This window comes from Clostridium oryzae (assembly GCF_002029235.1).
Lineage (GTDB): Bacteria > Bacillota > Clostridia > Clostridiales > Clostridiaceae > Clostridium_AE > Clostridium_AE oryzae.
This window is the reverse complement of record NZ_MZGV01000009.1, coordinates 1-57,671: the sequence shown is the minus strand read 5'-3', so window position 1 is coordinate 57,671 and position 57,671 is coordinate 1. Positions and strand designations below refer to the sequence as shown.

General features: G+C 31.9%; 49 protein-coding genes. 14 read left to right on the top strand and 35 right to left on the bottom strand.

Annotated features, from left to right (window positions below; translation table 11 throughout):
* Window positions 1-448: 448 nt before the first annotated feature.
* From CLORY_RS06025 to ypeB, 4 genes are all read right to left on the bottom strand, one after another.
* A complete protein-coding gene (locus tag CLORY_RS06025; RefSeq protein ID WP_079422613.1) occupies window positions 449-2,056 on the bottom strand; it encodes a CTP synthase in 1,608 nt (535 codons plus the stop codon).
* 255 nt (window positions 2,057-2,311) lie between these two features.
* Window positions 2,312-2,617 (bottom strand): hypothetical protein, encoded by a 306-nt coding sequence (locus tag CLORY_RS06020; RefSeq protein WP_079422612.1) that lies wholly within the window; start codon window positions 2,615-2,617, stop codon window positions 2,312-2,314.
* A 73-nt stretch (window positions 2,618-2,690) separates the two neighbouring features.
* Window positions 2,691-3,104 carry a YwiB family protein gene (locus CLORY_RS06015; protein ID WP_079422611.1) on the bottom strand — a complete coding sequence of 138 codons (414 nt, stop codon included), beginning with the start codon at window positions 3,102-3,104 and terminating at the stop codon, window positions 2,691-2,693.
* Window positions 3,105-3,228: 124 nt separating this feature from the next.
* Window positions 3,229-4,593 carry a germination protein YpeB gene (ypeB, locus tag CLORY_RS06010; protein ID WP_079422610.1) on the bottom strand — a complete coding sequence of 455 codons (1,365 nt, stop codon included), beginning with the start codon at window positions 4,591-4,593 and terminating at the stop codon, window positions 3,229-3,231.
* Between the two features lie 207 nt (window positions 4,594-4,800).
* On the opposite strand from ypeB, the gene CLORY_RS06005 reads away from it, so the two are divergent.
* Complete coding sequence (locus tag CLORY_RS06005; protein ID WP_079422609.1) at window positions 4,801-5,925, top strand: MGDG synthase family glycosyltransferase; 1,125 nt, start codon at window positions 4,801-4,803, stop codon at window positions 5,923-5,925.
* Between the two features lie 54 nt (window positions 5,926-5,979).
* Here the strand turns inward: CLORY_RS06005 and spoIIR are convergent, their stop codons facing one another.
* The 10 genes from spoIIR to CLORY_RS05955 all read right to left on the bottom strand — a co-directional run bounded on the left by spoIIR (window position 5,980) and on the right by CLORY_RS05955 (window position 17,803).
* Window positions 5,980-6,621 carry a stage II sporulation protein R gene (gene spoIIR / locus CLORY_RS06000; RefSeq protein ID WP_079422608.1) on the bottom strand — a complete coding sequence of 214 codons (642 nt, stop codon included), beginning with the start codon at window positions 6,619-6,621 and terminating at the stop codon, window positions 5,980-5,982.
* A gap of 71 nt (window positions 6,622-6,692) precedes the next feature.
* Complete coding sequence (locus CLORY_RS05995; RefSeq protein ID WP_079422607.1) at window positions 6,693-7,868, bottom strand: Ger(x)C family spore germination protein; 1,176 nt, start codon at window positions 7,866-7,868, stop codon at window positions 6,693-6,695.
* The gene (locus CLORY_RS05990) at window positions 7,869-8,966 is read right to left on the bottom strand and encodes a GerAB/ArcD/ProY family transporter (RefSeq protein ID WP_079422606.1); all 1,098 of its coding nucleotides are present in this window, start codon (window positions 8,964-8,966) and stop codon (window positions 7,869-7,871) included.
* Window positions 8,967-9,011: 45 nt separating this feature from the next.
* Window positions 9,012-10,472: a spore germination protein gene (locus tag CLORY_RS05985; RefSeq protein WP_079422605.1), complete on the bottom strand. Its 1,461-nt coding sequence runs from the start codon at window positions 10,470-10,472 to the stop codon at window positions 9,012-9,014.
* A 12-nt stretch (window positions 10,473-10,484) separates the two neighbouring features.
* Complete coding sequence (locus tag CLORY_RS05980) at window positions 10,485-10,670, bottom strand: CLC_0170 family protein (protein WP_139375974.1); 186 nt, start codon at window positions 10,668-10,670, stop codon at window positions 10,485-10,487.
* 151 nt (window positions 10,671-10,821) lie between these two features.
* Window positions 10,822-11,664: a 4-(cytidine 5'-diphospho)-2-C-methyl-D-erythritol kinase gene (gene ispE, locus CLORY_RS05975; protein ID WP_079422603.1), complete on the bottom strand. Its 843-nt coding sequence runs from the start codon at window positions 11,662-11,664 to the stop codon at window positions 10,822-10,824.
* A gap of 96 nt (window positions 11,665-11,760) precedes the next feature.
* Window positions 11,761-14,394: a cyanophycin synthetase gene (gene cphA, locus CLORY_RS05970; RefSeq protein WP_079422602.1), complete on the bottom strand. Its 2,634-nt coding sequence runs from the start codon at window positions 14,392-14,394 to the stop codon at window positions 11,761-11,763.
* Window positions 14,395-14,488: 94 nt separating this feature from the next.
* Window positions 14,489-15,316, bottom strand: coding sequence for a cyanophycinase (locus tag CLORY_RS05965; RefSeq protein ID WP_423236516.1), 828 nt, complete (start codon window positions 15,314-15,316; stop codon window positions 14,489-14,491).
* 403 nt (window positions 15,317-15,719) lie between these two features.
* Complete coding sequence (locus tag CLORY_RS05960; RefSeq protein WP_079422601.1) at window positions 15,720-17,282, bottom strand: DUF3794 and LysM peptidoglycan-binding domain-containing protein; 1,563 nt, start codon at window positions 17,280-17,282, stop codon at window positions 15,720-15,722.
* A 281-nt stretch (window positions 17,283-17,563) separates the two neighbouring features.
* Complete coding sequence (locus CLORY_RS05955; protein WP_079422600.1) at window positions 17,564-17,803, bottom strand: Veg family protein; 240 nt, start codon at window positions 17,801-17,803, stop codon at window positions 17,564-17,566.
* 417 nt (window positions 17,804-18,220) lie between these two features.
* Here CLORY_RS05955 and yabG (CLORY_RS05950) point away from each other — a divergent pair, with 417 nt between their 5' ends.
* Together yabG (CLORY_RS05950) and CLORY_RS05945 are read left to right on the top strand one after the other, a co-directional pair.
* Complete coding sequence (gene yabG, locus CLORY_RS05950; RefSeq protein WP_079422599.1) at window positions 18,221-18,946, top strand: sporulation peptidase YabG; 726 nt, start codon at window positions 18,221-18,223, stop codon at window positions 18,944-18,946.
* A 26-nt stretch (window positions 18,947-18,972) separates the two neighbouring features.
* Complete coding sequence (locus tag CLORY_RS05945) at window positions 18,973-19,323, top strand: helix-turn-helix domain-containing protein (RefSeq protein ID WP_079422598.1); 351 nt, start codon at window positions 18,973-18,975, stop codon at window positions 19,321-19,323.
* Between the two features lie 74 nt (window positions 19,324-19,397).
* Here the strand turns inward: CLORY_RS05945 and CLORY_RS05940 are convergent, their stop codons facing one another.
* The 3 genes from CLORY_RS05940 to CLORY_RS05925 all read right to left on the bottom strand — a co-directional run bounded on the left by CLORY_RS05940 (window position 19,398) and on the right by CLORY_RS05925 (window position 21,359).
* The gene (locus tag CLORY_RS05940) at window positions 19,398-19,946 is read right to left on the bottom strand and encodes a polymorphic toxin type 44 domain-containing protein (RefSeq protein WP_139375972.1); all 549 of its coding nucleotides are present in this window, start codon (window positions 19,944-19,946) and stop codon (window positions 19,398-19,400) included.
* 9 nt (window positions 19,947-19,955) lie between these two features.
* Window positions 19,956-20,231 (bottom strand): hypothetical protein, encoded by a 276-nt coding sequence (locus CLORY_RS05935; protein ID WP_079422596.1) that lies wholly within the window; start codon window positions 20,229-20,231, stop codon window positions 19,956-19,958.
* Between the two features lie 633 nt (window positions 20,232-20,864).
* The gene (locus CLORY_RS05925) at window positions 20,865-21,359 is read right to left on the bottom strand and encodes a hypothetical protein (RefSeq protein WP_079422594.1); all 495 of its coding nucleotides are present in this window, start codon (window positions 21,357-21,359) and stop codon (window positions 20,865-20,867) included.
* Window positions 21,360-21,496: 137 nt separating this feature from the next.
* On the opposite strand from CLORY_RS05925, the gene CLORY_RS05920 reads away from it, so the two are divergent.
* Window positions 21,497-21,979, top strand: a complete 483-nt coding sequence (locus tag CLORY_RS05920) for a hypothetical protein (protein WP_079422593.1) — start codon at window positions 21,497-21,499, stop codon at window positions 21,977-21,979.
* Window positions 21,980-22,022: 43 nt separating this feature from the next.
* Here the strand turns inward: CLORY_RS05920 and CLORY_RS05915 are convergent, their stop codons facing one another.
* A complete protein-coding gene (locus CLORY_RS05915) occupies window positions 22,023-22,628 on the bottom strand; it encodes a hypothetical protein (RefSeq protein ID WP_079422592.1) in 606 nt (201 codons plus the stop codon).
* Window positions 22,629-23,119: 491 nt separating this feature from the next.
* On the opposite strand from CLORY_RS05915, the gene istA reads away from it, so the two are divergent.
* From istA to yabG (CLORY_RS05895), 4 genes are all read left to right on the top strand, one after another.
* On the top strand, window positions 23,120-24,325 hold the full coding sequence (istA, locus tag CLORY_RS05910; protein ID WP_169911545.1) for an IS21 family transposase: 1,206 nt from the start codon (window positions 23,120-23,122) through the stop codon (window positions 24,323-24,325).
* A 6-nt stretch (window positions 24,326-24,331) separates the two neighbouring features.
* Window positions 24,332-24,679, top strand: coding sequence for a hypothetical protein (locus CLORY_RS05905; protein ID WP_079422591.1), 348 nt, complete (start codon window positions 24,332-24,334; stop codon window positions 24,677-24,679).
* The gene (istB, locus tag CLORY_RS05900) at window positions 24,667-25,410 is read left to right on the top strand and encodes an IS21-like element helper ATPase IstB (protein ID WP_079422590.1); all 744 of its coding nucleotides are present in this window, start codon (window positions 24,667-24,669) and stop codon (window positions 25,408-25,410) included. The genes CLORY_RS05905 and istB overlap by 13 nt, the downstream gene beginning before the upstream one ends.
* Window positions 25,411-25,561: 151 nt before the next feature.
* Window positions 25,562-26,440, top strand: a complete 879-nt coding sequence (gene yabG / locus CLORY_RS05895; RefSeq protein WP_079422589.1) for a sporulation peptidase YabG — start codon at window positions 25,562-25,564, stop codon at window positions 26,438-26,440.
* 92 nt (window positions 26,441-26,532) lie between these two features.
* On the opposite strand, the gene CLORY_RS05890 is transcribed toward yabG (CLORY_RS05895), so the two are convergent.
* Complete coding sequence (locus tag CLORY_RS05890) at window positions 26,533-27,537, bottom strand: CotS family spore coat protein (protein WP_079422588.1); 1,005 nt, start codon at window positions 27,535-27,537, stop codon at window positions 26,533-26,535.
* 120 nt (window positions 27,538-27,657) lie between these two features.
* Here CLORY_RS05890 and CLORY_RS05885 point away from each other — a divergent pair, with 120 nt between their 5' ends.
* Window positions 27,658-28,776 (top strand): glycosyltransferase family 4 protein, encoded by a 1,119-nt coding sequence (locus CLORY_RS05885; protein WP_079422587.1) that lies wholly within the window; start codon window positions 27,658-27,660, stop codon window positions 28,774-28,776.
* Window positions 28,777-28,905: 129 nt separating this feature from the next.
* Here the strand turns inward: CLORY_RS05885 and CLORY_RS05880 are convergent, their stop codons facing one another.
* The 5 genes from CLORY_RS05880 to CLORY_RS05860 form a co-directional block, all read right to left on the bottom strand.
* On the bottom strand, window positions 28,906-30,405 hold the full coding sequence (locus tag CLORY_RS05880; RefSeq protein ID WP_079422586.1) for a DUF3502 domain-containing protein: 1,500 nt from the start codon (window positions 30,403-30,405) through the stop codon (window positions 28,906-28,908).
* 78 nt (window positions 30,406-30,483) lie between these two features.
* Window positions 30,484-31,431, bottom strand: a complete 948-nt coding sequence (locus tag CLORY_RS05875) for a carbohydrate ABC transporter permease (RefSeq protein ID WP_079422585.1) — start codon at window positions 31,429-31,431, stop codon at window positions 30,484-30,486.
* Between the two features lie 23 nt (window positions 31,432-31,454).
* A complete protein-coding gene (locus CLORY_RS05870) occupies window positions 31,455-32,378 on the bottom strand; it encodes an ABC transporter permease (RefSeq protein ID WP_242954352.1) in 924 nt (307 codons plus the stop codon).
* A 224-nt stretch (window positions 32,379-32,602) separates the two neighbouring features.
* On the bottom strand, window positions 32,603-34,408 hold the full coding sequence (locus CLORY_RS05865; RefSeq protein ID WP_079422584.1) for a sensor histidine kinase: 1,806 nt from the start codon (window positions 34,406-34,408) through the stop codon (window positions 32,603-32,605).
* A complete protein-coding gene (locus tag CLORY_RS05860; RefSeq protein ID WP_079422583.1) occupies window positions 34,405-35,985 on the bottom strand; it encodes a response regulator transcription factor in 1,581 nt (526 codons plus the stop codon). Before CLORY_RS05860 ends, CLORY_RS05865 begins: the two co-directional genes overlap by 4 nt.
* A gap of 258 nt (window positions 35,986-36,243) precedes the next feature.
* Between CLORY_RS05860 and CLORY_RS05855 the strand changes: the two genes are divergently transcribed.
* The 3 genes from CLORY_RS05855 (at window position 36,244) to CLORY_RS05845 (ending at window position 40,639) form a co-directional block, all read left to right on the top strand.
* On the top strand, window positions 36,244-38,247 hold the full coding sequence (locus CLORY_RS05855) for a beta-galactosidase (RefSeq protein WP_079422582.1): 2,004 nt from the start codon (window positions 36,244-36,246) through the stop codon (window positions 38,245-38,247).
* A 309-nt stretch (window positions 38,248-38,556) separates the two neighbouring features.
* On the top strand, window positions 38,557-39,873 hold the full coding sequence (locus CLORY_RS05850; RefSeq protein WP_079422581.1) for a putative DNA modification/repair radical SAM protein: 1,317 nt from the start codon (window positions 38,557-38,559) through the stop codon (window positions 39,871-39,873).
* Window positions 39,874-39,886: 13 nt separating this feature from the next.
* On the top strand, window positions 39,887-40,639 hold the full coding sequence (locus CLORY_RS05845; RefSeq protein WP_079422580.1) for a TIGR03915 family putative DNA repair protein: 753 nt from the start codon (window positions 39,887-39,889) through the stop codon (window positions 40,637-40,639).
* Between the two features lie 176 nt (window positions 40,640-40,815).
* On the opposite strand, the gene CLORY_RS05840 is transcribed toward CLORY_RS05845, so the two are convergent.
* The 3 genes from CLORY_RS05840 to CLORY_RS05830 form a co-directional block, all read right to left on the bottom strand.
* Window positions 40,816-41,850: a CotS family spore coat protein gene (locus CLORY_RS05840; protein ID WP_242954351.1), complete on the bottom strand. Its 1,035-nt coding sequence runs from the start codon at window positions 41,848-41,850 to the stop codon at window positions 40,816-40,818.
* A 20-nt stretch (window positions 41,851-41,870) separates the two neighbouring features.
* On the bottom strand, window positions 41,871-42,614 hold the full coding sequence (locus tag CLORY_RS05835; RefSeq protein WP_079422579.1) for a protein kinase family protein: 744 nt from the start codon (window positions 42,612-42,614) through the stop codon (window positions 41,871-41,873).
* Between the two features lie 81 nt (window positions 42,615-42,695).
* Window positions 42,696-43,712: a CotS family spore coat protein gene (locus CLORY_RS05830; protein WP_079422578.1), complete on the bottom strand. Its 1,017-nt coding sequence runs from the start codon at window positions 43,710-43,712 to the stop codon at window positions 42,696-42,698.
* A 585-nt stretch (window positions 43,713-44,297) separates the two neighbouring features.
* On the opposite strand from CLORY_RS05830, the gene CLORY_RS05825 reads away from it, so the two are divergent.
* A complete protein-coding gene (locus tag CLORY_RS05825) occupies window positions 44,298-45,443 on the top strand; it encodes a glycosyltransferase family 4 protein (RefSeq protein ID WP_079422577.1) in 1,146 nt (381 codons plus the stop codon).
* 128 nt (window positions 45,444-45,571) lie between these two features.
* Here CLORY_RS05825 and CLORY_RS05820 read toward each other — a convergent pair whose 3' ends face one another.
* The 5 genes from CLORY_RS05820 to CLORY_RS05800 all read right to left on the bottom strand — a co-directional run bounded on the left by CLORY_RS05820 (window position 45,572) and on the right by CLORY_RS05800 (window position 52,879).
* On the bottom strand, window positions 45,572-46,870 hold the full coding sequence (locus CLORY_RS05820; RefSeq protein ID WP_169911544.1) for an ABC transporter substrate-binding protein: 1,299 nt from the start codon (window positions 46,868-46,870) through the stop codon (window positions 45,572-45,574).
* An 86-nt stretch (window positions 46,871-46,956) separates the two neighbouring features.
* Window positions 46,957-48,297 carry a SpoVR family protein gene (locus CLORY_RS05815; RefSeq protein ID WP_079422575.1) on the bottom strand — a complete coding sequence of 447 codons (1,341 nt, stop codon included), beginning with the start codon at window positions 48,295-48,297 and terminating at the stop codon, window positions 46,957-46,959.
* Window positions 48,281-49,477, bottom strand: a complete 1,197-nt coding sequence (locus tag CLORY_RS05810) for a YeaH/YhbH family protein (RefSeq protein WP_079422574.1) — start codon at window positions 49,475-49,477, stop codon at window positions 48,281-48,283. The genes CLORY_RS05815 and CLORY_RS05810 overlap by 17 nt, the downstream gene beginning before the upstream one ends.
* Window positions 49,478-49,481: 4 nt before the next feature.
* On the bottom strand, window positions 49,482-51,404 hold the full coding sequence (locus CLORY_RS05805) for a PrkA family serine protein kinase (RefSeq protein WP_079422573.1): 1,923 nt from the start codon (window positions 51,402-51,404) through the stop codon (window positions 49,482-49,484).
* 140 nt (window positions 51,405-51,544) lie between these two features.
* Window positions 51,545-52,879 carry a glycoside hydrolase family 30 protein gene (locus tag CLORY_RS05800; protein WP_079422572.1) on the bottom strand — a complete coding sequence of 445 codons (1,335 nt, stop codon included), beginning with the start codon at window positions 52,877-52,879 and terminating at the stop codon, window positions 51,545-51,547.
* 227 nt (window positions 52,880-53,106) lie between these two features.
* Here CLORY_RS05800 and CLORY_RS05795 point away from each other — a divergent pair, with 227 nt between their 5' ends.
* Window positions 53,107-53,952, top strand: coding sequence for an AraC family transcriptional regulator (locus CLORY_RS05795; protein WP_079422571.1), 846 nt, complete (start codon window positions 53,107-53,109; stop codon window positions 53,950-53,952).
* Between the two features lie 101 nt (window positions 53,953-54,053).
* Here the strand turns inward: CLORY_RS05795 and CLORY_RS05790 are convergent, their stop codons facing one another.
* From CLORY_RS05790 to galT, 3 genes are all read right to left on the bottom strand, one after another.
* The gene (locus CLORY_RS05790) at window positions 54,054-54,479 is read right to left on the bottom strand and encodes a hypothetical protein (RefSeq protein WP_169911543.1); all 426 of its coding nucleotides are present in this window, start codon (window positions 54,477-54,479) and stop codon (window positions 54,054-54,056) included.
* A 129-nt stretch (window positions 54,480-54,608) separates the two neighbouring features.
* On the bottom strand, window positions 54,609-55,766 hold the full coding sequence (locus CLORY_RS05785; protein ID WP_079422569.1) for a galactokinase: 1,158 nt from the start codon (window positions 55,764-55,766) through the stop codon (window positions 54,609-54,611).
* A 12-nt stretch (window positions 55,767-55,778) separates the two neighbouring features.
* Window positions 55,779-57,332: a UDP-glucose--hexose-1-phosphate uridylyltransferase gene (galT, locus tag CLORY_RS05780; RefSeq protein ID WP_079422568.1), complete on the bottom strand. Its 1,554-nt coding sequence runs from the start codon at window positions 57,330-57,332 to the stop codon at window positions 55,779-55,781.
* Between the last annotated feature and the right edge of the window lie 339 nt (window positions 57,333-57,671).

Sequence of the window (57,671 nt, the reverse complement as noted above, 5' to 3'; positions counted from 1 at the left end):
CTGATTAGGAAAAATAGACTGTTATTAAAATATTTGTTATTATTTTGCAATAAATAGCCTAAATATCAGACTTACCTATCAGATCTTCACCCACCTTTCTTACAACAATAATATGAATTCAAAATTATTTAATTAAATTTTATGAAATTTAAAACTTGAAATGGAATTAGTAAGATATATATACTAGAAAAGTATACGGAAATGTAATAATCATCAATTTATAAAAATTCAAACTAAAACCTATATTAATATTATATCTCAAAATTCAATATGTACACACTTTTTTTTAAATTTCGCGTTAATAATGAAAATTTAGGAATTCTAGAGGAAATTCCGTGATGCAGAATTTCTCTAGAACTATTAAGGTACACAATTATAATTCAGCAAAACTGAATTTTGCCTTCATTCTTAATCGTTAATTAACATCTACATATGCTTAATATAGATATTAACGAGCATTGTGTTTTACTGCAGCTCCTACAAAACTTATAAATAACGGATGTGGTCTATTAGGTCTTGATTTAAGTTCAGGATGAAATTGCACTCCTACAAACCAAGGATGATCTTTTATTTCAATAATTTCTACAAGTCTTCCATCTGGGCTTGTACCTGCAAGTACTAATCCAGCCCTAACCATTTGTTCTCTATAATCGTTATTAAATTCGTATCTATGTCTATGTCTTTCATCAATCAATTGATTATTATATGCTTGCAAAGAGAAAGTATTATCTGCTATTTTGCATGGGTATATACCTAATCTCATGGTACCACCCTTTTTGTCTACATCTTTCTGATCCGGCATCAAGTCAATAATAGGATGTGTAGTTTCTGGATTTATTTCTGATGAATTAGCATCTTCATATCCTAAAACATCTCTTGCAAATTCAATAGCTGCACACTGCATTCCTAGACATATGCCCAAGAAAGGCACATTATTTTTTCTTGCCCAGCCGGCTGCTTCTATTTTCCCTTCTATTCCTCTATCTCCAAAGCCTCCAGGTACAAGAACTCCGTCACAATCTGAAAGCAGTTCATCTACATTTTCTTTTGTAACATCACAAGCATTCACCCATTTTACTTCAACATTTGTATCGTTATACAAACCACCGTGGTTTAAAGCTTCAACTACAGATATATATGCATCATGAAGTTCCACGTATTTGCCGACCAAAGCAATTTTTATATTTTTTCTGAGAGATTTAAGTCTTTGTACCATAGATATCCATTCTGAATTATCTATTTCCTTAGCAGAAATATTTAGTTTCTTGCAAACCAAAGTATCTAATCCTTCATTATGAAGAAGTAAAGGTACTTCATAAAGATTCTCTGCATCAACATTTGGTATGACTGATTCTCCATCAACATTACAGAAAAGGCCTATCTTATCTTTTAATTCTAAAGATAATTCCTTTTCAGTACGGCATACTATTATGTCTGGCTGAATTCCAATTCCTCTTAATTCTTTTACTGAATGCTGAGTTGGTTTTGTCTTCAATTCTCCTGCCTTTCCCAAAAAAGGAACTAATGTAACATGAATAAAACATACATTTTCTATTCCCACATCATACTTTATCTGTCTTATAGCTTCCAAAAAAGGCTGTGACTCTATATCTCCTACAGTACCTCCTATTTCGGTTATAACTACATCAAGATCTCTTTCCTTGGCTACTTTGTATACTCTGTTCTTAATTTCATTTGTAATATGTGGAATAACTTGAACTGTCCTTCCTAAATAGTCTCCTCTTCTTTCCTTAGAGATTACAGACCAATAGATCTTTCCTGTGGTAACATTACTGTTTTTGCTAAGATTTTCATCGATAAACCTCTCATAGTGTCCTAAATCCAAATCAGTTTCTGCACCATCATCTGTTACAAAAACCTCGCCATGTTGATAAGGGCTCATAGTTCCTGGATCTATATTTAAATATGGATCAAACTTCTGTATAGAAACTTTTAAACCTCTATTCTTTAATAATCTACCTAGTGAAGCAGCTGTAATACCTTTTCCTAATGATGATACAACGCCTCCTGTTACAAATACATACTTAGTACTCATTTTTCTTATCCTCCCGCAAAAACAATTATTATCATAATTTTTGTTGACAAACAGCTTTAAAAATAATATAATATAAATCACCCTATAATGGGGGTATAGTGCTTAACACATGTTTTTAACATCGTTTAGCACGCATAACAAAATCAGCATCTATTAAACACTAACTAAGTAACTCGTGCAATACATGATATATTTATCGTTTGTCTATAAACATAACATATATGATAGCACATATCCTTTCATTAATCTATACCTTTATGTAATTTTTTTTGCTATTTGCTCTATTTCTAAATATTCATCTCTAAATTGCTTGTTTGTAAAGAATTTGGCCTCAGCTTTCTTAACGTTATTTCTAAAAGATCTATCACTTATATTGTCTATAACATCCTTCACTTTTTCCAAGCTATAACATTTATATTTTTTTAGCAGTAGAAAAAATATATAACGACTGTGAATATCTTTCATTATCTTTTTTAATTCTTCCCTCTCTATGCCTTTGTAGCCACAAATAATATTTATTATTTTTTCATATCTTTCCTGACTATAATAACCAATACTCATAACACGCTGAACCCCTTCAAAGTAAAATAGTTTTATTTGAATTATTATCCAAACAAAACTATTTTATTCAATATTATGCCTTTATATTGATTTTTAATTCTGTCTTTTCTGTCTGAACACCGCCTATGAGCATATTATAGTTTATAAATATATTTCCGCCATTGTCATCTATATCTATATCAAGATTTTTTGTTTCAATAACTAATTCTAATGACCCATATTGTGTTGTGTACATAGTGGTACATTTATTGTTTTTCTCAAACTCCATCTTTGTAGTAGTTGTACCCTCTCTAATAAGCATAAGCTTTTCTGGCGATATCTCTATTTTGGTAGTCGTTCCTTCCATACCTGAAATTTTAGTCTCATCGTATTCTGCAGAATAACCATTTTGATGTTTGGTAAAATTCCCAGGTGTCAATACCTCTATAGCATCTTCCTTTCTTCCTTCTTGAATACTAGAAATAGAAATTACTGCTTTTTTATCCATATATATAATGCCTCCCATCCATTTCATATGAGGTTTTCTAAAGGTGTACATTATCTTTTTTTACTTTCTAATGTCCTTCTATTATTTTATAGTTTAATTTTTTTGCAGCATTTTGGCAAGGCTTTTATATGGTAAGTCTCCCATTAGGGGTATTGATAACTTTTAATATCCTCTCTGTTTTACCTGTGTTAGCATTTACATATACTATATATTCGTCTTTCTTATGGTTACCATAAAATTCGTAACAAAGTATTTCTTTATTCATTTCAGTAGGTATTATTGCAATACCAGAATTTTTAACACTAAATCTTTTATTTAAGCTATTTCTTGCTGCCTGTAAAGATAGCTTTGGTTTAACTATTTTTCTATTCTGATTATAGGCGACCAAATATTTTTCCGCTTCAAAGCCTACAATGTTTCCATCGTCTAATGCTACTTTTACCTCCACTTGCTCAGGATATATAAATACATTATTTACATTATGTACGAAATTTATAACTACATTATCCTCATACTTAAGGCTATATGAGGATTTCATATCTTTATATCCTAATTTTTTTAGAAATAATTTTGCATTTTGCTCAGCCTGCTTTTCACTTATCTTAGGATTTAATAATTGTCTGTCATCTAACAGATAAATTACTTTACCACCATGTTTACTTATTTCACATGAAATTTTGTTTTTATTTTTTCTTCCCCTTATATATACATTATAACTATAAGCAGCTATTCGTGTCTGGCCTTTTGATTCAACTAATTCAATCTTAGATATTCTCGAAGTTCCTATTACATTAGCAACTGTTTTTCTAGTTTCCTGCTGTGTCACAACATCTAATTGATTTACCCTTGGTTTTATTTCTAGGATATTATCTGAAAACGGACCGTCATATATTAGTGAAGGATACTGCAGAACCTCTTTCTCTATACTGCTAAATTGAGTTGATAATAAGTTTTTCTTTTCTCCAATAATTCCGTTAACTTTCTCTCTAATTTCTCCCCATTTCACTTTTCCCTGATTAATATCTGAAAGTACATTATTTAGACTTATCTTAAGTTTATCAGATTCTTCCTCTAATTGATCCAGAGTTTTATAATCGTTATCGGTTAACTCCTTTGTATTATCATAATTTCTAATTAAACTATAACAATAATCACCTACCTGATTTATAAATTTTCCTATGTTAGTAGACACATTAGGATCAACAGGCAGAGAGTTAAGCTTATCATTGGCAGCGGATGAATATCTATATATATCCTCAAAAATCAGTATATTCTGTTCCTTCGTACTAGAAACAGCCGTTTTACCCAAACTATCTTGTATGTTCTCAATGTCATCTAATAGTTCATACATGCTTTTACTGTATTGAGCTTGAAGATAGTTTCTATAATCCGTTCTTTCTAACGTCATCAAAACAGCATATGTACTTGAAAAAACTATAATAGCAGTTACTGCAAGCGTATATATTAATCTCTTTTTATATGTATTCACCTTAGCTCCTCCTTAAACATTTCTTATATGTCTATTGTTTGTAAAACCATCAATGTTATTCAATATAAAAAATTTTTCTTATACTGCTTCATTTACAATTTAAATATTTTATGCTTTATATATACTACTATTTTATGTATAATGAATTTGGGTTCCAATAAGACATTTTTCAAAAATCTTAAGTAATATATTAAAAGGGTGAATTATATGAGAGTACTTATACTTTCCATATCAGCTGGCGGAGGGCATGTAAATGCAGCAAAAGCAGTTGAAAAGTATATAAAAATAAACAGCCCCGAATCAGAGGTTGTTATTATCGACACAATAAAATACATAAACCCAATTCTAGATAAAGTTGTAATAGGGAGCTATTTAAAGAGTTTAAAGTTGTCTCCCGCTCTATTTGGCAAACTCTATAATCTTGCAGAAACAGAAGATAGCATTGCCAACTTCAGCAGCAAAATAAACGAAATAATAATTCATAAACTTATACCACTTATAGACAGTTTTAATCCTGATATTATTGTAAGTACACATCCTATTTCCAATGAAATGGCTTCAATTTTAAAAGCTAAGGGAAAGATAGATATTCCTATAGTTACAATAATGACCGATTACGCACCACACAGTTTTTGGATTCATCCATATATAGATGCATATATAGTTTCCAACGATGATATGGTCAATGAGATGATAGAAAGAGGTGTACCAAGAGAACTTATCTTTTCTTTCGGCATACCAGTAAAACCAGAATTCACAAAGAAATATTCCAGAAAGGACACACTGACTAGTCTAAACCTTAACCCCGCTAAAAAAACAGTACTATTAATGAGCGGCAGCCTAGGTTTAGGAAAAGTTTTAGATTTATATCAACAATTAGAAAACATAAAAAATAGTATTCAGGTACTAATAATTACAGGTAATAACAAAAAACTGTATAATCATTTAATGGAGCAAAGCTTCGAATCCCAATTAGTAACTAGAATAATTGGTTATACTACAGATGTATGTAAATACATGCAATCATCAGATCTGTTGATTACAAAACCTGGAGGACTGACTGTAACAGAAGCCATAGTATCACATATACCAATGGCTATATTTTCTGCTATACCTGGTCAAGAAGAAAAAAATGCTGATTTTCTTTTACGACATCAGCTGGCTATAGATTTAAACGAAGTCAAGAATTGTAGTTCTCAAATTTCCGAATTTCTTTGTGATGATACTTTACTTGCAAGCATTAAAAAAAATTGTGAAAAATATGCAAAACCAAATAGCGGCAACGATATATATAACCTCCTGCAAAAGCTTACAAAAAGCTATTATAGCTAATATCTAACACTAGTATTGAAATTCAGCTATGCTGAATTTCTTTAATAATAATATCTATTTAAGTTTTTCAATAAGTCCTTTTAGAACTTCTACACACTTAAACCTAAGGTGAATATCATTTCCTTCTACGTATTCCATCTCTTTTTTATTCAAGACCTTTCCAAGTTCTCGTTCACTTTTCTTTTCTTCAACCTCTCCTTTAGTAACATCAACAAAGCATAATGGCGGAAACATAACGCACCACCAATTTTGTCCACTGGCTTTCCCTATAAGTACTCTATAAGCTTCATACCGTCCTTGACTGAGTGTTATAGCTCCATAAGACTTCACGGGGAAATTCTCTTTAGCCAGTTCTGTTCTCACACTATAACTATATCCATTTTTTCTTATTACTTTCTCGGCTATAGCTTTTACTCTATCATCATTTTTCATAAGAATTCTTCTAGATTCATTAATAGATCTACTATGTTCAAGTCTTGGCTGAAGATAATTTATTATCTTATTCTTAACTTTAATTTTTAACTGTTGATCTTCTATAGTGTCACTATTTGCTAATACATGAAACCTTATGATTTTACTGCTTATACTTTTCTGCAATCTGCCTCCATCATCGTTAGCATAGGCATTAAAATTAACTATATCTACTATTATCAGAATAATTATAACTGCGGCAATCACTTTTATTATATTTTTCATGGCATAACCCCCTCAATCATTATATTTTTATTATTTCCATATAATGGTTATTTATTCATATACCACAAATTTTATTTTCTTACGCCTACTCTCCTAACCTCCGTATTAACATTAACAACAATCTCTGCTGATTTATATTGCTCTTCCCAATCGCCTTTAATTCTTTCCCAAAGGTTAGGTTTATATTTTTTCACATATTCTCTAAGTCCAAGGATATCGGATCCATACTCCTCTTGAAGCATGCGTGCCATCATTCTACACTCTTCACCTTGAGATTCATTAAATGATTTTTCTATAAAATTAATAGTTGAGTCTTTATATAATCTCCTGTCTACAGTATAATTTACTACTCTGCCTTCCATATTGATATCAATTGTATAAACAAGTTTTCCACCTTTTTCATTAACATTAATTCTCCTTTTTATTCCATCAATAAGAAAATCAATTGGTACTCCTGAGTTGTATATTACTCTTTTACCGCTTATAAATTTTCCTCTAAGCATTTCTACTGTAGATGTCTGTCGAGCAGTTAAAAATGAAACAAGTCCATAATTCTTTATGAGTGCTATTCCAGTGACCTCCAGCTCATTTTTTTCCTTATCTAGTTTCATTGCAGGGACTATAGCATTTCCGTTTTGCTCCAGAAGGATTATAAATTCATTGAGGGTCATAGGAAGTACGGATGTATTAGTTTTTCCACTTTCCATCAGTCCTTGAATATATGCACTTACAGTATTCTCCGTTTGTGTTTTTGCATTAAGAAACTCCCTAACATCCCCCTGAACCAATATTACATATAATTTTCTATCTATAACTGGATCTCGTGCTAGATAATCAACTATTTCTTTCATTATATCCTTATAGTTAAATACCTCACTACTTATTGCAATCATCTTTACATGACTTAAATCCAATTGTCTGCTGGTTTTAGCAGATGCATTTGACCTAGCATCTTCAAGTGAATATGCATCTGTTTCGATAAACTTGTCCGATGGTATTTGGGGTTGCATTGAACTATACGCACTTATATCCGGAAAAGCATATGTCACATGCATCCTTTGTATATCTCTTTCTCCAAAAGGCTCATCGGGTTTAATGTCATTTATCAATTTGTAATTTTTTATATCCTTACCCGGATCTATTCCTATCGTAGAAACAAATACTTTTCTATCTATTTCTACTTTATCCCAACATCCTGTAGTAAACATCATCGATATGATCAATATTACAGTAACTGTCTTTTTCATTCATCTATCCACTCCCTTCGCTCTACCAATTTTACCTGTTGCAAATATAACTATAGGTACAAAAATTAAATTGATTGCATAAAATACTGGCGAAACCATGTCGATTACATAATACAATTCTGCTATATTGGTAGGGTACATAGCTATTAAGTATATAAAGGGTACGATAAGCATAGATGAAATTCTTATATCAAATAGTTTTATAGAATCCTTAAGCATATGAGCTGAAAAAGTAAATCCATTTGAAAATGTTGTGAAATAGAATACAATCCATAATGCAAGGACTATACCATACCATCTTTCTACAAATGTACCCGGTACATCTACCACCTTCATCATAGTTATTGTAGGCCATATTATGTTTCCCATGACATCTGAAGTAAATACACCTATGCACAATATTATAGTAACAGCATAAAATATACCTATAAATGCCAGTGCCCTGAATCCAGTTTTAACAGCACCTTTTTTGTCCTTCAGATTAGGTACAAGTAAATATATTATCTCCGCACCGCCATAAACAAAATTAGAAACCAAAATAGCCCTAATGTAACTTATTGGCTTTGAATTAAACAATGGTAAATTATTTGTAAAATCACTTTGAAAAGCTGCAAATATAAGCATAAATACCATTGGTATAAACATGATCCAAAAAGCTACCTCATTAAATTTTATATTTGCTATTAATCCACTTCTCACAAGGTAAACGCCACACAAAATGGTAATAGCAACAAGAAATTCAGTAGGTGTATTTTGAAGAAGATACATTTTTATCACTTCAATAAAGGCTCTCATTCCAAGAGAAATAATTACTATATTTGACAAAGCCATAAGCAGCATTATAAAACTTCCAATAATGGTTCCTAAATTTCGCCTTAATACTATATTTATTGGTTTATATTCATTTTTCTCCATAGCTTTCAGAATAAATCTAACGAATAAATAAGTTATTCCTGCACTTATTAACGCTACTAGCCAACTATCTCCAGCTACTAAATCGCTTACCTCCCTTGGATACGAAAATATTCCTATTCCCACGATAGTTACTATTATGGTACAAAAATATCCAAATGAATCTATATACTTATCTTTGTTCATAATTTTATTTTCTCCTCTACACTTATAGTTAATCAGCTTCAGCAGTTAATTTTGGCGCATCCTATCTTTCGATTTTATATATTTAGGTCTCTGTTTAAGGTATTGAAGAGGGGATCTTATAAATGTGTCCTTCATGTCATTTTTGTTTATATCTACAACAGATGCCATGTATGGTATTCCAAAACTCTTTAATTTAATTAAATGTATAAGTGTAACCAAAGCCACTAAAGCCATGCCATATAGCCCTATTATTGATGAGGCTATTATAAACATAAATCTTACAATTCTAAGTGACGCAACGATTTCATAGTTTGGAGTCATAAATGTTGTTATTGCAGTAATTGAAACAATAATTACCATTACTGGGCTGACGATTCCTGCTGTTACCGCTGCCTGCCCTATTATAACTCCACCAACTATGCCTATAGTTGTACCCATAGCCTTAGGCAGCCTAACAACAGCCTCTACTAGAATCGCCATACTAACTTCCATTATTAACGCTTCTAAATACGCCGGAAATGGTACTCCCTCTCTTGTGGCAGCAATAGCATAGGCTAGCTTAGTAGGTATTATAGAGTTATGAAAAGAAGTCACTGCTACATATAATCCTGGTAAAATGAGGGATAATACTATTCCTAAAAACCTTACAATTCTCATGACAGATGAATAAATCCATCTTTGATAATAGTCATCTGGGGATTGAAATAATGCAGGCAGTGTGGTTGGCACAATTATGCAAAATGGTGAATTATCTACCATTATACCTACCCTTCCTTCATATATCGCTGCTGCTACAACATCAGGTCTTTCAGTGCTCTGCAGTTGAGGGAATATAGACCATTTATTGTCTTCAATAAGCTGCTCTATGTACCCACTGTCAAGTATTGCATCTATATTTATATTATCTATCCTCTTTTTAGCACATTCTAATACTTCCTTATTTACTATGTCATCGATGTACACTATAGCCACGTCTGTTTTAGATCTTGCTCCCACAGTAGTCATTTCAATTCTTAATCTTGTATCTCTGACTCTTCTTCTAAGCAGTGCTGTATTAAATCTTATTGTTTCTACAAAACCATCTCTTGATCCTCTTATCAAGCTCTCACCAGACGGTTCTGATACTCCTCTTGCTGACCAAGCTCGTGTAGCTATTACATAACAGATATCAAGTCCTTCAATCAACATAAGTGTATCACCCGAAAGCATTGCATTTATTCCTTTGCTAAGTTCTTCTACATCCCTTATGTCAGTAACGGAAAGAATCTCATCTTTTATGTCTTCAACTTTTTCTATCCTATCTCCATGAAGCATTAATGTACGAAGAACAAAGTTATCAAGAAGAATTTTATCAGCCATACCATCTATATATACAATCAGACATTTTGCTTTGCCTGCATTGAATTTTCTGAATATCATATCCGTATTATCTTTAAATAAATTCTTCAGATATTTATAGTTTTCATCTAAATCATTTGATATATAATCTTGCATTTGCTCTTTCATGTCAAATTCTCCTTACCATATTAGAATATTAAGCAGATACATTACTACTGCCAATATTATATAAACTATACCCCAAGATTTTGCAGATAACGCTGCAGCTAATTCATCATTTTTTCTAAAATACCTAACATCAAAGATCAATACAACTGCTGCACAGACTATAGTTAAAATGAGAAAATAAATATTAAATAACTGCATATTTCCATCTCCATATTCCATTAGACTATAATGTTTATTTTTTTCTACAGCATCAAAATTTATGCACATTAAAACAAAAAAGCCAATCCCTTAGGACTGGCTTAATTTTCTTACCTTTAAATTTCTAATTTTAAAAAATGTACTAATATTACTATATAGTTCTTGAAATAAATACTTCTTTATATTTGTCTTTCATAAAATCATAACATTTTTGTGCTTTAAGTATATCTTCGAAAAAAGCAAACACTGTAGGTCCGCTGCCACTCATCATAGCACCAACAGCCCCTAAATTAAGCATTTGCCTTTTTATATCTTTTATAATATAGTGCTTTTTCAGTGTAACATTTTCAAGTACATTTTTCATAAGATCACTGACAGTATATATATCATCAGCTTCCATAGCACTTATTATCGCTCGGGTATCAGGATGCCTATATATTTTTCCAGTATCTAACTTACTATAAACTTCTTTAGTAGAAACTCCAAAAGGAGGCTTTACCAAAATAACTATATGATTTTTAAACGGCTTAAGGCCCGTAACCTTCTCTCCGATACCTTCGCACAAAGCTGTTCCTCCTGTTATACAATATGGTACATCAGCTCCAATTTTAAGTCCCAAATTCGAAAGTTCAGAGTTGCTCATATTTATATTAAATATAGCCTTCATACCCTTAAGCACTGCGGCTGCATTGGAACTTCCTCCAGCCAAACCAGCTGTTACAGGAATATTTTTGATTATATCTATTTCAACGCCTTCTTCTATGTTATAAGTATCAATAAACAGTTTAGCTGCTTTGTAAGCAAGATTTTTTTCATCAGTAGGTATATATGGCAAATTACATTTTACTGTTATACCTTTTTCCCGTTTATTTATATTAATCACATCATATAATTCTATACTTTGCATTATCATTTCTAATAAATGATATCCGTCTCTTCTCTTACCAGTAACATCTAAAGATATATTTATTTTCGCATAAGACTTTATCTCCATATCTACCCTCCACATTTTTATATACACATACACTATTATGTTAAAATTGTGCTAAAAAGTAAAGATGCTTAACTACTAGTCTTATGAGTTTTGCTGCTAAACTGTCATAGATACTCTTGAATCCATAGATTCTTTCATAGCTTTTATAGTTTCTAACAAAGGTTCATATTTTTCAAAAAATACAACTATTGTGTCTCCAGGTCTTGCTGCATTTATAGCCTCTAACATTGCTTTTTGTTCATTCAAACATATTCTTAAATTGTTTCTCGTATCAAATTTACCTTCTTTTTTTACACCCTTAACCAACAGCTCAGCTACTTCACCGCTTTTTCTTCCTCTTTTGTCCTCATCTTCCTTAACATACAGACAATCAAAACCTCTGCTGCAAATATCACCTATTTCAATTATATCTTCATCTCTTCTATCACCTGGTACGCCGATAACTCCTACCAGTCTTTTACTTTTGAATTTTTTAATTGCAGCAATGACAGAATTATATCCCTCTCTGTTATGTCCGTAATCCAATATTACATTTATATCACCCAAATTGAACATATTAAATCTTCCGCAATTATCACATTCATCCAAATAAAAACTTGTAACACCCTTAACGATATCATTAATACTTACTCCAACACCGATAAGTGCAGCTATTGCAGCCATAGTGTTTTCTATATTAAATGTTAATTTTCCCCCTATAGTTATCGGGACTTCCTTTATATTTAGTATTTTAATAGAAGTGCTATCTCTTTTAATCATTATATCATCATCTTTTAAATATATTGCTATGTTGCCTTCTCCGCTGCATTTTCTTATAAACTCATTATCATAATCCTTTGAAAAAATTATAGTTTTACAATTAACTCTTTTTACAAGTTCAGCTGTAGCTTTATCATCACCATTCAAAACCGCATAACCATCTTTCTTTACTGCCTCAATAATAAGAGACTTAACATTAATTAAATCTTTCATATCTCTTACCCCATCTAAGCCTAAATGATCCCCGGTAACATTGGTTATAATACCAACATCAGCCAAATTATAAGCCAGTCCTTTTCTTATAAGTCCTCCTCTGGCTATTTCCAGTACTGCTGCATCAACTTCTCTGTTTAATAAAATGGACAGAGAGCTCTCATACCCAGTAGTATCACCATTTCTTACACATTTTCCGTCAATATATACTCCTCCAGTAGTGGTCATTCCCACCTTATATCCAGCTGTTTTCATAACATGACCTATCATTCTCGTAGTCGTAGTTTTACCATTCGTACCTGTTATGGATATTATTGGCATAGAAGATCTTTCACCTTCTTTAAACATCATGTCAACTATAGCTGCTGCCACATTTTGAGCCTCTCCTTCATACGGATAGTGATGCATACGGATACCTGGTGCTGCATTTACCTCCAATATTACTCCTTGACCTTGCAGTGGTTTGCTTATATCTCTGCAACATATATCAATTCCGCATATGTTTAATCCAATAATCTTATATATTCTTCTGCATAACTCCCTGTTCTCTTCACAAACCTCATTTGTACAGTCTTTAGCTATAGCACCGGTAGAGAGGTTTGCATTATCTCTTAGATAAATTTTCTCTCCTCTTGGAATGACTGTATCTAAGTCATAGTTACTGCGTTTCAATTTTTCTAATAATCCTATATCTATAGTTACCTTAGTGAGAGGTCTTTCATGGTCCTCGCCTCTTCTATCATCAGAATTTAATACATCTATTAGCTCTTTTATTGTTCTGTTCCCATCTCCAACTATAAAAGGAGGTATTCTCAATGCCGCAGCTTTCACTTCACCGTCTATGACGCATAACCTGTAATCATTACCCTCCACGTATTTTTCTATAAGAATATTTTTGTATTCTTTAATTATTTTATTATAAGCTTCTAGTAGCTCCTTATCATTCTTTATATTAATAATTATCCCTTTTCCTTTGCTTCCAAACTGAGGTTTAATCACCACAGGATACCCTATAGTATAAGCATAATCCATAAGCTCCATAGTATTGTTCACTTTATATCCTTCAGCCACAGGTATGTTCTGCCTTGACAGCATATACTTTGTAGCAAGCTTATCACATGATATGTCAACAGCCACAGCACTGGTAGACTCACATATTGTATTTTCTATAAGTTTTCCATACTTTCCTGTGCCAAGTTGTATAAATCCTGTATCTCCCAATTCTATTACATCGATTTCCCTCTTCTTGGCCTCAATACAAATGGCTTCTGTACTTGGTCCTATGCATTCAGCTTTTAGTAATGATTTTATGGATTTAATTCGTTGATCAAAGTCAATAAATTTGGATCCGCGTATAGCACAATTAATCATATCCAAAGCAAGCTCTGCACATTTTAATGCAGTTTTTTCATACTTAAATTGAAACACGATATAGTACCTATCCTTTTCATCGATAGTTCTTGCTTTCCCATAAGCCACATCAATTCCAATAACATTTTGAATTGCTATGATCATATGTTCAAAAATGTGAGCTAAATAAGTACCCTCCTGAAGTCTCTTTAGAAACCCTTGATCTTCATCTATTCCACATCTATGCTGTTTTAAAACGGGTAAAATTTCTACTATCATATCATTAAATCCACTAATATCCTTACTAGGAATATCACCATAACCTTCTAAATCTAACTCCATCCTTATACACGGCTTATGGGCATAGATATTCCTACCACGTAGTACCTGCGTGTTTAATATTTTCATATTCTATCTTTTTCCTCCTAACAATTTGAACACTCTTTAGTATTTATAAATGAGTTTTAATCATATGAATGATGATATCTCATCATCATAATAACTAACTATTATTCGAATCTGCTTCATTTTCAAATGGCATTCTCATGTTTATATCATAATAATCTCCAGACTTAAGTACATGCATTTTTACATTAAATATTGATAATATTTCACTTGGATGCTGCTCAGAAACATTACTTCTTGAAATTCCTCCTCCATCTACTATATATACTGCTCCAGAACCTATCACAGAGAATTTATTAGATTCATCCACCACTATGGCCGTATCTTCATCTATCCCTACACCTAGGCTTTGTGGATTTTCGGCTATACCTACAAGCAGCCTTCCTATCCTTCCTCTTTGAGCAAAATGTTGATCTATAAGTACATCTTTAATAAGTCCAAGCCCAGGAGCCATCTTCAAAGTACACTTCCTCGGGGATTCCTCATCTGGACCTTCAATTATCATCGTGTCACTCATTACTGAAGCCCCTGCTGAAGTTCCAACAAAAATGCACTTATTTATGTGTTTCTCCAAAAAACGGTTATAAAGTGGAGTTCCACCAATGTTGCTTGTTATTCTAAGTTGATCTCCTCCCGTAAAAAAAATCAATGATGCATTTTCAATCATTTTTAAATTATTCTGATTATATGCATCTTGTCTGGAATTGATATTGAGTACTGATATTTTCTTTATTCCTAATGATTTAAATATATCTACATATTGTTTTCCTACATTTTCTGGCAATTCGGTGGCAACAGTGGCTATAACCATTTCGTCCTTTTCTGCATCTATTTCAGAGCATACTTTTTTTAAAATAGTCATGTCTTTCTTCTTGTCCTCTGCTCCTCCTATTATTATCAGCGATGTATGTTCCAAACTACTCACCACCTTTACATATTTGTACTTATTTTTGCCAAATAAATTATGTATTATACAAAAGCAGCATTGAAAAATTAAGAATGAAGAATGAGGAATTATGAATTATGGTTAAAATTCAGCTATGCTGAATTTTGATTATATAGATAATCCTAATTATTTTAATAACCCTTTGGAGATTTTAGGTATAATCTTAGTTTTCAGAAAGTTATCTGCCGATAATCAAGTTTAAATTTTCAGAAATTCTGCACAGCAGAATTTCTTCCTTTATTCCTCATTCCTAATTTCAAATTCCTAATTTGACTTTCCTATATGCAAAAACCTATAATTTCCTAAAGAGCAAAAAAAGAGAAGATAAGAATTCTACTCTACTGAATTCTTACCTTCTCTTAACTCTCTTCTCTTTTCTCTTCTAAATAACCGCTCTCCCTGGAATAATAAGCTTATCTCCAGGATATATAAGATTTTCATTTTCAATATCATTTATCCTAGCTATCTCATCTACAGTTGTAAAATATTTTTTAGCTATCTTCCAAAGAGAATCATCACGTTGAACAACATATATTGTAACACTGGACTTCTTTTCTGGTATAGGTTCGTCTGATTCCATTATATCTACTAAAAATTCTTTTTCAAGAACATAATTTACTTTTGCATTAACAGAAACAACTGCTTTTACAGCAATAGTATTCCCTTCTACAGAAGCCTCGATACTCTCAAGATTTGACTTTGCTATGCACTGCATATCGATTTTAGCTCCTTCTACCTGAATGCTAGATGTAAAAGGCAGTTCGTCGGTAACTCTATCAAAACTTATCTCTTCATTATCAGTTCTATACAGTATGTCAACATTAACAATACCATCTACGACAACCTTATCTTCAACTATCTTTTTATCTGCTATAGATACATTTCCAGTGGCAATCACAATACTTACAGGTTTATCTTTCCCAGTAAGCTCAAGATTCTCCTTTACTATACTTTCCTCAGCACCAGCGCCCTGCATAATATTTAAGGGATAATTTTTCTTCACCATTTCCATCATTGTTCTCGGTGAATAAACATCATCTATCATATCAATATTTTCCTTATACATAGGTTTCACAGATACCTGTCCAATAGCTTCAATGTCTACTGATCTCTTTTCTCCATTCTCATCTTCTTTTATATCATAGTCAATGAGTCCTATCGTCAGCTCTGGAAACAGATACATATCCATATGCTCTTCATTCATATCAAGTTCCCTATTTATAAAGACATCATCCTCAAGACATACAAGTTCCTTACCCTCAGCTGCCCTATACAAAAATCTTATTGAAGCATATGCTGATACATATATCTTTCCCTGCATAATCTTAGCATCTTTTTTGTGTATGTTTAGGTCGCATTTTAGAACATTTCCAATCTGAGGCTTATCACCTGGTATCCTAAGTTCTGATTTAATAACTACCTCTCCATTAATGGCATCACTTACCTTGTCAATTACAGCAGGATATTTAAGTGTCTGAATATCATCGTATTCCTCTAAGGATTTTATTACTTGAAAGTTATAGTCTTTATATACCGAAGATTTTAACTTTATTACTCCGTTTATACTGACTTTTCTCTCATTAATTATGTTAGAATCCATATGTTCTATATAGCTCTCACACTGACAGGACATTTTAAATTCAGCACCGGGTATGTCTACATAATTAGAGAATTTATCATTATATACTACATTGTATACTCCATAGCCATCATCTTCCTTAGCTAGATAAATCACGTTGTATTGAATTTGTCCTTCTATATATACTTTATCCTGCATCGTTTCTTTAGAAGTTATTTCTGGTTTTACATCTACCATTAGTATTTTATAAGCATCTGGATGAGTATCAGGTATAAGATACTCCCCCTTTACAACTGTATCTGAAAAATTTTCACTGAGCAATTGTTCGTATTCTATATTTTCCTTTATTAAATCCATTACTGACATAATTAAATCCCTCCTATAACTAATATATATAGCTAATATTTTGGATTTATTACACCATATTTTATTTTATGAGAGGAAATTTAATATTGACATGCTGCAAACTTTGACGTATGATAGTATTGGTTATTGACCATATAACCTCTCATAAATTCTCAATACCCTTTTATACCATAGTTGAAAGATGGATACCCACCATCTTTCTTTTTTATTATCTAATCTAAGCAAAAAAATAAGCCCTTATATATAAATATAAAGGCAAAATATCCATCTTATGTTATGTATCAAGCATAAACCAGTTGAACTGTTTTAGTTAATACATCTGAATAACTGTAGGTAACCGTCCTACGGGTGTCATTCTCGCTTTCAAGTCTTATAACAAAAATACTGGCATAGGTTTTCTCTATTATACCCTTATTGACCAATATCTTTCTTCTGCCACCATTCGCCTTTAAAGTTACCATTTCGCCAACGTGGCTTTCTATATCTTGTTTAATGGCTGCCAGCTTATTATACTTTTCCATATAAACACCCTCTTTCCACAATTATATTATACTAATGAAAACGTCAAATGTCAAATTAACAGATTATTTTATCACTTTGGAAACGTTTTTGTCAATGTTAATTTTTTGTAAACATTTTATTTTAATAGTATGTACTTTATTATTATCTCCACATAATACAGTATTTATTCAAAATTAAGTAGTTATTCTTTCAAATACTTGCTATTTTGATTTCAATGATGAATTTTTCAAAAACAGTTATGGATCTAAACACTAATTTTATAGTTACTCAAGTAAACTAATGTAAGTTATTAACTTTTTATATTTAAAATGGTGCATCCTTTTATGATTATGTCCTATTAGCATTTAAGAATTAATCACACAAAAAATACAACTGCGTAATATATAATGATTAGTTTTAGTAGAAAGAGGTTAACTATGAAAATAGGTGATACCGTAGTAAGAAAATCCTATGGAATGGATATAGCATTTAAAATAATAGACGTGAAACCCAAGGAAAATGGAGATGAGTTTATTATAAAGGGTTTAAATCTAAGACTTATTGCCGATGCTCCTGAAGAAGATTTAGAAATAGTGAGCGATCATTGTAATACCAATAAAGACATTGTGTTTAATAAAAAGATAGATAAAGCTATTAAAAAAATATTAGCTTCACGTAATGATATGTTTAGAGGAGATTCAGATCGTTCGTCAAAACATCATAAGAACAACTTTGAAACAAAAGAATTAACTTTCGGAAGGCCTGGTAGAATACTTCATATAGACGGAGATGAAGAATATCTGGATGCTTGTCTAACAGTATACAAGCAACTAGGTCTTGATGCCGTAGGTAAAGTGATAGAAGAAAGTCGTCAGCCTCTTATTGTAGTAGATCTTGTAAAAGATGTTAAGCCCGATATTATTGTACTTACAGGTCACGATGGTATACTGAAGGAAGCCAGCGATTATGGCAATTTAGAGAATTATCGAAATTCTAAATACTTTGTAAAATCTGTAGCAGCTCTCAGAAATTTTCAAGCCAGCTACGATGAGCTCGTTATTTTTGCCGGCGCATGCCAATCCTGCTATGAGAAAATATTAGATGCTGGTGCAAACTATACCAAAGTACGATTTTTTCCAAACTGTTTTCAGGTGCAAAACTAAGCTTATGCAAAGAGCTCTACAAGGATATGCCCGAAAGCACTATAGCAGAAAAGCTGATTAAACTAAGATATATGCATAATCTTGAGCGTGAAGAGTTTGCAGAGCAATTAAACTTCCACTGGGATACTGTTGAAGGATGGGAATTACATAATATAATGCCAAAGCCTCAAAACATAAAGAAACTATGTGAATTTTATAATGTATCGTTGGAATTCTTTCATATATATTATAAAATATATTTTGATAATCCAGAAGAAAAAATTAAGGCATGGAAAGAAAAAAATAATTATACTTATGAAGATCTTATGGATATGCTAGGGGTTTCTCACTCTGCTGTAGCTAGATTGATGAATGGAAAGATTAAAATTGGGTTATGAAATGTTTTTAAAATTAAAAGAAATAGGAGCTTTTTAAAGCTCCTATAATACATACTTATTAAATTTAATACATTTTAGAATCCTTTGCCCTCTGAATAATTAATTCCTCTATTTATCCAATATTGATCGTTAGGATCATCGAAATAAGTCTTATACCAGCCTAGTTCTGATGTTCTGCTGCATATTTGATAAGCTCCAGCTGCCGTACGTAATAGTTTTGCAGAAAACCCTTTTCTACCTGCAAACCCATAATTAGCATTTCCGATATCCTCACCAGCCATATCTACTGTAGCACCATTTACTCTTGCCCTGTACAATTTCTTAGTACCTAACTGTTGCTTATAATCCCAAGACCCACCTGTTTTCACTTTGTTTGCAAAAAACTCGCCTAACTCTAAAATCCCTAACCCTTCTCCGTATGTAAATGTGTATACATATCTAGTTTTAATCATTGTATCTCCATTGGATGTAAAAACGGAATCTAAATTAAATGTTACTATATCTAATTGTATAATCGGTTCTTTCTCAGTGTAGTTATAGGATTTGACTAAATTATTATTGGAATCAATTTCGAATATACCGAGTGAAATACGTTCATCAAAAATACTAACATACTTATGCAATTCGTCTAACTAATCCTGTGGCAAATTTACAATTTCAGAAGAGTCGTTATTAATAATATAAGAACTATCTTCAAGGGTTATAGCACCACTATCTACAAAATTATTGATAATCTTCAATTCATTCTTAGCTTCTTCCGTAAACTGACTCGTGTCCTCCTCATTAGTACTGTCTACTGACGCATAAGCATTGACATTTAATGTTAATGTTAACGCCGCTACCATAATACAAATAGTTGATAAAAATTTTTTATTTTCATAGAGACGCCATCCTTTCTTTGTACACAATTCTATATTTTTACTATTTATCCTTCTCGTGGTATATATTTTTTTACTTAAATATTTTACATTAAAATATTTTTATTTTGTAAATTTGTCTATATCTATTCAATTGACACAGTTACGTCGGCTGCATTTGTTCAACAAAGAGCAAAACTGTTGCCTATGGCATTTGAAAATCTATTTCATAACTTCGTTTATAAAACAACAACTGATTATCTATTCAAGGGCTATCGTCTTTTAGCTGTTGATGGATCTGATATACATATTCCAACAAACAGAAACGATCTGGATTCCTTTTATCAATATGAAGATTACAAAAAAACCCTACAACCTTTTGCATTTGAATGCATTATACGATATTAATCAACATACCTACGAGGATGCTATTGTGCTGAAAGGACATCTTTCCAATGAAAACAGAGCATTAACAGATGGAGGTGGTGCTAATATTTTTACGATATTTTTAAAAAGTTTTAAAGTCCTACTATGTATTTTCTGTGTCTGTTTCAACTTTATCACCTTTTTTCTCTTCAACATCATCTTTTATGTAAAATATCCAAATATCTCCTAACAAAAAAGAGGTTAACTACAAACTTTTCAATGTAGCTAACCCCTCTTTTATTTTAAATTAAGGCTTAGTTATGGAACATTAACATATATGGTGTCCGTATACATAGTTGTAGTTCCTAGTCTAGTGTATTTAATCTGAATAGTATGCGTTCCTGAAGCTAAATTTCTTATTATAAAACCTCTAGTCCATATTGTTCCTGAAGTAGCAAAACTATAAAGATATACATTACTTGTTGTACGACCAGTATAGCCAACAGATTCACCATCTACACATGCATAACCTTCGTAAAACGCTCCATTAGTTGCATCCTTAATATAAACATTATTTGTGGTTAAATCATAAGTATCACCGGTATTGGCCATATGCGCATTGGTTATTGACCAATCCGCAGAACTACCATAATCATGAACAAGAACAGCACTTCCAACAGTTATAATTTTTACTGGTTGTGACACAATAGCATTTGCTTTTGTTGTTGATATTTTGCTTAATCCTAGAAATGAAAAACATAGTAGGAAAACAAAAAACCTTTTTACATTTTCATATTTTAAAATTTTCAACATAAAATTCCTTCCCATAATGTAATATTTTATAAAAAAGTTATAAAGATGCATCAATATACTTTTTATCTAAAGTTGTATACATGTTATATCGATATAATAAGCATATACTTTATACCATAAATGGGAGGTAATTTATAATGTCCAAAATTTATTCAGACAATACAATAAATTACGCAGATAACTATATCTGTAATAAAAAAAGTACTATCATTAATGATAAATCCTCAATACAAGCAAGTACAACAGATAATACAGATACTATTAAAAATTCTAAAACTAACACTGACTCTATCCAGATAAGCGAAACAAACGAAAACTTGATTAATACAAAAAAATCTAAAGATGCTTTAGACTACACTCTCAAAGACTATTCAGATAATGAAAAGTCACAGATGGTAATAGCCTTAAGTACGTTAAATTATTATATGGAATGTCACGGAGAAGAAACTCCTCTATCAACTAATTGTTTAGAGCACTCATTTTCCTTTACTAATTATGCTAACAAGTTGGTTGAATATACAAAGCAAGTACAAGAAACAAGCCCTGGATTTCTTCCATCAAATTTTTTAGATTTTTGTGAAGAATATCAAAAAAATCTAAAAAATTTAGGATGTAATTAATGATTATCAATTACTAACAAAACTAAAATATAAGTGAAGGAATTTAGTGCTGCATATTTCCGTTTATAGCGTTAATTTCCTTCACTTGATATATGTTTGCTTCATTAGTTACCTCATCTATATTGATATACTTCTCGCTGTAGAAATCCTCTGGATTATAGAACGAGAATTCATGAAGTATTTCATAAAAATCATTCTGCAATAGTTGCTGAATCTCTGAAATATCTTCTTTACCAGCCAATAAAGGTGCTATTTTGGTAGGTAAAGAAAGTAACTTAGCTCTGAAATTAGCCAACATATCATTCATTACTCTCTCAACATCCTCTGAAAGATGCATCGTTCCTTTCATAGCAGTAAGCTCCAATTCAACCTTTTCTCTCTTTGCCCTTTCTAATAAAGCATGTTCCATATCATAGTCAATGCTCTTTTCTGTCTTGTCCTCTTTCAGATCACTTTGAGTTTTCAGATATATAATATAATTCCTAATGCTTGAAAATAAATCGTATCTGCCTCTTGAAATCTTTTTTAAGATTCCTTCTTCAGCAAGCGTTCTGATTCTTCTATCAGTTAATCCAAATAGATCTGCAAGAACTGAACTAGATACAACTACGCTGTCAACACTTTCAATTTTTTTATTCCCTTCTGTCAAAATATCACCCCCTTCGGAAATGGAAACGCCATTTAAAAAGAATTTATATCTAGAAGATTTCTGGGCTCGCCAACACCCGCTAAGAGCGTGTTTCGCTGGAAGAACCTATGTTTTTTTCTAGAACGTCAATAAAATCGAGATTTTGATTAATAAACCTCGATATCTTGCTAATTAATGATAAATGCTAATAACATTCATCATCTTGCCATCAGCATGCTCTTCTTACTCCATTATGACTTCCATTTTATTTCCTATTGACTTTAACATATCTTAATATTGTGTTAAACTGCCTATGATTTTTTTCTTCTTATATATGCCTACAATTTTTTGTTTTAGTTTTACATAGGCTTAATATGTTAAACTAATGTAAATGGTAAACTAAAATGGAGAGATTTCGGCAAACAAAAAGGGAGAATATTTTCCAGTAAAGTACAATAAGAGAAGATCTTTTGGTAGAATTGTAAGAGATTCTACTGAAGGAGATGGAAGAAATGAAAGGATGGAATATGTTTGCAGAAATAAAAGGGCTTAAGAAACTGGGACTAAATAAGTCACAGATAAAAAGAGAGCTAAACATAGATTATAAGACTGTTGATAAGTATTGGGACATGCCACCAGATAGATATGCACAGTTAGTAAAGGAGGCTAAGAGCAGAAGGAAAAAGATAGATGAGTATAAAGATGAGATACTTGAGTGGCTTAGAGACTTTAGAGATATTTCAGCTGCACAGATTTATGATTGGCTGAGAGAGCGCTATGGAAAATTGAACTTTAAAGAAAGATCATTACGGCACTATATTAGTGACCTAAGAAAAGAATTCAATATACCTAAGGTAGCAACAGAAAGACAGTATGAGGCTGTAGATGAACTCCCGATGGGATATCAGGCTCAAGTAGATATGGGACAAATATGGTTAAAAAATAATTATGGTGGAAAAACAAAAGTATATTGTTTTTCCATGGTGTTAGCACACTCTAGGTATAAATATGTGTTGTGGTCTGAAAGACCGTTCACAACAGCTACATTCATAGATGCCCATAATAAAGCCTTTGATTATTTTGGAGGGATGCCTGTAAAAATAGTGTATGATCAAGATAGAATACTAACAGTATCAGAAAATAACGGTGACATAATATATACAGAAGGATTTCAGAACTATATTGATATTATGAAGTATAAAGTGAGACTTTGCAGGGCTTTTGATCCTGAGAGTAAAGGCAAAATTGAGGCTGTAGTAAAGTTTGCTAAGTACAACTTTGCGAATCATAGAACCATAGATATATCTTCATTAAATGAAGACTGCCTTAAATGGCTTGATAGGACTGGTAATGGAAAAATACATGAAACCACAAAAAAGATACCAGCAGAAGTGTTTCCCCTAGAAAAAGAACACTTAGCACCGATATCTAATTCATTTGAAAAAATTTCATCTGACAATAGTTTAACCTATAGTGTTAGAAAAGACAATACAGTTTTTTACAAACAGGTCAGATATCAAGTGCCAAAAGGCACGTACAAGCCTGGTAAAGAGGTTAAACTCAAGACAAATGATACACATGTGGATATCCTTGATATTGAAACTGATGAAATTATAATAAGTCACAGAATTAGTACCAAGAAAGGAGATTTAGTGAAAATAATCCACCCTGAGAGAGAAATACATAAAACAGTAGATGACATGTATGAAAAAGCATGACTGTCATTGAAGGAAACTGAGAATGCAAAAATACTGTTAGATAGAATAAGAACTGAGAAATCAAGATACTGCAAAGATCAATTTGGGGTAATTATTAATATAGCAGAAAATCTTGATGATAAAACTATCTTAGAAGCTGTGGATTATTGCGTGAAAATGAAACTATGGAGTGCTGGAATTTTGAAAGATGCACTTGAATACTTCTCTCAAAAAAAGTTATCCATTGTTGATAAAATATTTCCTGATACAAAGGACTATATTCCTTCAAAATATAGTAATGTAAAGCCTCAGATACGAGATATATCAGAGTATTGTAAGGCATTGAAGGGAGATAAAGATACATGGAAAAATTAGAAATGATTAGAGAGTATTCTAAACTGCTTAAATTAAACTACTTAAAAACCAATGTGGATAAAATATTAGAAACTGCAGCAGTAAAGGATATGTCTTATCAGGATATGCTTCTATCGATACTGAAAGGGGAAATATCATTAAAGGATAAGCGAGCCCAAGAAAAGAGATTAAAGGATGCTGGATTTCCTGTCATCAAAAAGATTGAAAATTTTGATTTTAACTTTCAAAAATCCATAACTAAAAAACAAGTAAACAGACTTCTAGAGATGGATTGGATAGATAGAATGCACAATCTTATTTTCCTTGGTCCACCAGGCGTAGGTAAGACTCATCTTGCTATCTCTATAGGCTATAAGGCTGTGGAAGATGGCTATAAAGTGAGCTTCGTAAGTATGGATAAACTTATGCATTTTCTTAAAACAAAAGAGATATCAAGGATAAGCAAAGGAAAAGTAAATAAAATATTGTCCTCGAACCTTGTCATAATTGATGAACTTGGATACCTTCCTATAACACGCGAAGAAGCTAATTTGTTCTTTCAGTTAATAACTGCTCTTCATGAACAAGCTTCGCTTATAATCACCTCTAATAAGGGTTTTGAGGAATGGGCTGAACTTATGGGAGATGCTGCATTGACTACAGCTATTCTTGATAGAATTGCCTACAGATGTGAACTTTTCAATACGTCTGGCAAGAGTTTTAGATTGGAACATAGAGAGTCTATATTTTAGAAAAGTAACTGGAAGAAATTCAGGAAAATTATTTGCCGAAATTTCTCCAAAAGTACTTGTCAATTACACCTATTAGCATTTAAGAATTAATCACACAAAAAATACAACTGCGTAATATATAATGATTAGTTTTAGTAGAAAGAGGTTAACTATGAAAATAGGTGATACCGTAGTAAGAAAATCTTATGGAATGGATATAGCATTTAAAATAATAGATGTAAAACCCAAGGAAAATGGAGATGAGTTTATTATAAAGGGTTTAAATCTAAGACTTATTGCCGATGCTCCTGAAGAAGATTTAGAAATAGTGAGCGATCATTGTAATACCAATAAAGACATTGTGTTTAATAAAAAGATAGATAAAGCTATTAAAAAAATATTAGCTTCACGTAATGATATGTTTAGAGGAGATTCAGATCGTTCGTCAAAACATCATAAGAACAACTTTGAAACAAAAGAATTAACTTTCGGAAGGCCTGGTAGAATACTTCATATAGACGGAGATGAAGAATATCTGGATGCTTGTCTAACAGTATACAAGCAACTAGGTCTTGATGCCGTAGGTAAAGTGATAGAAGAAAGTCGTCAGCCTCTTATTGTAGTAGATCTTGTAAAAGATGTTAAGCCCGATATTATTGTACTTACAGGTCACGATGGTATACTGAAGGAAGCCAGCGATTATGGCAATTTAGAGAATTATCGAAATTCTAAATACTTTGTAAAATCTGTAGCAGCTCTCAGAAATTTTCAAGCCAGCTACGATGAGCTCGTTATTTTTGCCGGCGCATGCCAATCCTGCTATGAGAAAATATTAGATGCTGGTGCAAACTTCGCTAGTTCACCAAGCCGTGTGCTCATACATTGTCTCGATCCAGTATTTATTTGTGAAAAAATAGCCTATACAAACATAGAAAAGATAGTGCCAGTACAAGAAGCAGTAGAAAGTACTATAACTGGAACCAAGGGGATAGGAGGTCTGCAAACACGCGGAAAATACAGAGAAGGGTATCCTAAAACTCAGTTTATATAAAAATACCATATAATATACAAAATATCCTCTCTCAATAGCAAAAGTCATGCAACGGCTTATTGCATGACTTTTAAAAATACTTCATACGCTAATTATTCCTTTTGATCGTACACTTGCTTAAATTCATCAATAAAGTTTAAATACTGCTGCTGCTCTAAAACCAATTCACCTATTTTTTTACTAAATATATTCTGTCCCCAGTTAACTTCATTATAATAATATCTATTGGATAATCTCCAAAACCTTTGAGGAAACAATAAAAATGCAAATATTACTCTGTATTCTTCTCCCTCTAATGCATAGATTGAATTGTATGCTTCCAGTATTTTATTACATATATTAATATCCCAATTATTTCTTTTTAAAACTTTTATCATAAAGTTTGAAACATCAAATACTCTTATCTCTCTCTTACTATAATCAAAATCAATAACGTTTACCACATTATTAGGATCAACCAAAATATTATGATAAGTATAATCGTGATGGCAAAAACTTTTTTCTTCCTCAGCTATTCCGCACAATCTTATATAACTTGAAGTATCCAATATATCTATAGCCCTTTTACCTAACCCCTTATAAAACTCCATCTGTTTAATGTACTCTAAGTCGAATTCAGATTTAACATTTTTTTTGCGGGCCATATCCTTCATTCTATCAAAAGATTTTATTCTTTTATTCATTAAATGCGGCCATCTACCCAAATCTGTTTTTAACTTACTATTTTCAGGAGGTTCATAACCTCTTGAAGCCATGTGTAAAAGAGCCAGGTTTTTTGCTGCTATTATTACATCATCTTCATTTTTAAAATCACATTCCCTTCCCTCTATCCATCTGGACATAGTATATATATCTTCATTTACCAACGCATAGGGAAGCTCATTGATATTAAGATAATATCTGTCCACATTAGCGTAACCATTATTAATAAGATGTTCCTTTGCTCCGTATACAAATAATAATTTTTGGATTCCATAATTAATTTTTTTTAGGCAGCGTATCCCTTTATCTGTCTTTACAAAATAAACACCTTTATTGGCTTTTATACTTTCTATTTTTATATTAAATTGTCTCTCGAGTTCAAATTCTCTCATCAACTTTATCACCTCCCATTTAATTTATATGTTGGTGGTGATTCATTTAATACATAAACTAATAACATATTTTAATAAACAAAATATAATGAAGTATGACTACTTGGAAAGGAATTCGTCACTATGAGAATTGGATTAGACGGAAGAGCTGCAAAATGGTATAGAGGTACTGGCATAGGAAATTACACGTATCAACTTATAAGTGCTATTAACTCTATAGACAACTGCAATGACTACCTATTGTTTGCACCTGAAGACAGTGATCTAGATATAAACTTTAGTAAACATTTTACTGTTAGAAATATTACTGAGAATAATACAGATAATTTTTGGGATTCTATTAATATTCCCAACATACTTTTAAATAATGAAGTTGAAATTTATCATATACCCCAAAATGGTATAGGGATGCCAAATAGTAAAGAATGCCCGTTTATAATCACACTGCACGATATTATTCCATACAGGCTTCCTGATACTGTAGGTAAAAGCTACCTTAAAATATTTTTAGAACAAATGCCTGATATAATAGAACGGTGTGATGGAATAATTACAGTATCCGAGTATTCGAAAAATGATATTATTGAAGAGTTCAATTTTCCTCGAGATAAGATTTTCGTAACTTATTTAGCTGCAGAAAGCATATATAAACCAATTGATAAGAATAAGAGCAGGGATATTATAAAACATCTTTACGGCATAGACTACCCTTTCATTCTTTATGTTGGTGGATTTAGTCCTAGAAAGAATATCGTTGGTTTAATTGAAGCCTTCAGTAAATTCTCGGTAAAAAATAGTGAATTTAAGCTTGTTATTGCCGGAAAAAAAGGCATTTCCCATACTCTTTATAAAGAGAAAGCTGAGGCCTTAGGCATAGAGGATAAAGTTGTTTTCCCAGGTTTTATATCTATGGAGCATCTTCCGTATCTTTACAATGCTTCTGACTTATTCGTGTATCCTTCCTTCTATGAAGGCTTCGGACTTCCCCCAATTGAAGCTATGTCTTGTGGTGTTCCAGTTGTAACTTCAAACACTACATCTATTCCCGAAATAGTCGGCGACAATGCCTTTTTAATAAATCCTAGTGATATAGATCAATTATCAAGTGCATTGGATGTAATGATAAACGATGAAATCATAAGAAAAGATTTTATTTCTAGAGGCATTAAAAGAGCTGGAGAATTGAGCTGGTATAACACGGCTGTACAAACCTTATCAGCGTATAAATCTATAACGAACTAAAAGGTAAGAGAAAGGAGTAAAGATAAAAGTGATGGTTAAAATTCAGCCATGCTGAATTTTGATTGTATATGTGACAATGTCCCAAAACTGCTATGAACAATTTTGGGACATTATTAATTATATTGTAATTTATTTATTATTGTTCTTTACAAACTCGTCAAGTTGTTTCTGGAATTCTGCCTGAACTTTCTCTACTCCTGCCTGTTTTAATTTTTCTTTTAATGTAGCTAGTCCCTTAACTGGATCAACATATCCCAGTTTCAATGGAAGATAGTACTGCTGCATTACATTTAGAACAGATGCATATTCATTTTTAACGGGGTCAGTATTCAAGTTAAAGCTTGTGTAAATATTGTCTACAGCATTATCTTTAAGATTTTGTCTGAAGTCTTTTAAGTTTTTAGGTGAACCAACAAGGTCTTTTCTGAAGTTTGTATCTCTGTATCCCCAAGAACAATACCCTTCCTGCTGGAATCCCTCTTGATCTAACGGTTTAAGCTGATTATCTTTTGTTATATCGTAGTGCTTGCCTTTTATTCCATATGTCAAAAGATTATAGTAGCTTTGATCAGTTCTTAACTTTTCAAGAAGCATTAATGCTCTCTCAGGATTTTTAGCACTTGTAGGTATAGCCATAGCGTCTTGAATATATGGTTGAGCATATACTGGCTTTACAAAGTTAACATATTGTAAATCGTATTCAGGATGAAGCATATAATTTGTAACCCAAGTATCCATATTATGGATGTACGAAGCTGCTTTACCATTCTGAAGCATCTTATCATCTTTATTAGATAAAACTGATTTAGTCCAATATCCTTTGTCACTCCATTCTTTCATCTTCTGAAGAAATGCTGGCATATCAGGTGAATCTACAATATTAACAATTTTACCTGTTTTATCTGTAGCATCTACCCAGAATGGGCTTTGTGTAGCTACATCTCCCGAAAGAGGATATAAGTTTTTATTGAAGAAGTATAGACCATCTATAGGTGTCTGAGTAGAAAACATTCCTGTTGGATCCATATTTTTGTCATTTTTAACTACTGCATCAAGGTATTTGCCATAATCATCGAGAGTACTGATTTGCTTAATGCCATACTTTTTCATCAAGTCCCCTCTAACAATGATTCCATAGGTGTTATAAGCGGTATAGTTACGTGGAAGTGCATATATATGTCCATTTACTGTAGCCTGCTGCAAAGCTTGTTTAGGTTCAGCTGCAAAACTCTTCGGAGCATATTTAGGTCCAATTTCCTCTAATGGTTTAAACGCTCCTTTTTGTGCCTGCTGATAGAAATTTAGCCATGTTGCTGTATAAATTAAATCGATAGGTTCACCTGATGATAAAACCAGTGGATACTTTGTTCCAAAGTCTCCAAAACTTATCCAATTGACCTTTACGGTAGCATTTAAATCCTTCCTTGCCTTTTCGTTAAACTTTGACAACACTTCATCGTAATCCTTTGCAGGACTGCCGATCAAATACATAGAAAGTTCAACTTTTTTAGAGGTATCTGCTTTTTTTGCACCTTCAGCTTTATTCTTACTAGAACATCCTGTGAAAGCTACTGAAGATGTAATAATTCCTGCGATAGCCATGCACATAGCTTTTGATAATCTTTTCATAAAATTTCCCCCTTTAGTTTGTAAAACTTTTGGTATTTGCTTTGATTGAATGTATATGATAAACCGATTTTAACGGTATTATCCTTTTACTGCTCCTACTGTTATACCCTTAACAAAATATTTCTGAACAAATGGATATACAAGTATAATTGGTCCTGTTGCAATAACTGCCATCGCTAGCTTTAAGGATTGACTAGGCAAATCCCTCATAGATATGCTTGAAGCTGAAGATATCCTAGACATAGCTTCTGTTGAAGATAACATATTATATAGCATGTACTGAAGTGGAAACTTCTTATAATCAGACATATATAGCATTGCATTATACCAGTCATTCCAGTAGTCTAGTGCTATAAATAGTCCTATAGTTGCAAGACCAGCTTTTGACAGAGGTAAAATTAGCTTTAAGAATATTGTAAAATCTCCTGCTCCATCAATTTTGGCAGACTCTATAATAGATTCTGGAATTCCACTCATGAAACTTCTCATAACTAGAAGATAAAAAACATTTATAAGAAGTGGGAGTATAAGTGCTAGATAGTTATCCTTAAGGTGAAGATAACGAATCATAAATATATATAGTGATACAAGTCCTCCATTAAACAAAGTTGTAAAGTAGAAGAAAAACGATAATTTATTTCTATACTTAAAAGTTTTTCTGCTTAGTATATATGCTGTCATTGATATTATGAATAGTCCTAATGCTGTTCCAGCAACTGTGATAAATACAGTGACTTGATAAGCTCTTATTATATCCATTGGATACTTAAATATCATCTTATATGCACTTAATGTAAACTCTTTAGGTAATATACCATAACCATATCTTGATATGGCATGTTCTGAAGTAAAAGAACCGGATATTAGCATTATAAAAGGTAATAAACAAATCACTGCTAGAATGCTAACAAATGAGTACCCTATTATATTAAATATTATTGTTGCTTTTGAAGTTCTTATTTTATTTGATTTATTGGCTATTATTCCCGTCTCTCCATTCACATATACTGAATTCTCTTTATTCATGATAGCGGCCTCCTTAATTTAATTTAAAATAATGCATAATCGCTATCAATCTTCTTAACAATAGCATTAACAACCATTATAATTACAAAACATAAGAAAGATTGATAAAATGTTGCAGCTGCAGTCATCCCTATATCACCGCTATTGATAAGTGACCTAAACACGAAGGTATCGATTACATCTGTAGTATTAAATAACTGTCCATTATTTCCTACTATCTGATAGAACATTTGGAAGTCTCCTCTAAGTATTCTTCCGACATTAAGTAAAATAATAATTATTATAGTAGGCTTTATTGACGGAATAGTTATATTCTTTATCTTCTGAAATACATTAGCCCCGTCTATGTCAGCGGCTTCATAGCATTCTGCATCTATGCTGGTTATCGCAGCAATATATATTACCGAGTTGTAACCTACCCACTTCCAAGAATTAAAGAATGCAATTATGAATACCCAGGCAACTGGCATATTATATAAGTTTACAGCCTTGAAATGTAATGATTTAAGAATTGTATTCAAAGTCCCTGTCTCAAAGTTAAATATGTTATATACGAATGCTCCTACGATTATCCATGAAATAAAATATGGTAGAAATATTATTGATTGAGAAATCTTTTTAAAGTATTTGTTTCTCATTTCATTAAGAACGATAGCAACAAACATAGCTAAAACTTGAGACGTAATTAAATTAAATAAGTTATAAAGTATCGTATTCTTCGTTACCAAAAATCCAGTTCCTGAATTAAAGAAAAATTTGAAGTTATCTAAACCTGACCAATTGCTTCCAAATATGCCCAAATCAAACCTATAATTTTTAAATGCTAAAATAATTCCGAGCATTGGTATATACGCAAATATTATTACTAGTAATACTGCTGGTGAAGCCATAAAAAATAAAGTTCTGTTCCTTTTGAATTCCTGTAAAAAACCATCCTTTTTATTCAAATTGTTCTCCCCCTTCAACTAATGATGCGCACTGCTTAAAACAAATTGTAACATCGCTTTCTATGTATTAAGTTTACATGTAAACGTAGTCATGAACAATATGACTACTTTACGATTACCAGTAAAAATTTATGATGTTTATCAATAATATACGTATTATATCCAAGTGCAAAAAATTAGCTAGGAGCTTAAATGCAGCTCCTAGCCTACAATAATAATACGTATTATTTCATTGCTGGAATAGTAATTCTAACTAAAACACCTTCACCTAAAGTACTTTCATATTGTAATCCGTATTCTTGTCCATAACACAATTTTATTCTATTGTTGATATTTTTAATCCCATATCCACTTCCTTTATATTCATTGCTATCTGATAATAGCTTATCTATCTTTTCTTTAGTCATACCAATACCGTTATCTTTTATTCTAAATACTATATTATTCTCATCTTTACGCACTGAAAGATGTATAGTCCCTGCCCCCTTTCTATTATCCTCCATAATCCCATGTATGATGGAATTTTCAACTATCGGCTGAAGAATTATCTTTAGTACCTTGTATTCATATAATTCTTCTGCTATATCTACAGAGAAATCGATTCTATTATCAAACCTTAGATTTTGTATCTGTACATACGTAGCTACATGGTTTATTTCGTCTTCTATTGTAACAATGTCCTGGCCTTTATTTAAACTTAGTTTATAAAATTTGGCAAGTTTTTGAGCTATATCTGCAATTTTAGGTACGTTATTATCAATCGCCTCCCAATTTATAAGGTCTAGAGTATTATACAAGAAATGAGGATTGATTTGAGCCTGAAGCGCCTTAAGTTCAGCGTTCTTTATTTCCTTTCCATTTTTATATTGTTCCTCCACCAACATATTTACCCTTTTAACCATATAATTAAAAGAATTCATAAGTTCACCAATCTCATCATGATTTCTTGATTTGATTTTAACGTCCAAATTACCATTTTGTATTTTCTTCATACTTTTAGTAAGCAGCGATAGTCTCTTTAATGTAAAGCCTGATATCTTATAGGAAATGTAATATGCTATACCTCCTATGATTAACACAAGAAATATCATGAGCTTCCCAAGCTTATTTCCCTCAGAAAGTATTTCACTATATGGTATTGCTGTAACAATGGTCCAATCTGTATTATCTATTGTCTTTGCGTCCACAGCAAACCTTTTTGAATGTATTTTAATGCTATCCCAGTTAACTTCTCTATTAGCTAACTTTTTTTCAATATTTGCCCTTAAGGAATATTTGTTTAAAATATCTACATTCGAACAGCAAATTATATTACCATTTGAATCCTGTATATATACAACACCATTTCGAGTAATATTAGCCTTATTTATTATGTCATCTATGTTTTTTTTCATGATGCTTATCTTGACTACCCCTATATATTCTCCTATTTTGTCTCTATTCCTAATTTTTCGTAAAAGAGATATAACTTCTTCTCTTTGAGAATAATCTGAATTGCTCTTAATTTTCTCAGGTGGTGTCCATGTTACTTTTTCATTGGAATTCATAAGCTTTTTATATACTTCAGATCCTATTAAACTGTTATAGTTTTCAAAATATAGGTTTTGATTTGAATATATAAACCAATTTGGAACATATATTGATACTCTGTATATGTCCTGCGAATTCTTAAAACCATAGAGAAAACTCTCCAGATAGCGCATATCGATATTTTGTTGAATTATATCGTTTTCATAAGTGTTCCTATTTCTTGAAAGTATCCTCTGTATATCCGAATCATAGTATATGATATCTGATGCATCAATCAGAGATTGAGTTTTATAGGCTATGAATCTTCTCGCTTGATCAAAAGATTGTTTAGCAGAATATTTAAGTTGTTTTTCGTAATCTACGGAAATGTTTGAGTATGCTACAAAAGTTAGAATAATAAGCGGTACAAATATTAGAACAAAGTATGAAATCATAAGTTTTGTTCTTATGCTGCTTTGTATAAAATTATCATATATATTTCTAAAATGAAATTTTTTCATTGTTTATACTTCTCTCTATATTGCGATGGTGTTATACCTGTTATTTTTTTAAAAACCTTGGTATAGTAATTAGGATCGCTATATCCTACGTTTAGTGCGACTTCAAGAAGTTTTAGTCTGTTGTCCTTTAAATACTCCTTGGATTTTTCTATTCTAACTTCAACAATATAATCACTTATAGTTTTTCCAACTTCCTTTTTAAACAGTGCTGAAAGATATGAAGGTGTTAAGTATACAACATCTGCTAAAGTTTTAGTAGATATGTTTTCATCTTTATAGTTTTTATCTATAAATTTTTTAATTTCAAAAATAGTTCTGCTGCTTGATCTGATTTCCTCTATTTCTTCAAAGCTTTTATTGATTTTCTCCAGCATGTAACTTTCAATTTCATCTATAGTATTAAGGTTGAGCATTATTTCCCATATATGCTCGTCTACATCATAATTAGTTTTTGAATCATAAATTCCTCTGCGGTTGGCCTCCCTAAAAATTTTTACACATAACCTAAAAAAGATACACTTTATATAATTTACATCATCTATATCATATTTTTTAAGTTCTCTACAGGTCTTCTTTATCAATTTAACAGCTTCATCCTTATTTTCTTCAGAAAGATGTTTAGACATCCTTGTTTGTATTTCTTCATCTGAAGGTAATTCAATATCTTTCCTATTCTCTTTATAAAACACGGTAGTTCCGTATCCATAATAAAATACTTTTGAAAGTGTCTTCTGTGCAGCTGTAAAAGATTTATTTATATTTTTGAGTCCAATTTCACTCTGCCCAACAGCACAGAAAAGTTTTAAATTTTTATCTACTTTAGTATTAATAAAATCGCATATTCCTAATAATAAATTCTTGATGCTATCATCTCTATAATTGATTATAGATACTATATTATTATCCTTATAGGTCGTGATATTTTTTATATCTTTAATATACTTTTCTACAGTATTAAGTATTTTTTCGTATTCATCTTTTTCTAAATTATCCTCTGTTCTGTTTTTAACCTCTAAAACCATGACAATAAATTTATCTTTATCGTTAAATTGTATTTTTAAGTAATCTAGATTCCTGTTAACTTCTTCTGAAGAAATTTCGGATGATAATGTCAGTTTTTCTATCAGATTCTGTTTAATGAATGGAATATTATCATAGATTACTGTATCAATGCTATCTTTATCGGCTTTCCTATTTTCATCTTCCAGGCACATTTGAGACGCCTTTTTTATGGCTTCACTTATTTCTATTAGATTAACCGGTTTTTCCACATAGCTTACAGCACTTATATCTATTGCAGCCTTTAAATATTCCTTATCTGCATAAGCACTTAAAAATATTATTCTGCAATCCGGTTGAGTCTTCTTTATTTCCCTGGCCATTTCAATACCATTCATACCTGGCATCCTTACATCAGAAACAACAATATTAGGTTTTACTCTTTTTACAATCTCTAGTCCTTCCTTACCGTCAGAAGCTTCTCCTGCCAGCTCTATATTCAGTTTACTCCAAGGAATGTGTTTTATGAGTCCTTTGCGAGTAACTGTTTCATCGTCTATAATAATTGCTTTTAGCACAATAACATCTCCTTTAAAATAATGATGTTACAATTTTAGATAAAACAGAACTAAACTACTGAGGATTGCAAGATTGCTGTACATTCTTCAATAGAAAAAATATGATAGGTAATTTTAGAAAACAATTTAAAATAGATTATTCGTCATATCTTATTATTTTACTTATTATCGTAAAGTAGTACGATTGACTATAAACTGAAAGCAGTGCTATATTATCATTATACTATAACGATTACATATAGAAAAGAGGGTAAAAAATTGGATAAATTATTATACGGTACAGCCTATTATGATGAATATATGCCTTATGAAAGACTTGATAAAGATATTGAAATGCTTAAAGAGGCGAATTTTAATGTAGTACGAATAGCTGAATCAACCTGGGGAACCTTCGAACCTCAAAATGGTGAATTTAATTTTACCCATATTGATAAGGTAATGGATGCCATGCATAAGGCTGGAATTTACGTAATAATCGGAACTCCAACCTACGCTGTTCCAACCTGGCTCGTAAAAGAACACCCTAATGTACTGGCCTATACTAAAAATGGTCAGAATAAGTATGGTCCTCGCCAAAACATGGATATAACCAATCCTGTTTATCTTTATTATGCTGAGAGAGCCATACGAAAGCTAATGGAACACGTGAAAGATCATCCATCTGTTATTGGATATCAGGCAGATAATGAAACAAAACACTATGATACCCGCGGCGAAAATGTTCAAATTGCTTTTCAAAAATATATGAAGGCTAAATACAAAACTGTGGAAAATTTAAATAGAAGCTTCGGGCTCAATTACTGGAGTAATGCTATTAACTCATGGGAAGACTTTCCAAATGTAGATGCAACAATAAATGCCAGTTTATCTTGCGAATTTTCAAAGTTTCAGCGAAAACTTGTTACGGATTTTCTAGCGTGGCAGGTTTCAATAATAAATGAATACAAACGGAACGATCAATTCGTAACACAGAATTTTGATTTTGAATGGAGAGGTTATTCCTACGGAATGCAGCCGGATGTAAATCATTTTGATGCTGCAAAAGTTTTTGATTTTGCTGGAGTGGATATTTATCATCCCTCTCAAAGCGAACTTACCGGCTGTGAAATATCCTTCTGTGGTGATATAGCTAGATCAATGAAAAATAATAACTATTTAGTAATCGAAACTGAAGCTCAAGGCATGGCTGAATGGGTTCCTTATCCTGGTCAATTAAGACTTCAAGCCTTTAGCCATCTTGCGTCTGGGGCAAATATGGTATCCTACTGGCACTGGCATTCTATACACAATGCTGTTGAAACTTATTGGAAAGGAGTACTAAGCCATGATTTTGAATCTAATCCTGTATACGAAGAAGCCAAAACCATTGGAAATGATTTTAATAAGCTTAGTACCAAACTTATTAATCTGAAAAAAGAAAACAAAGTTGCGGTTCTTTTCAGCAATGAGGCTCTTTCCGCATTAAATTCCTTTAAGTATAATGCCAAAGGATTAGATTATAATGACGTACTGAGGCTCATGTACGATGCTCTCTACAAAATGAATGTAGACTGTGATTTTATTGATCCTTCTAGTGAAAATATAGAAAAATATTCTCTTATTGTAGTTCCTCCGCTTTACGCTGCTTCAGATGAGCTACTGCTTAGATTAAACAAATTCGTTGAAAATGGAGGACATATTGTATATGGCTTCAGAAGTGGTTTTTCTGATGAGAATGTAAAAGTCAGAACTACTCCTCAACCAGGTGTGATTGAAACTGCTTGCGGAGTATATTACAACCAGTTTGTCGTTTCCAATAACATAGGTCTTAAGGATAATCCTTTTAATGTAAGTGAAGAAAAAAATCATTTAAGTTCCTGGATGGAACTTCTTATTCCTAAAGCTTCAGCAGAAGTACTTGCTTATTATGATCATCCATATTGGGGAAAATATGCTGCAGTAGTTCAAAATCATTATGGCAAAGGTATGACTACTTATATAGGATGTCTACCTAGTGATGAAATAATAGAAAAAATATTTGAGAATGCATTAAAGAAATGTGAGCTGTGGGGTATTGAACAGCAGTTTCACTTCCCTATTATTTCAAAATCCGGTACTAATGAAGCAGGTAATACCATACGATATTACTTTAATTATTCAAACGACAGTGCTACAATTAATTATCCATACAATAATGGTAAAGAGCTTCTATCCGAAAAAACTATATCACATAATGAAACCATAACCTTAAAACCATGGGGCTTCGTTATTATAGTGAATTAAGAGAAAAAGGCAACAGGAGCAATAAAATAAAAGTATTATTCAAAAATTAAGAGTCTGGGACTTAAAATGGTTGCACTCGGCGGAGACATTGAAGTGAGTTTAGCAATTACCCCCTGGCTTTACAGGATTTTCGTTTAGATTCCGACGTCATAGCGCAAGCGTCCTCGTAAGGAATCCGAAAATCCGCATAAAGGCAAGGGGGTAGTTGCTTAACGCAGCGGAACTAGTCGACATAGAGTGTAACTATTTTTTATATATTTACACGCGAACTTATGTTTGCTATAATCTATTTATAGAGGTGAATAATACATGGATATAAGCGAAAAATTAGAAATATTATCAGACAGTGCAAAATATGATGTATCTTGTGCTTCCAGCGGCAGCAGCAGGAAAAATACAAAAGGTGGATTAGGTTCTGCTAAAGCCTGCGGAATATGCCATAGCTTTGCTGCTGACGGAAGGTGTATTTCGCTGCTTAAAATACTACTTACTAATTATTGTATCTTTGATTGTACCTATTGCATAAACCGACGGAGCAATGACGTAAGAAGAGCTGCTTTTACACCTGAGGAAGTTATTTCTCTAACTATGAATTTCTATAAGAGAAATTACATAGAAGGTTTATTCTTAAGTTCAGGCGTTTTCAATTCACCTGACTACACAATGGAACTGTTGATACGTACAATTAAAAATTTAAGATTAGTACATAAATTTAATGGCTATATCCATGTAAAAGCTATCCCTGGTGCTGATGAAAAACTTATTCGAGAAGCTGGACTTTATGCTGACAGAATGAGTGTAAATATAGAACTTCCCTCAAACACAGCACTCAAAATGTTAGCTCCTCAAAAGAGTAAAAATACGATTTTAAAACCTATGTCATTTATAAGCAATGAAATCACGGCTAATAAAGACTTGAGAAAAAATATAAAAAACTCCCAGCTTTTTGTCCCAGGTGGTCAAAGCACTCAATTGATTGTAGGTGCTACGGGCGACAGCGACTATAAGATACTAAATCTCTCACAAAATTTATACGATAAGTTTAGATTAAAAAGAGTCTATTATTCAGCTTATGTTCCAATAAATACTAACCCAAAACTTCCGGTAATAAAACAGCCTCCGGTTCTAAGAGAACACAGATTATACCAAGCTGATTGGCTGCTTAGATTTTATGGCTTTAATTCATCTGAACTGTTAAATGACCGTACACCAAATTTAAGTTTAGATTTTGACCCTAAAACCTTCTGGGCTTTAAACAACATGGAACACTTTCCTGTAGAAATAAACAGGGCTCCTTATGAAACTTTACTTAGAGTACCTGGAATAGGGGTGACTTCTGCCAATAGAATACAACACATACGCAAAGTTCACAGCATAGATTTTAATGATTTGAAAAAGATTGGTGTAGTTCTGAAAAGGGCACAGTATTTTATAACCTGCAAAGGAAAATACAGTGGTGATGTAGCCTTTAATGATGATTTTATCAAATCTAGACTTTTAGATAATTCAAAGCCAACTATCAGAATAAAAGAACATACAGAATTTGAACAGCTTTCATTTTTTCAAAACCTGCCATCTATACTTGGCAGTGAGGATTATTTCTCCAAAATAACCGGAAACCTTTAGGGAGTGATCAATTATGTTTATCAAATACATATATGACGGAACTTTTGAGGGTTTATTAACATGCATATATGAAGCCTATTATTCTAAATATAAACCTGAAAAAATAGAAGCCTCAAAAAGACATGTTCCTGATTTAATTCATCAAGAAATAACGATAGAAACATCTTTTGAGCACGCTGAAGTTGTATTATCTGCTATTGAAAGTAAAATCAGTAAAGCTGTTCTGGAAAAAATATATATTGCTTACCTCTCTGAAAGCAGCGATTGTGAAATAAATATATTAAACTACATAAGACTTGGATTTAAACTTGGAAGCAATCTTGAACTGCACATGCACAATAAATTTGTCATAGATGTAAATACCATCTATAGCAGAGTTCTTAAGGAAGCGCATCTGCTATTAGGCTTCATACGGTTTAAATCAATTAATGATCAGATATTGTATTCATCTATAGAACCAGATAATAACATTCTTACAATTATAGCTCCTCATTTTGCGGAACGATTTTCCAGTGAAAAATGGATAATTAATGACGTAAAAAGAAAACTGGCCGTTCTTTATGATGGTACTTCCAAATGGGTCCTTGCTCCATTCAGCACTGATACTTCGAAAAAGTTTATTGATTCACCTGATAGTGAATATGAGCACCTTTGGAGAAACTATTTTAAAACCATAGCTATAAAAGAACGTGAAAATCCAAAGCTTCAAAAAAGGCTTATGCCAAAGCGTTACTGGAAACATATATTTGAAACAAATAATGATTGACAAATAAAGCTGCTTTAGTTTTTAATACCTTATCTTGAACATAGACAAGCAAAGAATTAGGAATTCAGTATGATATTCTACTACTAAGAAATTCAACAATTAATTTAGAAGTACAATTAAAATTCAGCCCAGCTGAATTTTTTATTCATTTCTAATTCCTAATTCTTAATTTCTAATTATATTTGCATCTGATAAAGGTTGTTCAAGAACTCTTCCCTATCATCTTTATACTCTACTTTTTTCTTAAGTCTATCTATAAATGTATCCTCTTCCCACTCTTTACGCCTTGCATAATAGTCCTTTGATATACTGTAGAAATCTTCAGGGAAGCTTAAATATACCTTTAACATTTCAAACTCCCTTTTATCTAGCGTATTAATGCTGCAATAAGACTGTAAAATGTTTTTAAATCTTTCAATATCAAAAGCGAAGTTTTTAATTGCCTTGTTTACAAAGTTGCAAATATCATGTACCTTCAAATCTATGATAGCATAATCAAAATCTATAAAATAAGCTTCATTATTGTTAATTAATATATTGTGATGAGCCAAGTCATGGTGGCAGAAAGCTATCTTATCTTCTTCGCTGCACAGCTTATAATAAGGCACTCTATCGATTAGTAAGATACTTTCTTCAATCTGTTTAAGATATATATCAACATTCTCCAAAAATATCTTGTCAAACTCATTTTTTATTTCGTGCAAAAAGACAAACTTCTTGAAAAAAGTTAATTCTTCATATCGTCTCTTAAAATTTTCTTTAGCCTTGCCAAGCATATTTTTTTCAACATAACCATTTCTAAATCCTTCTGAAGCTTTGTGAAGCTTTGCTATTCCTTTAGCTGCTATATCTAAATCTAGCGGATTACTATATTCACATTCTCTTCCTTGAGCTAAATCCATTATACAGTACAGTTCTCCATTCCATATAGTGTATATATCTCCGGAAGATTTTTGTTCAAAACTTACTACGTTACTAAATTCTTTTCTAACGTATTCAAGCCCATCATATATAAATTTAAGGTTTTCTTTAGAGTATTCTACCCTTTTCAAAATTTTTTTACCTTTATTCGTAAAAAGTAAAAACACATTTCTCAGAGGTACTAAATCTACAACCCTTATTCCAAATTCCCTAAATAAATCTACATACAGATCATATCTAGATAATTCTTTTTTTTCACTATACTTTACACTGTCATTTATTTTAGACACCTCCTCACTCTATAAAACTTCTACTTATTTTTGTTCACTACTTTTAGCAATCTTTTACAGTATTCCTCATCGCTTAAATCTTTCCTATTGTTTCTATAATTATTGCAGCATTTCATAAAATCATACGGATACTCCAACAACGTTAAAATAAAATCAGTACTATTACGTCCTATTCCTTCTAATCTACAAAATTCCTCAGCAGCGTCCTTAAAATCAATCGAAACATTCTTTCTCTTTAACTTATTCAAAAAATAAATACAATCAAATTCCACCATATTATATCCGCACTTTTTTGTAGTACCCAAAGTTATTTTCCCATGATTAATATACAAGTTGCCAAAATAGGTATTTCCTGCACACATCTCCAAACTCTTCATACTTCTTTCTATTATTTCATAGTAACCATTATCATAGATCTTTTTTATGCATTCCTCAGCTTTATTTATATACTCTTCTGCTGTGGACAATACAATTTTCTGGAAATGGCTCTTGGCTTCTTCTTCATTAAATCTTTTTATATCCCTTGTAAGTTTTTTTATGTTTACCTTATATTGCTCAATTTTTCTTCCTGTAAGATTAGGAATTCTATTATCCATTATTCCTGAAAAACCCTTAGTCCTATCATGGAATTCTTTCATGATTCTAAACTGTTCATATATCTTCTGAGCATCTATCTTTGAGTTATTTAATCCTTTATTCGGTTCAATAGCTATATCACAGCTTTCTATATAATCGTTTATGTCTTTATAATATTGTTTGCGCAAAACGACCACTCCTCAATTACTTACTTACACTATACAACAAGTAAATATCTTGCTTTTACCTAGCTCTGGCATTAATTGATGTTACAGGATGTTAATACTGTTTGCACAATTAAAATTGTCTATAAAATCCTGTTTATAATCTGCATCCTCTATAATTCGCCGCAATTTTCTTAGGAAAAATTCCTCTCCCCACGGCTGTTTTTCCCAATAATATTGAATTCCAACCTGCCAAAAATCCTGCGGGAATTCCATAAATGCAGCTAATATAGGTATATCATTACTTTCTACTCTTTTTACTTCACTGTAACATCTCAAAATATATTCTGCATTTTTAATATCCCATTTTCCATTTTTCATTGTTCGTATGAGAATACTGGCTAAATCATGTAGGTGGCTATCTAGGATTACGTAATCAAAATCAATAACCCTGACCTCTCCATTTAAATCGAAAAGCACATTATGATTTGCAAAATCATGGTGACAAAATCCATGAAACCTAATTTCATCCATCATCTTAATGTAATAATCACTTTCAGAGAGATGTTCTATAGAAAGTTCACTTCTATAAAGTTCATCTTCTATATGTTTCATATACATTTCGTCAAAATCCGTTTTGTTAGGCTTTTGTTCAATTCTATTCTTAAAATCTAGTATTTCACTAGTTCTGGTTCTAAAGATGTCAATCCACCTGAACCATCCTATTCTTGGCATCATATTTTCTGTTAATATAAAGCCATTACTTTTTTTGTGAAGAAATGCTAAAGTATTTACTGCTTTCTTTATATCCGATGGGTTATCATAATTGCTTTTTCTGGCTTCTACCCAGGGATAAAGATATGCATACGCATTATCTATGCTTATATACTGTCTGCCATCAACAGTTCTTATAATAGGTAACACAGCTTTAAAATTGTTCTCAATAAGATAATTTATTGTCCCAATGATAAAAAGAAAATGAGCAAGTTCATACTTTATTATCTTCAGGCAATAATTTTTTTGTCCGTCACTCACCTTATAAATATTTTTTATCTTTTCTACAGAGGTTGCATTTATATTATAATTGTCTCTTACCACTTGGCTTACAAATGAATCTTCCATTGAAGCCTCCTCCTATTAAGGTTTCTTTTTTATTATATGAATTTATTTTCGGAAGGGATACACACCGCTGAAAAAATAAATTTTCAATTTAGCAAAGCTAAATTGAAAATTTTAATATGATCCTGACTCCAGAGAATAATGTGTCTATATTAAATGAATTTTCAACATTAGCAAAGCTAAATTGAAAATTTTAATACGATTCTGCCCCTAGCGAATAATGTCTCCATATTATAAACTTATTTTTCATACGCTATATATAAAGCATTAAAGTTCTTACATGCTGGTATTTAAAATATAACTTCTTAAAAGGTGCGACCCTAAAATACTTTAAATATCAGAATATATATAATTTTTGCTTTATATATTGATATAAAAATATGAAGTGAGAATAGTAATTCATTAAAATTAGCACTAACTATATTATTTAGTGACATTATTAGCTAAGGTTGGGATTGTATTAAATTTCTGAATTTAGCAAAGCTAAATTCAGAAATTATTTTTTTCAGCGGAGTGTATCATTTCCACATTTCTTTTATATATTACTAACATAGGAATTTATTGAGTATTTATCGGGGAGAGGGTTAAATGAGGATTGCCATGGATGCCAGAGGAATTAACTGGTATAGAGGTAGCGGAATAGGTACCTATACCGACAGTCTTCTATGTACACTATTAAACATAGATAAAGAAAATTATTATCATATCTACTGGTCTGGCGATGACTATGACAGAGTTACAAATGATAATTCCAGAATTATAATGACCTCTAGAAAACATCACAGGTTCTTTCAACAAAGTTATATCCCAGGGAATCTAGCTAAAGAAAATATAGATATTTATCATGTACCACAGAATGGTATTGGATTGTGTTCTGCAGTAAACTGCCGAAAGGTTATTACTATTCATGATCTCATTCCATACATTATGCCTGAAACGGTAGGAAGAGGTTATTTGCTTAAATTTTTAAAAGAAGTCCCCAATATATTGGAAATTTCTGATGGAGTGATAACTGTGTCAGAGTGGTCAAAAAGAGATATATTGAAATTTTTCCCAGTAGATGAAAACAAAATCTTTGTTACCCCTTTAGCCGCAGATATAAGATACAAGCCCTTAGATAAAAACTGGGCTAGGTATATGGTAGCAAAGAGATTAAATATTAAACTCCCTTTTTTGCTGTATGTAGGAGGATTCTCGCCAAGAAAAAACGTTAAATCGTTAATTATGGCATTTTCTAACATTATAAATTCATTAAGCAAAGAATTTGTGCTTGTCATAGCTGGTTCTCTTAAAGATGACGGAAATATGTTGAAAGAACTTTGCGATAGATTGAAAATATCCTCTAATGTCTTTTTCACTGGCTTTGTAGAAGAAGATTTTATGCCAATTTTATATAGCGCTGCTGAAGTTTTTGTATATCCATCCTTATATGAAGGTTTCGGACTTCCCCCATTAGAAGCTATGAGCTGTGGTACTCCCGTTATAACTTCTAATGTATCATCCATTCCTGAAATTGTGGGTGATGCCGGTATTCTTATAGATCCATACGATACTTCAAACCTTGTTAATGCACTAGGTACTCTATTAGAAAATGAACCTCTTAAACTTGAACTTATAGATAAAGGGCTTAACAGAGCCAAGTTGTTTTCCTGGGAAAAAACAGCTGAAAAAACCCTTGAAGTATATAAAAAAATCATAGAAATTGACAAATTAGAAATCAAAAAAATTGGCTAATCCGATCTTTTTGAGAAAAAAGAAATAAGAGAAAAGAGTAAAATGATGGGTGAAATTTCGTCATACGAAATTTCGTAACTCAGCATAGTTGAATTACTACCTTCTCTTTACTCTTTTCTCTTTACTCTTTATTTATTCATTAAATCATTAACTTGCTTTTCTATCATTTCGCTGTCACTGATTTTTTTATTATCATTATCTATTACCCTTTGGGCTAAAGAAGAAATCTGTCTCATGATTTTACTATAATCGGAACCAAATATAACCGGTTTCTCCTCCTCAGCAACTTCTGACATAAATCTAAACAATTTCTTGTTATTAAACCTCTTTAATCCAGCATTAAAATATGAATATATATATACATCTGATGAACTAGTTATATATCCCTTTTGAGAAACGATTTCTCTGTTAATTTCTCTATCTCCCATAACATATTGAATAAACTTACCAGCGATATCATTATCAGGACTGTTAGTCCGCATAAATGCCTTTCCATATCCACAGGCACTATTTTTCCCACCAGGTTCAAAAGCCGGCAGCCTTTCAATCTGCCAATTATGATTTTTATACTTCGAATCACTATTTATAGCAGCTATAATAGATTCATCTGCTATCATAGCTGCAGCTCTACCCTTCATTAATTTATCAATTGCTTGTTTTTGATCTCCGCTTTTATCAACTATACCTCTTTGATATAACAGTTTTTGCTGCGCTAATATCCTATATAATTTGTCTTCATCAATATCAATTTCATTCTCATCATTATATACATTTAAATCCTGTTCCCTTAACATCACAGATAATAGATTATTATTTCTTCCGTCGCTATATTCTGCAAACATTTTTATGCCATGCCCATTTAATTTTTTCCCATATTCTGCAAGGTCATCCCAAGTCTTAATATTAAATGGATCAATATTATATTTTTTAAGTAAATCAGCATTATACAACATCACTTTAGGATCTGTATTCCAGGGTACAGCATAATTTTCACCATCAACAGATGTCTCTTTTAATTTCCACCGTAATATATCCGTGTGCGGAGCCGTAATATTCTTAAATATCTCAGGTATCTCATTAACTAAATAAGAAACTTGTTCTGTATTTACCTCAACTACATGCGGAAGATTTTTAGTATCTCCTGAATCTCTTAATTTTTGAAGTTTTTCTTCAATCTTAGTTTCATTTACTGGTAAAATATCTATTTTTACACCATGATTCTTATCTTCAAAACTTCTTGCTATACTGCTTAAGATAGCTTCATCATATTTATTGCACCAAAGTACTAGCTCACCTTTTAAAGGTTTAGGCTTTACTATTTTTTCAGTAATAGTAGAAGTACTCTTGTTACATGCCTCTACAAATAATAATGCTATAATAAAAACAGATACAGCAATAAACTTATATTTTCGTATAGTATTTCTCATGTTAATCATAATCCCACTTTCGTGTAACATTTATATACATTATAAACCATTGGTATTATACTGTAAACTCATTCATTAGAAGCTTACTAAGCATCTATTGTAACATTTTTATTATCTACTACCGTTGCTAGCTTAACATTTCTACCCCACAATTGCTTAATATAACTTAGAGTAGCTCTGGCATAATCCATCTGTAATTCTCTGCCATCATATACATGTTCCAGCAACAGACAATTATCTTTTTTATCTAGATTCTTAACACGTATAGTTGGAATAGATGACATGCCGCAGCTATTGCTCAAATTATTTCTTATTTCTTTCCAGCCAGTATCATCAGATATATCTGTTACAAAGTATTCATTACCTTTTTTTTCATATTGAAATAAATTAGCCTCTTCGCAAAGGTCTTTTGTTAAATATCTTCTAATAAAGGAAGAATCTCTTTCTAAAGCTCTGACTTCAAATAATTTTTCCCTTCCATATCTTTTTTCTATATCTTTGAACATCATAAAACCTAAGAAATATGGATTTATACTGCCAATATGAGGGCGTATTACGTCATTATGCCTTTTAATAAATTCAAAATGCATTCCCTGCTCCAAATTTAATGCATTAAGAATTGTATAGTGCCAATAACTAGCCCATCCTTCATTCATTATCTTTGTTTCAATTTGCGGTATAAAGTACATAGATTCATTTCTTACTATTTGAAGTATATTTTTTTCCCATTCTTCGAGTTTGCCATATTTTATAATAAAATATATAATATCTTCTTCGGGTTCTATAGGAATAGGAAATTCTTCAGGAAGTTCTTCCTCAATCTTGTCATCAAATATATCCCTTTCAGAAACCTTTCTATTGTAACTGTCTACTATATCTTTTTTGATTTGTTCTTCACTAATTCTCTTTTCCCCAGGAACTCTTGAAACTTGAAATCGTATTGCATGCGCAGCGTCAAGAATTTTCTCTACCTTCTCATACCCAATACTAGGATCATTAATATAGCTCCTTATTGTGTCAGCGTTCCTCTTTAACATCTCCACTGTAAGTCTTGCATCAGTTCCCTTAATAAACATTCTATTATTCTTAAAAAAATCATTGTGTCCATATACATGGGCAATTGTAAGTATTTGCAGCACTATAGTGTTTTCATTCATTAAATAGGCAATGCAGGGATCTGAATTGATGACCATCTCATATGGTAATCCTGTGAGATTATAGCTATAGAGCATCTTGTTTCTTTCATAAGCTTTGCCATAGCTCCAATGCGGATATCTAGATGGCATACCGCTATAAGCTTCATACCCTAGCATATCCTTATAATCTATTATTTCAAATTCCTGAGGATAATAGTCAAGACCAAAACCCGTAGCTATTTTTTCAATTTTCTCGTTCCACTTTTCAAGTTCTTCAATTGAATAGTCCATTGTTACTATCTCCCTCTCTCATTTCTTTGCCTAATATAACCTTAAAAGCATTCCATAATTCAGTTTTGTCTTTAATAGCTACAGATACAAAGTTTTTATAACTTAACTCTTTATTCATAATACTCATCATACTTCCGCTATAGGCTGATGGTAAGAGTTCTATATATCCAAATAAATTACATATATCACATAGTTTTCTTGAAGCCTCTATAGTTCTATCATTGTCGTCACTCCAGTTATCCCCATCGGTAGCGCAGAATGTATATACGTTCCATATATCCGGTGAATAATCCCTCGTAATAACTTCTAACGCCTTATTTAACCCGCTCGATATATATGTTCCTCCTGATTCTGTTCTATGAAAAAATTCATATTCATTTACCTCATTAGCTACAGTTGTGTGAGCAATAAAAGCTACTTTTACATTATTATATTTCTTTCTAATAAATTTTGATAATATATAAAAATAAGATCTAGCTAGATATTTTTTTGTATTATCCATTGATCCAGATACATCCATAACGAGAATTATTGCTGCATTACTTTCCCTCTTTATTTTAGGTTTTATTTTGTAATACTTTAAATCCTCCTGCCTGAACGCAACACGCTCTATATTGTCATCTCTATGCTCTTCCCTAAGCGCTCTCTTTAATGATTGTTTTCTGGCAATTTTAGACATAACTGTTCTCTTTTTAGCTAATCTTGGATTGATACCAAACTTTTGATATCCCCTTCTTCTATTGGAGTTTTCGCACAGTATTTCTGAATATTTTTTCTTTTGAATATACGGCAGTTCTAGATCATCCATAATATAATCCATTAATTCTTCCAAAGTTATCTCTGTTTCATATATTTCCTCTCCTGCTTCGTTTCCTGCTCCTCCAAATCCTTTTGCATTTTCATCCCCATCTTCTCCTATCTTTTGTCCCCTTTTCTCCTCGCCAGTACCGCTTCCATTACCCTTTACATTCTTGCCATATATAAATTGATACTCTTTAATACTTCTTATGGGTATCTTAAATTTTTTATTATTACTCTCACCAACAATGCTTTCCTCTGATAATATTTCACCTATATTTTCTTTTATAGATTTTTCCACCAACTGTCTATGTCTTCTTCTATCCTCAACAGATCTGTCATGATCCACAGGGGTAGCAGTTATATCTCTGAATATAGCCATTTTATCAATCCTTCCATAGATTGTTGGCAGCATATTTTAACATAACATCACAGCAATGCATACAATAACCGTTCTTTTTCATTTCTTCAACCATAGAATTATATTTTTCATCCTGCTCCTTATCCCTTACTCTGGATTTTGTTATAATTCTAGATATATCCCTTACAGATGTAGTAAGTTTCTTTTCTATAGCCTCTTTCAACGGTTCATAGGATGAATACTCTACCTTCCCGCCATTTCTCATAACATAGAACATATATGATGTTACATCAGATCTGAAACCTTTGGCAGAACTCTCAGATATGCCAATATGCTCTTCTATAGATCTCATAAACTTCTCATCTGGATTAAGTTCCTCTCCAGTAGACTTATCCTTTAACTTAGTCTTATTAACATAGGCTTCTGCGTTATCTATATAATTATTAAATAGGCTGTCTGCCTGTTCTCTAAAGGAATGAATAAATGCCATAGTGATTTCTTTCTCAAGCTCTTTGTTAAACTCTTTCCTTATTGAATCCTGAACCATCTGCAAATACTTCTTTTTTTCTTCCTCAGCGGTATCTAGCTCCTTTATAGATTTAATGATACTTTCCATTATACTTAACGGATTTATACAGTTATACTCGGAATTAGATAGAGCATTGTCTATTGCCTTTATTATAAATCTCGTGGATATACCCTTCATACCTTCCATAGGTCCTGCTTCCTCTTTAAGCTCAGATATGTCGACTCTCCTTGTAGTTCCCTTTTCTACTATGTCTTCACCATTATATATCTTAAGTTTTGTCATTAAATCTACTTTTGCTGATGGTTTTAGTCTAGTCATAATAGCAAATCTTGCTGCAGTCTCAATAGTATGAGGTGCAATATGAGCTCTGAATTGACTCTTATTTAATATCTTTTCATATATCTTTATTTCCTCACTTAACTCCAAGCAATATGGTACTTCAATCTTAACGATTCTATCTAGTATTGCCTCATTTGTGTGGTCAGATTTAAACTTATTCCATTCAGCTTCATTTGAGTGAGCAAGTATTACTCCATCAAAATATATCATTGCTCCCTTTCCTGGTGAAGGTACTGACTTTTCTTGAGTTGCAGTTATTATAGTGTGAAGATACTCAACATCATTTTTAAATATTTCTATGAACTCTACCATCCCTCTATTTCCAACATTAAATGCACCATTTAATGAGAAGATTCTTGGATCATCCTCTGAATATAAATCCATCTTGGAGATATCGATGGACCCAGTTAATATAGAAGTATCCTGATTGTTAGGATCTACTGGAGGCACTACACCTATACCCTTTCTGGATCTTATTGAAAAATTCGTTGTTTCAACAGGAAAATTCTCATATTCACCGTTATAATCATGTATTAATCTATATCTGCATATTGGGCATAAATCCCCTTCTATCCTTACACCGAGTAATTTCTCAAATTCGCCTCTCATGTGTTTGGGAATAAGATGCAAAGGTTCCTCATGCATAGGGCATCCTTTTAACGAATAAACTGGTAGTGATGCTTCTAGTGCTCTTTTTAATGCTTCCACGATTGAAGACTTTCCTGCTCCTACTGGTCCTACCAAGTATAGTACTTGCCTTGCTTCTTCACCATTCATAGACGCTGAGTAAAAGTAATTTACAAGCTTCATAAGTACTTTCTCAACACCGAAAAACTCGTTTTTAAAAAAATTATAACTTTTTATAACTTCATTGCCAAAAATTTTTTTCAAACGAGGGTTATCCTCTGGCTTGAGTGTTTCAAATCCATGAGACATTATTATGTCATAAATTCTCTTATGAGCTAATTTCGCTATATCAGGATTTTCTTTAACCAATTCCAAGTATTGTAAAAATGTTCCTTGAAAATTATCTTTTATTCGTCTGTTTCTGTCGCTCTTAATAAATTCCTTAAAGTCCATAAACCCTCTTTGCCTCCTTATTTGCATGCGAAATATTATTATCTTTCTTGTTATCAATATATTCATTTAACCAACCCATATATTACAATTATAAAAAAAGATATTACATTGCAGATCTGCTTTGTAATATCTCTTCAAAATTATTTATTTATGCTGAACGTATTTACAGAATGTGCCTTAATTATAGTTGAGAAGGTAATATCATTATATCTAAATGTAAACTCTCGATCATTATCCATAGCATTTCCAACTGTAACAATAATTTCTCCATCTGGGTTCTGAAAAACTAAAGAATTCGAGGTCCAGTGTCCTTTTGTTGCTATCCTCTTTGCTCCAGGCTTCACAAAATGTGAAAAATGCTTCATTACATAAAATTCAGGTTCATATGTTACTTCTTTAGTCTCTGGATCTATAGTTATCATAGAATTTTGTTCCCATCCCCAGGTGCTAACTCCTCCTTTTGGAAGAACCATATTCCAATAAGAATAGCTTTCTACGTTGTGTATAAAGTAATGCCAAAAGAGTCCATAAACATATTCTGCGTGTTCCCAATTGTTTTGACCATCTCCGCACTCATTTTCTGTCTGCATAATTCTCATTTCCGGATAACTTAACTCCACCTGTTCGATTATGTGTTTTCCTCCCCATTGAATTCCAAGTCCGCTTATATACTTTCTTGCATCTTTATCTGATAATACAGTATTTACACATTGATCATAGAACTGAGAAAATGGAGCACTTCCTGGAATTCTAAAATCAATAAATGGTCCATTAATAGTACCAAGCCATATTTCAGTATCTATTCCTTTTTGCTTAAATATTGGTCCTAAATAATTCTTTATAAACTCTCTCATCTCTTTTCCAGTCCACATACAAGACGGAAATTTCTGATCAGCATGCGGCTCATTTTGTATATGAACCTTATCTATATTTATTCCAAGCCTTTTACTCTCTTCTACATATTTAGCAAAGTAATTCGCATAAGCTGTTAAAACTTTATCTTCAAAACGCAGTGTACCGAAATTATACGCCCTTTTTGTCTTCATCCATGTTGGCGGACTCCAAGGTGAAGCAAAAAACGCCATATTAGGCTTACGTTTTAATGCTTCCTTTACATATGGAAATAAATATTCCTCATCTCTTTTTAGAGAGAAATCTTTCAACGCATAGTCCTCTGGGGTTTCATCATAGCTATGCCACTCCAATGCATAATCACTAGCACCAATTGGAAGACGTCCTATATTAAAATTACACCCTTCCTCTGTAAACAGATCATCCAATATATCCTTTCTCTTTTTTGCATCTATTTGTTTTAATATATCCCAGCTCATCTCATTAAAGCATCCGCCAAACCCTTTAACTGTCTGCTTTACACTTTCTGTAACCTCTAATGTATCTTCATATACATTCTGTTTTAAGTTTCCCTCTATCCAATATTCTTTATCTCTGCTATATATGTGTTTTATATTTGTCATTTAATTTACCTCCTTAAGTACTTTTTTGATTTTATCTTTTAAATCAAAGCAAAACTGCTGATATCATTTACATTCTCTATTCTATCAGACAAATTCGTCATATTTAAGTACATTTACTGACCTAAATATAGTATCTTTTTTGACTTTTTTATTTGTATTGATTATTGAATTATAGTATTATCTAATTACTAATTATAAATTGAGTTAAAGGGAGAAATCACTATATTATGGACTATAAACATGAATTGATTAAAACTAATACAGATATCGGTGTCATGTTTTCACACAATGATTCACCAGTCTCAAATGTTGTATCAAATCATTGGCACAATCATCTTGAGATAATCTACTTATTAGATGGTGAACTTGAGGTAAATATAAACAAATACAAATATCTGCTCAAAAAAGACGATCTGATAGTTATAAATCCTAAAGATATTCATTCTACAATCAACAGATATGGCAACAGCGCTCTGCTGTTACAAATTCCGTGCGAATTTCTAAAAAAAAGTTATACAGATACAGAAGAGGATATACGCTTTGAATGTAATCCATATGTAAAAGAAAAGCATCAATCTCAAAAAAATATAAAAACACTATTAAATTCTCTTTTCGATATATACAACAAAAAAACTTTAGGATATAAACTAAAGATAACCTCTATAATTTACGATTTACTGTTTATTCTTGTGAATCAATTCAGCATAGAACTTCCTAAATATAAACTTAAAAAGACTGAACGCTATTTGAATAGATTAGAATCCGTGATTGATTATATAAAGAAAAATTATACTCAATGTATATCTCTAGAAGATGTATCAAAGCACATCGGTCTAAACTCTGATTATTTTTCTAGATTTTTTAAAAAGTACATGGGAATAACTTTCCTTAAATATCTAAATAGTGTACGATTGGAACACTTTTATTCTGACCTTGTTAATACTGATAGTAATATTTCTGATTTAATAATCAAAAATGGCTTTGTAAATTACAAATTGTTTATGAAGACCTTCAAAAGCACCTATGGTTGTACACCAAGAGAACTTAGAACCCGCTTAACAAACCCAAAGTAGACTATAATTAATTAGTAAAGTGGAGCACATCAAAGTTTAGTCTTAGAATAAATTAAGAAAAGCTGACTGTTTAATTATAATTAAAACAATCAGCTTCTCTTTTATCTGTCTAATCTGCCTATAATCGAATCTATCTTTTTGTAAACTTCATCTTTAGTATTTACACCTTCAAGTACAGCAAGCACGTTTTTCACACTGTATAACTTACAGTCTTCTATATCTAAATTACTAGTCTTATATAAAAATTCCTCTTCAGCATATTCTCTCTGCTGCTTATTCTTATATATATAAAACTCTAATTGATAATTGGGGGTCTGTTTAATGGAATATTGTTTCCCATATTGGTGATTTATGATTAGAGTATTGACAGAGTCTTTAATAATGTCGATTCCATTCTCTCTAAAATAACCTTCTACGTCTTCCATTGTATATACATTTCTCTGAGTATTTGGAAAAACATTCTCCTCATATATAAATACTAATGTCAGTCCAAATACTAGAACGATTAATACACTGTACAACAGCATATGTTTTCTCAAAATTATCACGTTCCTTAAATAATAGTGAGTATCCATATAAATGAAACTTATATATATTGTTCCACTCTAATTGTACATTATTCATTAATTGACAAATATAAAACAAAAGTTCTATATTTAGATTTCACAAGTGCCTTCGCCTATACCACTCATATAGAACGATGGCTCGTATCCTGTAACCTTAGTGTACTCTTTAGCTACCTGTTTTTCAAAAGTTTCTACAGAAGCCTTTTTAACAAGAGCTATAGCACAGCCTCCAAAGCCTGCTCCAGTCATTCTTGCACCAATGCATCCTTCTGCATTAAGTGCAGCTGCAACTATGGCATCTAATTCCTTGCCTGTAACTTCATAAAGATCTCTAAGAGAATTATGAGAACCCGTTAGCAGCTGTCCAAACTTTTCAAGCTGACCTTTGTTTAAACATTCATATGCTTGCTTTACTCTCTCGTTTTCGTATACAGCATGCTCTACTCTCTTTCTTACATTCTCCTTGTCAAGCACACCCTTAACCTTATCAAATTCTTCAGGAGTTAACTCGCACAGCTCTTTTATCTTTCTTACACTGTTTATTTTTTCGATAGCCTCATCACATTCACTACGTCTCTCATTATATTTTGATTCGTTTAATGCTCTTCTCTTATTTGTATTCATTATTACAAGACAATAATCGTCAAGCTTTACATCTGCATAGCTGTATTCTAGTGTTCCACAGTTAAGAAGTATAGCCTTTTCTTCCTTACCCATACCTATTGCGAATTGATCCATTATTCCGCAGTTAACTCCAACGAATTCATTTTCAGCTTGTTGTCCAATCTTAACCAACTCAACTCTATCTATTTTTCCTTCATTAAATAGCTCATTTACAATAACCCCTGTAAGAAGTTCCAGAGAAGCTGAAGAAGAAAGTCCTGCCCCATTTGGTATGTTACCGCTTATCAGTATATCCATGCCACCAACATTATAGCCTTTATCTTTTATTATCTTTATAACTCCTTTGGGATAATTAGCCCAATCATCTTCCTCTTTAAACTCTATACTATTAACATCTGCACTGACTTTAAGCTCAAAATCTGTAGTAGCTAAATTAATCTTATTATCTTTTCTCTGTCTAACACATCCAAATGTACCAAAGTCTAATGCGCATGGAAAAACATAACCTCCGTTGTAATCTATATGTTCTCCTATAAGATTGATTCTTCCAGGTGAATGAAATTTTCTAACTTCACCTTCTCCATAAAGTTTTACAAATTCTTTTTCTAATTCTTTAATTTTCACTGTATTTTCCTCCTATAATATAATAAATCCATTTGATTCCATAAATCTATAAAAACCATTTCTTCCTTCAGCATCATTTTTATAAACTCCTGCATCTAAAAGAACCTTCAAGAATATGTTTCCAACCTCGTTCTTTAATATAGCTTGTGCTTGCTCCTCAGTGCTAGTATTTCCATATTGGTCCACCATATCGGCAATCCATTTTTTATGCTTGAATAACTCTGATGTTTCATCTATATCCTTTGCATCTTTTTGTCCCTTCAAGTATGGATGTATGTCAGAGAGTTCCTTTTCCAATCTAGCTGGTAAAACTGCAAGTCCCATTACTTCTATAAGTCCTATGTTTTCTTTCTTTATGTGATGAAGTTCTTTATGAGGATGGAAAATTCCATCAGGATATTGTTCAGTGGTTCTATTATTTCTAAGTACAAGATCTACTTCATATTCACCAAGTTTATTCACTCTTGCAATAGGTGTTATTGTATTGTGAGGTACCTGTTTAGCGTCCTTTTCACTAAAAGCCAGTATATCTACTTCTTTATCACTATATTTTCTCCAGCTTGAAAGTATTTCACAACATAAGTTTACTAACTCCTCTTTATCCTTAGAGGCCAATCTTATAACAGAAAGAGGCCATTTTACTATTGAAGCTTTAACATTTCTATATTTAGGATGCTTAAACTCCTTCTGAGCTGCAGCAACTTCCATAGGAAAAACATGATGTCCACCTTGAAAATGATCATGAGTTAATATGGATCCTCCAACTATTGGCAAATCTGCATTAGAACCTACAAAATAATGAGGAAATTTTTCTACAAAACCAAGCAATCTTCTAAACGTCTCATTGGTTATAGCCATAGGAACATGTTCACCTCTGAACACTATACAATGCTCATTATAGTAAACGTAAGGTGAATACTGTAAATACCATTGTTCCTTCAAAAGCTCAACTGGAATGATTCTATGATTTTGTCTTGCAGGATGAGCCACATGACCAGCATACCCAACATTCTCTTTGCAAAGAAGGCATTTAGGATAGCTGAATTGAGTCATGAGCTTAGCTGCTGCAATAGCTTTAGGATCCTTTTCCGGTTTTGAAAGGTTAACTGTTATTTCCAGCGAGCCATACTCCGTATCCGTTGTCCAGTAAAGATTTTTCTTTATTCTGTCCATTCTTATATAATTTGAAGCCTTTGACATAGCATAAAAATCGTCAGTAGCCTTAACTGCGCCATATTTTTTATAAGTATCATAAAAATCTTTAATCACTTCTGATTGTCTTGGCATCAACAAACCCATAATTTTAGCATCTAATAAATCTCTGTAGGTAGTGCTATTATGTTCTATAATTCCGTTTTCTGCTGCATAATCTAATATATTTTCAAGCACCTCCGTCGGATACTCAAGCTCTTCCTTCTCTATAGTGCCAGCATACGGTTCAGATACCTTAAGTAAATCTAACAGCGAATTTCTTACACATATTACATCCAGCTCATCTATCAATTTATTTTGCAGAGCAAATTGTAAAAGTCTTTCTATTTCCTTTGAAACATTTATATCTTTCATTTTCTACCTCCTATTAGAACATAATTTTCATTGCAAATAAGTACATATAAGTAGTGTGCTTAGGCTTTCATATATACAAAGCTAGCAGCTTCTGCCATATCACTATGTAAAATTTAGAAAACCTTTTCTATGTTACTATAAAAAAATGCGCTACAAACGCTTCTCCATAAAATAATTATATTCCTAAGCATAGAAATTTACAATACCTTTTATAAAAAAATCCCCTACCGGGGACTATGAGTTTTAGAATGGAAAAGGTTCGTTCTCATCAACTAAATACGAACCTTCTTCTACTTTCTTTTCTCCTGAATAATAAAAATCTGCATCACAATTAGGGCA

What these genes read in the sequence shown, in the direction of transcription:
- CLORY_RS06025 (WP_079422613.1), bottom strand. Translation starts at nt 2,056, where the DNA reads ATGAGTACTAAGTATGTATTTGTAACAGGAGGCGTTGTATCATCATTA.
- CLORY_RS06020 (WP_079422612.1), bottom strand. Translation starts at nt 2,617, where the DNA reads ATGAGTATTGGTTATTATAGTCAGGAAAGATATGAAAAAATAATAAAT.
- CLORY_RS06015 (WP_079422611.1), bottom strand. Translation starts at nt 3,104, where the DNA reads ATGGATAAAAAAGCAGTAATTTCTATTTCTAGTATTCAAGAAGGAAGA.
- CLORY_RS06005 (WP_079422609.1), top strand. Translation starts at nt 4,801, where the DNA reads ATGAGAGTACTTATACTTTCCATATCAGCTGGCGGAGGGCATGTAAAT.
- spoIIR (WP_079422608.1), bottom strand. Translation starts at nt 6,621, where the DNA reads ATGAAAAATATAATAAAAGTGATTGCCGCAGTTATAATTATTCTGATA.
- CLORY_RS05995 (WP_079422607.1), bottom strand. Translation starts at nt 7,868, where the DNA reads ATGAAAAAGACAGTTACTGTAATATTGATCATATCGATGATGTTTACT.
- CLORY_RS05990 (WP_079422606.1), bottom strand. Translation starts at nt 8,966, where the DNA reads ATGAACAAAGATAAGTATATAGATTCATTTGGATATTTTTGTACCATA.
- CLORY_RS05985 (WP_079422605.1), bottom strand. Translation starts at nt 10,472, where the DNA reads ATGAAAGAGCAAATGCAAGATTATATATCAAATGATTTAGATGAAAAC.
- CLORY_RS05980 (WP_139375974.1), bottom strand. Translation starts at nt 10,670, where the DNA reads ATGCAGTTATTTAATATTTATTTTCTCATTTTAACTATAGTCTGTGCA.
- ispE (WP_079422603.1), bottom strand. Translation starts at nt 11,664, where the DNA reads ATGGAGATAAAGTCTTATGCGAAAATAAATATATCTTTAGATGTTACT.
- cphA (WP_079422602.1), bottom strand. Translation starts at nt 14,394, where the DNA reads ATGAAAATATTAAACACGCAGGTACTACGTGGTAGGAATATCTATGCC.
- CLORY_RS05960 (WP_079422601.1), bottom strand. Translation starts at nt 17,282, where the DNA reads ATGTCAGTAATGGATTTAATAAAGGAAAATATAGAATACGAACAATTG.
- CLORY_RS05955 (WP_079422600.1), bottom strand. Translation starts at nt 17,803, where the DNA reads ATGGAAAAGTATAATAAGCTGGCAGCCATTAAACAAGATATAGAAAGC.
- yabG (WP_079422599.1), top strand. Translation starts at nt 18,221, where the DNA reads ATGAAAATAGGTGATACCGTAGTAAGAAAATCCTATGGAATGGATATA.
- CLORY_RS05945 (WP_079422598.1), top strand. Translation starts at nt 18,973, where the DNA reads ATGCCCGAAAGCACTATAGCAGAAAAGCTGATTAAACTAAGATATATG.
- CLORY_RS05925 (WP_079422594.1), bottom strand. Translation starts at nt 21,359, where the DNA reads ATGTTGAAAATTTTAAAATATGAAAATGTAAAAAGGTTTTTTGTTTTC.
- CLORY_RS05920 (WP_079422593.1), top strand. Translation starts at nt 21,497, where the DNA reads ATGTCCAAAATTTATTCAGACAATACAATAAATTACGCAGATAACTAT.
- istA (WP_169911545.1), top strand. Translation starts at nt 23,120, where the DNA reads ATGAAAGGATGGAATATGTTTGCAGAAATAAAAGGGCTTAAGAAACTG.
- istB (WP_079422590.1), top strand. Translation starts at nt 24,667, where the DNA reads ATGGAAAAATTAGAAATGATTAGAGAGTATTCTAAACTGCTTAAATTA.
- yabG (WP_079422589.1), top strand. Translation starts at nt 25,562, where the DNA reads ATGAAAATAGGTGATACCGTAGTAAGAAAATCTTATGGAATGGATATA.
- CLORY_RS05885 (WP_079422587.1), top strand. Translation starts at nt 27,658, where the DNA reads ATGAGAATTGGATTAGACGGAAGAGCTGCAAAATGGTATAGAGGTACT.
- CLORY_RS05880 (WP_079422586.1), bottom strand. Translation starts at nt 30,405, where the DNA reads ATGAAAAGATTATCAAAAGCTATGTGCATGGCTATCGCAGGAATTATT.
- CLORY_RS05875 (WP_079422585.1), bottom strand. Translation starts at nt 31,431, where the DNA reads ATGAATAAAGAGAATTCAGTATATGTGAATGGAGAGACGGGAATAATA.
- CLORY_RS05865 (WP_079422584.1), bottom strand. Translation starts at nt 34,408, where the DNA reads ATGAAAAAATTTCATTTTAGAAATATATATGATAATTTTATACAAAGC.
- CLORY_RS05850 (WP_079422581.1), top strand. Translation starts at nt 38,557, where the DNA reads ATGGATATAAGCGAAAAATTAGAAATATTATCAGACAGTGCAAAATAT.
- CLORY_RS05845 (WP_079422580.1), top strand. Translation starts at nt 39,887, where the DNA reads ATGTTTATCAAATACATATATGACGGAACTTTTGAGGGTTTATTAACA.
- CLORY_RS05830 (WP_079422578.1), bottom strand. Translation starts at nt 43,712, where the DNA reads ATGGAAGATTCATTTGTAAGCCAAGTGGTAAGAGACAATTATAATATA.
- CLORY_RS05825 (WP_079422577.1), top strand. Translation starts at nt 44,298, where the DNA reads ATGAGGATTGCCATGGATGCCAGAGGAATTAACTGGTATAGAGGTAGC.
- CLORY_RS05820 (WP_169911544.1), bottom strand. Translation starts at nt 46,870, where the DNA reads ATGAGAAATACTATACGAAAATATAAGTTTATTGCTGTATCTGTTTTT.
- CLORY_RS05815 (WP_079422575.1), bottom strand. Translation starts at nt 48,297, where the DNA reads ATGGACTATTCAATTGAAGAACTTGAAAAGTGGAACGAGAAAATTGAA.
- CLORY_RS05810 (WP_079422574.1), bottom strand. Translation starts at nt 49,477, where the DNA reads ATGGCTATATTCAGAGATATAACTGCTACCCCTGTGGATCATGACAGA.
- CLORY_RS05805 (WP_079422573.1), bottom strand. Translation starts at nt 51,404, where the DNA reads ATGGACTTTAAGGAATTTATTAAGAGCGACAGAAACAGACGAATAAAA.
- CLORY_RS05800 (WP_079422572.1), bottom strand. Translation starts at nt 52,879, where the DNA reads ATGACAAATATAAAACACATATATAGCAGAGATAAAGAATATTGGATA.
- CLORY_RS05795 (WP_079422571.1), top strand. Translation starts at nt 53,107, where the DNA reads ATGGACTATAAACATGAATTGATTAAAACTAATACAGATATCGGTGTC.
- CLORY_RS05790 (WP_169911543.1), bottom strand. Translation starts at nt 54,479, where the DNA reads ATGCTGTTGTACAGTGTATTAATCGTTCTAGTATTTGGACTGACATTA.
- galT (WP_079422568.1), bottom strand. Translation starts at nt 57,332, where the DNA reads ATGAAAGATATAAATGTTTCAAAGGAAATAGAAAGACTTTTACAATTT.